The organism is Anaeromyxobacter sp. SG64, assembly GCF_022690745.1.
GTDB classification, from domain to species: Bacteria; Myxococcota; Myxococcia; order Myxococcales; family Anaeromyxobacteraceae; genus Anaeromyxobacter; species Anaeromyxobacter soli.
The window spans coordinates 1-56111 of record NZ_JALCZB010000021.1 but is presented as its reverse complement, the minus strand read 5'-3'; the positions used below and the strand labels follow the sequence as shown (position 1 = coordinate 56111).

Here is a 56111-nt window from a genome sequence, read left to right as displayed (position 1 = left end):
CTCCGGCGCGGACGCGGGCACGAGGCCCTCGCATTCGGCGGCCGAGTCGAGCCGCTCGAACGTGACGGTGGGGGTTGGCGTCGGCGTCGGCGTCGGCGTCGGCGTGGGGGTGGGGGTGGGCTCCGGCGTGGGCGTCGGAGTCGGCTCCGGGGTCGGCGTCGGAGTCGGGGTGGGCTCCGGGGTCGGCGTCGGCTCGGGGGTCGTCGTGGGGCTCTTGTCGCCCCCGGACCCGCACGCCGCGCACAGCACGAGCAGGACGGCGAAGACGCGCAGCAGCATGTGCCACCTCCTCGCTGCGCAGAAGTCTCGCGCGTTCGCGTGAAGCCGTCACGCGGCGAGCGCTCGCAACGGCTACGTCCTCTCGACGGCGCTGCGCCGGCCGGGTTCACCCTGAGGCGAGTCGAATCTTGCACGCTGCGTGCACCCCTTCGGCGGCCTCCGGCGAGGACCCACGCCGCCGTGACGCCGCAGCTCGTGCGTGCCGCGAGCGCCGGGGAGCGGGCGCACCCCGACCCCCGGAGCGCCCACGCCTGCGCTCGTCCGGGCGCTCGAGCGAGCTCGCCCGCCGGGCGCCAGCCGCGTCGCCGCGCCTCGCCGGGATGGCGTGACTAGCCTCTGGCGAAGGCGCGGCCCTCTCCTCCACCCGCGCCCGCAAAGGAGGCACTCATGGCATCGGCGATGCCGGTGATCTCGAGCTGCGAGGTGTCGAGCTGCTTCTACAACGCAGGCAAGATGTGCCACGCGCCCGCCATCAACGTCGGGAGCGACCACGCCGCCTGCGATGCGTTCATGGCGGACGGAAAGGGGCGCCACAGCGCCCGCAAGGACGTCGGGACCGTGGGCGCCTGCCACATCGAGGAGTGCCGCTTCAACGACGCGATGACGTGCGCCGCGTCGGCGATCGTGGTGCTGGGCCACAGCGGGCACGCGGACTGCGGCACCTACCAGCACCGCTGAGCGGCGCCCTGCCGGGTCCTCCCGGACGCAAGCGCCCGGACGTGCCACCGAGCCGTCGTCCGCTTCCGTGCTAGGATGCCGCCGCCGCTTGACTAAAGCGGCGGCGGTCTTATGAAAAGGACTGTCAGTTCGCAGATTTGGGGGCGAACTGGTTTCGACGGAGGACGGAAGGCGACTGGTGCGCGCCGTGGTTGGTCAGCAGGCCACGTAAAAAGCCGACCAAGCAGAAACGCGAACGAGCCCATGGCTCTCGCGGCCTAACTAAAGGCCGTGCGTTCCCCCGGAAGCGCCGGGTACCGGGTGTGAACGTCAGCTCCGGCTGGATCTGGGTGGGAGGCGAGCCGCCTTACCGAGATCGAGATCAAAGGGCGAGAACGTGAGCGGTTGCAGGCCCGGAGGTTGCCGTTCACGTATTCACTCCGGGATACGCGCGTAGGACCTGTCACTGGAAGTCTTTCGGACCCGGGTTCGATTCCCGGCGCCTCCACTTCAGAACCCCGCGATGCCGCGGGGTTTTTCATTTCCGCTCCACACCTGCTCCACACTGCGGCACCGCGAGCCACGCAACGCGTTCACCTGCGCAGCTCACGTCAGGGGATCGCTCACCCTCGGAATCCATGGAGAACTTGCGCGAGGTGTTCCGCGCGCGAACCTACCCCGGGTAGCCACCTGCTCCGAACGATGGCCTCGTGCATCTCTGGTTCTACGTGGAGAACTGGAACGCCCGAATGAAGTACGCCCGAATGAAGTTCACCGTACGCGAGTGCTCGCTGGAGTGGGCATGACGCGAATCGAGCTACTTGAAGCCCTTCTCGCCGCCAGAACTCCGCTCGCGCCTCTTGCGGAAGGGCTCGCGCGGTTCGGCTGGGACAGCCCTCCCCTGGTCGTGCTCCGGCGGGCGCACGTTGTCTCCGTACTTCAACGATTCCTCTCCGGCGAACTTGGAGGTAGCGACGTTCGTGAGTGGGCCGAACTCATCGAGGTACGTGATGACATCGAGTTCGAGCCGGTGGACCATGAGGTGCTCCGAGACGCCCTTTTCACGCTCGCCACGCCCGACGCTCAAGGTCAACTCGACGCGGGACTGGTGGCGTCCCTCATCGGGCAAATGACGGGCAAACCGTGAGCCTTCGGGTTCCGATGGGCGACCTCTCCGAAATCGGTCTCGACACGAACTGCCTCACGTACCTCCTCAGCGCGCTTGAAGGCGTCGCAGCACCGACCGATGCCCTCGCGGAGCAGAAGCTCGCACTCGTTCGGCTGTACCTCTACACGCCGGGGACGGTCCCCCAACGGCGACCTCGCCATGATGGCGAGCAGGTCGGCATTGAGTTCCTCGCGGGCAGCGCGGGACGCCTTCAACACCTCGGCCGAGAACTCTCTTGCCGCTTCGACGGCAGCCCAGTCCGCCGCTGCCCGCCCCGCTTCGTTCCATCCGGAGGCGACACGCTCCGCGCTTCCCGTTCCGGCTAACGTCCTACCAACGATTTGGTGCATCTGGATGGCGGCGCCGAGGAGCTCCCGGTGGTCATCAAGCAGGCGGCGCTCACGCTCATGCGGCGCTCCATCCGGAACTGCGAGTACAGGAGCACGCCACCGACGACGGCCCCGGAGAACAAACCGGCGATGGCCTGCGTCCCGATGTCATAGACCCACTTCGTCACGCGCCTGCCCTCCCTACACCAAGTTGGCGTCCGAGCCAGAGTCACGCCTCGCGCAACCACCTCGCGCCCGCCGCGTCGATTTCGAGGTACGACTCCCGCGAGATGGTGGTCCACGGGGTCGTCGAGGTGTCGTACTCGACAACCTCCCAGCAGCGACCGCACGTCACCCAGGAAGTGCACGGCGCGAGGTTTGGTGGCTTCCCGTACGGCGTCAGCGCAAACCGCCGCAGTTCGGCGAGCGCGTCTGCGAGCGAATCGTACTCAGCCGGTTGAGGTTCGGCGTGGAGGTCATCCTCGATGCGAACATAGGCTTTGAGGTTTCTCGCACTCAGGGGTGCTTCTGTGTTTCTCCGTTCCTCCGGAGGCGTGGGCTGAGTTGAACGCGCGCTACGACGTGCAGATTCGCACGCGCTGCAGGTCAGGGTTCAACGGTGAGTGCGCGTTCCGTCAACGTCGATCCCGCAGATGGGAGGAGCGCCTGCGTCACACGAGCGCGGCGGCTTGCGTTTGCTCATCGGCAAACCTTCCCGGCCGGCACCGCCACAGTGGGAGCGCAGCAGGGCTGCTCGGACGCTGCGGTCGTCAGCGCGGCCGCAGCAAGCAGGCCGGCCCGGATGATGAGAGCGGCGGGTATCGTCTCGTGTGTCCGCCCGTCGACGGTTACGGTCCTGCACTCGTTCGGGCCGCAAACGTCACAGCACGGGCTCTGACCGGCCGTCGCCCCCAGCCAGTCCTCGATGGAGCGCCCGCCGATCAAGATGCGGTTCGACTCTAGCGGCTCGCGCTTGAAATCCTGGAGCCCGATTTCGGCCTCGTCGAGGACGATCTCGATTCCGAGCGGCTCGAGTGCCCGACCGAGGACTCCAGCCGCCTTTCGCACTTCGTCGCCCGTGCCTCCGCAGCGCGGGCAGGTCTCCCCTGCCGCGACCAGCCGCTGCCACCGGATCGTCAGGGTCTTCATCGGTCCCGCCCCTCTTCTAGAGTCACCGCGCTGAGGAGCCACCTCACGATCAGGATACCGCGAGCACCGACGCCGACGAACGTGGCGGTGAGCCGCGGCCGGAGTGGGAATACAGGCAGACCACGGCGATCATGAAGGCGGTCCCGAGCACCGCGCTTTCCGAGAACGCTTCGACTCGGCGCCAGCTTGGTCGTCATGGTGACGAGCGCTGCCCCATGGAGCAGCCGTCATGGCATCGCAGCTCGCGAGCGCTGGCGGCGCGGTCATCGGTCTCTGGGATGCTCCGCCAACCGGATCTCGCAGAGATACGCTCGGTGAGGCACGGACCCGCTGATCGGGTCGATCGCCCCGTTCCCGATCAGGAGGTTGTAGTTCGCGCCGTCGGGACTGAACGGCTCGTAGCCGGGCGCTCCCACGTCCCGACACGCCTGCCACCAGCCGTGCTGTCCGCAGACCACGTCCGGCTGCAGAGTATCGTTCAGCCGCGCCCGCGCACGCACGCTCCCGTCGGGCGTCTCGATGCTGACCCAGTCGCCCGCCGCGATTCCCCGTTTCGCCGCGGCACTGGGATGCAGCTCGACCTCGGGGTCCATCGCCTTGCGCCGCAGGCTGGGAAGCGCGCGGTGCTGGCTCTCGCAGAACAGGGTGTGCTTGGTGCACGTGAGGATCAGCGGATAGCGCTCCACGAGATCCGGACGGGACACCGGACCGACCAGCGGCTCCTGGTACTCCGGCAGCGGCGGATAGCCATGCGCGAGCAGGGTCTCCGAGTACAGCTCGATCTTGCGCGTGGGCGTGTCGAAGCTCACCGGGACACCGTCGACCTCGTCGGCGAACTTGCGGTAGCGCGTCTCGAGCGCGACGCGCGCACCCTCGGGGTGGTCGCGCAGCCAGTCGAGCGAGAGTCCCGAGGGCCCGAGCTGGCGGCGGTAGGCCGCGTCGATGTTCCCCTGCCAGAAGTGATCGCCGAGACCGAGACCGACGGCGAGGACGAAGACGATCTCGGTATCGGAACGCGCCTCGCCGGGGGGCGCGGCCACGGGTCGGCGCAGCTGGACCAACGACTGCGCCTCGGGGCTCACCTCGAAGCCGAGCTTGAGCGCCTCGCGCTCGAACCCGCTCGCCACCGGAAGGACGATGTCGGCGAGCTCCGCCGTGGGGTTCATGAACAGGTCCGCGTGGACGTAGAAGTCGAGCGCGGCCAGCGCCTCGCGCCCGCGCAGGACGTCGCCGTGCGACAGCAGGAGGTTGGTGCCGAATCCGACGAGGCCTCGCACCGCATAGGGCTTGCGGTCGAGGATGCCTCGGTACAGCTCGTCGGTCGTCGCGAATCCCCATCGCGCCGGGCCGAGCGGGCGTTCCGCGACGCCGAGCCCCACGGCGGGCCGCTCCGGCTGCGGCAGTCCCTGGCTCCCGACGACGGGCGTGGGGATTGCGGGGAAGAGCACGTTGCCGCCCCGTGCATCGAAGCTGCCCGTCAGCACGGAGAGCTGCGCGATCGCGCGTGCGATCTGGGTCGCGTTCGTCTGCATCTCGACGCCGCTCCACGCGTAGTACGCGAGGGGCCTCGCCTCCCACAGGAGCCGCGCTGCGTGCTCGACCTCACCTCGTTCGACGCCGGTGATCGACTCCACTCGCTCCGGCGAATAGGTGCGGCAGCGCGCGGCCGCGAGATCGAAGGCGGTCCGGCAGTGCACGCCGCCCGTCGGCGTCTCCAGAGCGTACTCGCCGAACAGGGCGAGGTCCGCGGAGTCGACCTCGTACCGTCCACGGGCGGGATCGTAGACGGTGGGGCGGCCGGCAGGCCGATCCCAAGCCACGTAGCGTCCCCGGTCCCCGCCCTCCGAGAGGTCGGCCTCGGTGAGGAGGCGGCCCGTATCCGAGCGAACGAGCAGCGGGCCGTTCGTCCACTCACGGATGAACGGCTCGTCGAACCAGCCGCGCTCGATCATCACCCCGGCGATCCCCAGGGCGAGCGCGCCGTCAGTGCCCGGGCGCACCCGCAGCCACGCGTCGGCCCGCCGAGCCGGTTCGGTGCGTCGTGGGTCGACCACGACGAGGCGTGCCCCGCGCTTCTGTGCCGCGATGGTCGCGGTCGCGTGGCTGAGCCGCGCGTGGTTGGGGTTGTAGCCCCAGAAGAGGATACAGCCGGCGTTCTCGAGGTCGGGCAGGTAACGTCCCGGCACCGGCGCGCCGAACGTGAAGCCCGTCGCGAAGTACCGGCCCCAGCCGCACAGCTCCATCGCGACGACGAGGTTCGGGCTGCCGAAGGTGCGCGTCAGCCGTTCGACCCAGGCCATCGAGTCGTCCGACGCCGAGGTCGAGGGCGAGACCAGGCTGAATGCGACGCTCTCGGGCCCGGACTCCGCGGCGAGCGCGCGGAGCCGCGACGCGGTGAGCTCCAGCGCTTCGTCCCAGCCGATCCGTTGCCAGCCCGGGTCGGGATCGCCCTTCGGACGCGTGCGCCTCAACGGGTATTTCAGGCGGTCGCGGTGATAGACGAGCTCTGGCCCGGCCCGGCCCTTCGCACAGAGCGCCTGGCCAGTGGGATGCGACGGGTCGGGATCGAGGCGGACGAAGCGTCCCCCCTCGACGGTAGCGATCGCGCCGCAGCGCGAGACGCACAGCGCGCAGTACGTGGAGACGCGCTCCGATGTCGTGCTGCCGGCCGCCATCGTCTGTGCCCTTGGCCGTGATGCTGCCACCGGAGAAGCCCCTCGGCGTGCTGGCCGGGGAGCGTGCGCCTCCGCCGCGCACCTGGAGCCCCGATAACATCAGCATGGCTGGTGCGGCGGCCTGGCTGCCTTCCTGGGTCCGCGCTGGTCTCTCGAACGAGCCAGCAAGGATGAGCGCGTGACACCTGACGACGTCCTCGCCCAGCTTCCGAACGGGATGCACGACGCGAGCATCCGCGAGATGCGGGTCCAGTTCGGGCGCCAGCTCGTCACCCTCGACATGGACTTCTGGGTCGGCGACATGGACGCTCATGGTGAATCGCGAACGCCCGCGGGGGCGATGCAGTCCCGGAGGTGGTCGGACTGCCGGCGCGTCAATTGCGGTGACGGCGCTGTTCGCTAAGAACATTCCGGCCGCTTGCTCTTGGAGGAGACGCAGCATGGACCGATTCACCGGCGGTTGCCTGTGCGGCAACGTCCGCATCGTGGCCTCGGGACTCCCTTACCGGGTCGGCCTCTGTCACTGTCTCGACTGCCGCAAGCATCATGGGGCGCTCTTTGGCGCTTCGGCCGTGTTCCCTCAGGATGCAGTGACGATCGATGGCGAGACACGCGACTACGCCGGGCGGTTCTTCTGTCCCCGCTGCGGCTCGTCCGTTTTCGGACGCACCGCAGACGAGATCGAAGTGAACCTGGGATCCCTGGATGCCCCTGACCAGCTGAAGCCGACCTACGAAAGCTGGACCATCCGGCGCGAGTCCTGGTTGCCGCCGTTCCCGCTCACCCGACATTACGACCGCGATCGTGACGCCTCGGGTCGCTTCGAGGAGTAGGTCGACGCGAAGGCAGCCGCGAGGCGCCCAAGGATTGGCGGGGTGAGCCACGAGACCGTGCGGTGAGCCGTCTTCGCTTCCTGACGCGCTAACCCCCGCATGGCGGGTCTTTCCTGGCAGAGAAGCTACCTCACGGAGAGCGGCACGAGTAACCAGGTCGGTACCGGGCGACCCTCCGGGTCGCGACCGGGTTTCCAGGAGCACCGAGAGACGGCCTGCCACACCGCACACGCGAACTCGCGTTCCACGCTCCGGGACATCCACTGAAGCCCGGCCGGCCTTCCATCTGCAAGCACCACGAACCTGAACGTCACCGGACGCTGCGGAAGCTTCGTTTTATCGATGTGGGGCAGGCTACGAGATATTTCCGACCCGACGCAGCTCGGGTTCACGCTGCTGGGCCGCTGGTACCCCGCCGTCGTATCGTGGACGTCGGTCGGGACCTCCGCCGCCGCGACGAGATCACACTCGAGCTGGGCGGAGGCAGCGGGCGAGGCGTGCGCACCGGGGGGAGATCATGAAGTACGACGGCGACGGCTCGTTCCCGTGAGTGCGTCGCGCCATGCGATGATGCGGCGCATGAGCGGCATCGCGTTCGTCGAATTGTTCGCGGTCGCGCTACTTGGGGCGACTGCATGGCTCGCCAAGAGATCCCGAGTGCGGATCTCGACGACGATCTCCGTGATGGGACTCATCGTCACGATCTTCATGACGGTCATCATCGGCGGGGCCGCTCAGAAGAGCCCGGAGCAGATCTCCTTCTTCACCTAGTGCCGCCATTTATCTGGGAGGTGTCGCTCTCTCGCTGGTGTTCACGGTCCTGATCTTCGCCGGTCGCTGGCAGAGCCGAGAGGGAGCGACGCTCGAGCGCGGCACGAAGACCCTGGTTCGCGGAGCGCCGGCGTCTCGCAGGCGTTCGTGAGCGCGGCGCCAGCGCTAGTGGCCAGGCGATGCGGAAGCCCGCTCCCTCACCCGAATGAAGAGATGATGAGCGGTGGATGATGCCCTCGTACGCTCGGCCAGCGGGAGGGTCACGCGGAGCGCAGGCGTGGAGATGTCTCGCGGATGTGGCTCGCTGGATCGAGCACCCGGCGTGATCCGTCAGCGTGCCTTCGAGTCTTCCCGCGGGACGGCACGGATGTCGCCCGTCTCCTCGATCTCGAACGGAACGCTCGCGAGGATCCCGGCGATGCTGCGCTCGAGCTCCGGCGTCGCCTGGACCACGTACACCTTCGCGCAGGGAGCGCCCGAGCAGAGCCCGCGCGCGGTGCCCGTCACGCCCGCGAGCGCGAGGAGCTCATCGGTACGCTTCCGGAGCACGTCGTCGATCGCGTCCGCCGTCATGCTCGCCTCCTTCTGCGGCTCCGAGCCGCGCGCGTCAGGGCGCGGCCATGCGGCGGCCAGCGCCGCCAGCGCCAGCAGCGGCGCGAGACCGCATGGGCGCCTTCGTCGCGACGTGATGCCGGCCCGGGCGCTCACTCCCCCTCGATCGTCACGCCGAACGCTTGCAGCACGGGACCGATCGGGTTGGCGATGGCGTACTTACCGCTCGAGCTGCCCGCGAACAGGAGCCCCACCGGCTTTCTGTCCGGGTCGGTGACGAGCAGCGAGCCCGAGTCGCCCGGCTTGATGAACGGGCCAGCGGACGTGACCGTGACCTGGTTGACGAACCGCGCGACTCCTGCCGAGCCGTAGTCGACGTTCACCGTCACGTTGACCCCGGTGATGGTGCCGCGAGTGAGCGCCGAGGTGCGCCCGAACTTCTGGACCGCGAGGTCGAGGGCAGGTGTCGCCGTCGTCGTCCGTGGCATGCCGTATCCGCCGGGAGGCGTGCTCGTCCCGAGCGAGCGGAGGCCCGTGTCGTAGTTCACCTCGGCGATCGCTGCGTCGATGGTGTTCGAGGCCGAGGTCGAGAACGTGATGCGGCCCGAGGCGGCGAGCCGCCCGAGCTGGTCGGCGGGATCGAAGCTGCACTGCGTATCGTACAGCCCGGGCTGGGCGATGATCTCGCCTGGCGAGCCCGCATTCTCTCGCGCGTACACGTGATTGTTGCTCAGCGCGTAGTGCTTGCCGCCACCCGCCACCCGCGCCCCGATCGTGCCGGCAGAGCACTCGTTCGCGTTTCCGGTCGAGACGCCGATCGGGACCGGATCGCCGAACCGGCTCTTCGGCGAGGCGCCGCCACCCCGCTTCGCCTCGGGCGACAGCATCGCGTGGAACCTGCCGGTCACCTGAACCTCGACCGGCACGTCGTCGATCCGCCCCGGGAGGTGGCCGAGGTTCACGCGGCCGTCGCTGAACACCAGGATGGACGCCCCCCCGTTGCCGGCCAGCCCGACCGCGGTCCCGACGACACCCGCGATGGAGAGCAGGCGCGGGTTGGCCCGCTCCTGCGCGGCGATCGCCTGCTCCAGCCCGGGCGGTGCATTCTCGGCCGCGACGCCGCCCGACGCGCCCGGGGAGTCGGGCCCGACGCCGGCGCGCGCGTGCGTCACGCCTACGCGGCCCGCCTGCAGCCCAGCCACGAGCAACGCTCCGATGAGCAGGAGCCTCACGAGCCGCCTCGAACCGGGCCTCGTCACGTCGGCCATGTCGGACCCCCTGTCCTTGTGAGCGATGCCCCCGTCTACCACGCCCGGATGCGGGAGGAGCGGCGCCAGCGGGTTCGCTCGTCTGGGCCGCCCGGGAGGGAAGCAGTGCGCCTGCTCGCCTCGACCGGCCGCCCGTCTCCGGATGAGATCGAGAGCGAGTGAAGCGGGTTGACGAGGCCAGAAGCAGCCGGCTGGGCTTCACCCTGGTCGCTTCGCCGACCGGACGTTGACGCCCGTCACCTGGAACTTCCGCGTGACCCTTTCCTTGGACGTGCCGAGGAAGGGATCGAACCGCTCGCGGACTTCCGCGGCGATGAACCCGAGCTCGCCGAGGAGCGACAGGAGCTCCGCCTCCGGCAGAGCACCGCCAATTCAACCCGACCAGAGATCGATGTCGCTCCGGATCGACTCCGGAAGCTCCGAGCGGACCACGATGTCGGCATACAGGAACCGGCCCGCTGGACGAAGTACCCTGAACACCTCCGAGAAGGCGCGGCGCTTGTCAGGCGCGAGGTTCAACACGCCGTTCGAGATGACGAAGCCCACCGAGCCGCTCTCGACCGGGAGCTCGAGCGCGTCCCCCTGACGCAGCTCCACGTTCGTCAGCCCCGCAGCCGCCGCCGCGGCCTCCGCCTTCCGGAGCATCGACTGCGTCATGTCGATGCCGATGGCGCGCCCGCCGGGTCCGGCCGCTTTCGCGGCAAGCAGAAGGTCCGTGCCGGCGCCGCAGCCGATGTCGACGACCGTGGATCCCGCGGTGATGGTCTCCATCCGCAGCGGGTTACCCACGCCGGCGAACGACTCGACCGCGAGCGGCGGCAGGGCGGCGAGCGCGGCTCGGTCGTAGCGAAGGAAGTCCACTGCATAGTCGAGCCCGCGGTGGAAGTGGAACTCGCCGTCCGGGGCCGAGGCGACACGAGAGTAGATGGACTGAATCTCCGCCCGGAGCCTGGCAGTATCGAGATCGACAGGGCACGCCACGGCCATGGAAGCCTCACCCGCGGAAACACCGCGCGTGGGGATCTGCCGGCGGCGTTGCTCACGAGCACGCGAAACGCCGAGATACTCATCGGACGGGTGGGAACCTCCCCAAGAGATTCCTTACGCCCCGCCACCGGCGACGCCGGTCCACGAGCGCCAGGCGCTGTACGGGACCGGGCCCGGGAAGCTCCGAGGAGAGCCGCTTGCCAGCTCGCCCTGGTGGCACCGGAACAGGAGTGCGAGCATCGACGGCGCCATGCTCTCTGAACCGCGCGCGCTCGGCATCGAAAGCCTTCACGAAAAGTACGGTGAGCGCATCCGCCGCAACCTTGAACGCCTGGTCGGCTCGGCGGACGCCGAGGATCTCGCGCAGGACGTGTTCGAGAAGGCGCAGCGCGCCGTCGGCACCTTCCGGCGCGACTCGCGTGTCTTGACGTGGCTCTATCGCATCGCAACGAACGCGGCCATCGACCGGCTGAGGACCGCCGGACGGTACGTCGATGTCGAGCGACACGACGACGAGACCGACCCGCTCGACGCGGCGCGCTCCGCGGAGGCGACGCACGAGCGTTCTCTCGATGGCGAGGTGGACCGCACGCGGATGAGGGCGTGCATCCTGGACGTCGTCGAGCAGCTCCCCACCAGCCAGCGTGCTGCGATCCTGCTCGGGGAGCTTCGCGGGTTGAGCGACCGCGAGCTCGCCGAGGCGCTCGGCGTGTCACTGGGAGCCGCAAAGATCCGGCTACATCGAGCGCGCGGGGCTCTGAAGGCCGCCCTGGAGCGCGCCTGTACGTTCGAGCGCGACGAGCAGAACGAGTTCGCCTGCGCCCCCAAGCCCGGGCTCGTTTCGCTCGGCCGCGGAAAGTAGACCACCCGTATCCTTTCCGAGCCCCGTTCGTCCACGGAGGAGACGCACCCTTTCGTCCCTGAGATGGGTCGGGGCCAGGAGAAGCTCCCATGCCGTGGTGTGGATACTGGGGAACGACAGGCACTGATTACTGGTGGGTCCTGCCGCTCATCGGCCTCGTCTTCATGGCCTTCATGTTCTTCGCCTGCTTCCGCGGCTTCGGATGCGCCGAGCGTGCGCACCGACGCTCGATCTTGCGCGTTGCGGCTCGATTCCTGCCGCACTAGTTCGCGAGAGGTCGCGCGTTGCGGCGGGAGGGTCGGCGTGAGTGAGCGCGAGCGGTATCCACCTGGCGTCCCCTGCTGGGTCGACACCCTGCAGCCGGATCCGCGAGGTGCGCTGGATTTCTACGGCGCCCTGTTCGAATGGGAATTCACGGGCCCGGGCCCGGGGGCAGCCGATCCCTCGAGCCAGTACTTCATCGCCCGAGTGAGAGGTCGCGACGTGGCGGGGATCGGCTCGCGCTGGAACGGCCATCCGCGCGCGATGTGGAACACCTATGTCCGCGTGGACAGCGCCGACGGAGCGGTCGCGGCGGCGAAGCGGGCCGGCGGAAGCGTTCTCCAGCCGCCATTCGACGTTCCCCCCGCTGGCCGCGCAGCCGTGCTCGCGGATCCCGCGGGCGCGCCCTTCTGCGTGTGGGAGGCCAGGGCTCGCGAGGGCGCGCAGCTCGTGAACGAGCCGCGCACGTGGTCGATGAGCTCGCTCCACTCCTCGGATCCCGAGAGCGCCACGGCGTTCTATGGCGCGGTGTTCGGCTGGCGTCCCGACGTGTTCGACGCGGGCGGAGTCCAGATCACGCTATGGCGACTTCCGGGATTCGTCGGCGGCGAGCCGGAGCAACCCGTGCCTCGCGACGTCGTCGCGGTGATGGTGCCCGCCGCCGACCGCGGATCGTCGCCGCGCTGGCACGTCGACTTCTGGGTGGCCGGCGCCGACGCGGTGGCGGACCGTGCGGCGGGGCTCGGCGGCACGGTGGTCGTCCCTCCGCACGACTCGCCCGGGTTCAGGAGAGCCTTGATCGCCGACCCACAGGGCGCGACGTTCTGGATCGACGAGCTGACTGCGGGCCCAGCCCGGCGCTGACTCCGCACTTCGGTGGGCCCGCGTGCCGATTCGCCTGCAGCGGGTCAAGCGCGCTGGGATGATGCCGGACCCCACCAGCGCGAGCCGATGTCACTCGCGGTCCACCGCCGTCGGTGACGAATTGCCTGTGGTGGGCCACGACCGATGATGGTGTGAACGAGCCCGGTGACCACCTCGAGTCCTGCCGTCGCGTCGGCTGGCGTGAACGCTCGTCTGCTCGAGCCCGCGGTGCTCGAGGGGATCCGCGTCCGCCGCCTCGACGGCGCGCGGACCTGGAAGTACCTGGACTGAAGACCGCCCCGGCTGAAGCTGCCGTCGTCCCCTGCTGGCGACGAGCACGCGCGTCAGCGCCGCCGATCGCGATAAAGCCGGCGCAGCTCCTTCGACACCGACTTCCAGCGCTCGCGCTCCCCCCGCGCCGCGCCGCCCTCGCGCCGCGCCGCCTGCCTCGCGAGCTCGAGCGCGAGCTTGCGGTGGCTCTCGACGCGCGCGGCGTCGAGGCGCCCGCCGGCGATCGCCTCCCGGACGGCGCACCCGGGCTCGGCCGCGTGGGAGCAGTCCCGGAACCGGCAGCGCGCCGCGATCGCGGCGAGGTCCTCGAACGTCGCGTCGAGCCCGCCCGCGTCCCAGAGCCGGAGCTCGCGGATCCCCGGACCGTCCACGAGCGCACCGCCGCCGGGCAGCAGGAAGAGCTCGCGTGCCGAGGTCGTGTGGACGCCGCGGTCGTCGGCGGCACGCACCGGCGCGGTGCGCTGCGCCTCGCGGCCGAGGAGCGCGTTCGTGAGGGTGGACTTGCCTGCTCCGGAGGGGCCCACGAGGACGCCGGTGCGGTCGGGGCGGAGCCGCGCCGCGAGCGCGGCGACACCCTCGCCCGTGAGGCCGGACGCGACCTCGACGTCCACGGCGGGCGCGGCGGCGCGGGCCTCGGCGAGCGCGGAGGCGAGGTCCTCCGCCCGGTCCGGCTTCGTGAGGACGATCACGGGCTCCGCGCCGCCCGAGTACACCGCCGCGAGGGTCCGCTCGAGGCGGCGCGGGTTCGAACCCTCGTCGAGCCCCTGCACGACGAACACGACGTCCACGTTGGCGGCGAGCACCTGCTCCGCAGTGGCGCCGCCCGCGACGTTGCGGGAAAGCCAGGTGCGACGCTCGAGGACGCGCGTGACGGTACGATCGGGCGCGGGGGTCGCGACGACGAAGTCGCCCACCACCGGGAGGACGCCTTCGGCGCGCAGCCGACCCGGCACGACGACCGGGTGGGCGCCGTCCGGGAACCGGACGAGGAGGCCGCGGCCGCGATCCGCGACCGCGCGGCCGACGAGGGAGGACTGGAGCTCCTCCACCGTGAGCTGGGAGGAGAAGAAGGGACCGAAGCCGATGAGCTCGGGATGGACCAAGGCGTGCCTCGAAAGCGCGAGTGACGGACGGGATCCACGCCGCGCGATGGCGGTGGCGGGATCCGACAGGACGCGTCACCTGCCGTTCGGCGGGCGACGCGGACTCGGGCTAGCGGGCACGATCCACGCGTCCGGAATAAACCGGAGCCGGGTGCGCAGGCAAGCGGCGCGTTGGCGCGCGCTTGTCGCAGGACCAGACCATCGATCGGACGGGCGAGCTCCAGACCGTCTCGAGGGCTCTTGCGAGTGGCGCCCTGAGTCGCGCCCGAGCCCGCAGGACAGCCGCAGCGCCCGGGCGCCGTCCCCCACCCTCCCCGCGCCGCCCCACCACCATTGGGTGGTCGGACGGATAGCCGGTGGGCGGTGGGCGGGCTGCCTTCATCGCAGCGCCCTGCCCAACTCCATGTTATGAAAGCCGTTGGCAGCCCACCCGCGGCCATGGCGCTGGCTTCGATTCCCGCGCCTCCACTCGAGCTGACAGCGGGTTTCGGACGACACCCCGACGGCCTGGGTGGCGTCCGGGTTCTGTACGCCGCGCGTCGAGAGCTTCATCTTCTGGGCTCGTCCGGACGGTACTTCGGACGACCCGCGCAGATGCGCTGCGGAACGGGCAGTTCACAGCGAAGCACTCACGAACAAGGAGAGAGATGAGCGAGAAGGAAGCCGGTATCGAGGTGCAGGGCAGGGTGGAGGAGTCGAGCGGCAGCATGTATCGCGTGAAGCTCGATCAGGGCCCGATCGTGCTGGCCTACCCCTCCGGCAAGATGAAGCGGTTCCGCATCCGCATCATCACGGGCGACCGGGTGAAGGTGGAGCTCTCGCCGTACGACCTGACCCGCGGCCGCATCACCTACCGCGACAAGTAGCCCACGAGCCGCCCGGTTCGTGGCGGGCTCGGCGGTGGCTGCTCGGGATCGAATGAGCCGGCGCGAGCCGGCTCATTCTCCTCGGCCGTGGGTCGCTCCAGAGAGCACCCGCTCGCTTCCCTGCGCAGGGTCCCGCAGTCCAGCTCAGCCGTTCGTGCGGGCGAGTCCGCTTTAGCTGAAGCGACCCAGCCACTCGCGCTCCCAGGCATCCTTGGCGCGGTGGGACTCGGCGGACGGCGCTTCGAGCGAGACCACGGGGACCGGCTCGGCGAAGAAATCACCCTTCCCGTGGGCCGTCGCGCCGTCGCCCGTCTCGACCCAGCACTCTCCGATCCCGACGTAGGGCTCGGAGGGCTGTCCGCCCAGGATCTCCGCAGCGATGGAACGCGCCACGATCCGCGCCTCGCCCTCTGCGAACGTCGCGGCCTTCGGGAGCGGCTTTCCCATCTTCAGCGGGATCCCGGTCACGTCGCCGATGGCCCACACCCGCTCGAACCGGGTGCGCAGGGTGCCCCGATCGACCGGAACCCACCCGCCCTGCGCGGCGAGCCCCGCGTCGCTCACGACACGGGGCGCCCGGTGCGGCGCGACGAACGCGAGAAGATCGTACGCGGCCTCCGCACCGTTCGCGAACCGAAGCCGCCTCGCGGGCGCGTCTGCCGCGACGATCTGGTGGTCCGGGTGGTACCCGATCCCCTTTGCAGCCAGCAGGTCGCGGACCGCGGCCGAGACTTTCGGCCCCGCGACGCCCATCGGCGCCGGCTCCGCGGCGTACAGATCGAAAGCCACCTTCTCGCGGACGCCGCGCCTGCGAAGGCTCGATTCGATGAGCTGTGCCGCTTCGTACGGCGCGGCGGGGCACTTGTACGCCGGCGCTGCGGTGAGGACGACGAGCCGTCCTCCCGCGAAAGACGCGAGCGCGTCCCGGAGCGCCACCGCGCCCTCGAGCGTGTAGAAGGAATGACCGGACTCCACCAGCCCCGCGACGGCGGAGGGATCGAGGTCCGCCCCGACGGCCACGACGAGGTGATCCGCCTCGAGGCGGCGTCCCCCGACCTCCACGCTCCGGCGCGACGGGTCTATCCGCTCGATGTCGCCGGTGACGACCTCGACTCCGTGCCGCGCGAGCGCAGTCATGGGTCGCGAGATCTCCTCCGGACGACGCTCGCCGACGATGACGCGCAGCAGCGAGGCCCCCAGCACGAAGCGGTCCGCACGCTCGACCACGGTGATCCGGTGCTCCGCCGGGAGCTGCGCCCGCAGCTCCATCGCGACGACGCTCCCCCCTACCCCGCCTCCCAAGATCACGACGCTCGCGCCCATGTCCGCCTCCAGTTCGCGGCGCCGCTGAAGGCGGCTTCCGCGTGCACCTCGCACCTCGACGGCGCTGCGATTCGCCGTCCCATGCATGCCGTCGTCATGCCGCTCCCGGCTCGGGCGGCGGCGCATTGGGCACGAGCACGATCTTGCCCGCCACGCCCCCGCTCCCGAGCAGCTCCTGCGCCTGTCTCGCTTCCTCGAGCGGGAATCGCTGCGCGATGAGCGGCCTGATCTTTTGCTGTCGGAGGAGGTCGAGCAGGGCGATCAGGTCCTGCCGAAACCAGGCAGGCTTGAGCCGCTTGAGCGTCTGGATGCTGTACGGGACCACGCGTCTCCGGCCCGGGAGAAGCCAGCCGGCGGCGATGTACGCCGCGAAGATGGCGGTTCCGCGAAAGCGTTGACGCCGGCCTGGACGACTCGAGGTCAATCCCTCCCCACGGATCGAGCTCACGAGGCCGTAACCCACCACCCTCCCGCCACGACGAAGCGCCTTGCGCGACTGCCAGAGGTGCTCGCCTCCGAGAGGATCGAAGACGACGTCCACGCCCTCACCGGTGAGGCGTCGAATCTCTTTCACGAAGTCCTGACGCTGGTAGTCGATGGGGATACCGCCCAGGTCGGAGACGACCGGCGCCCCGCGCGAAGAGGCGGTCCCGTACAGCTCCAGCCCGCCCACGCCCCCGAGCTGCAACAACGCCGTCCCGACCCCGCCTGCCGCGCCGTGAATCAGCGCGCGCTGGCCCGGTCCGACCTTCGCGGAACGATGCATCATCTGGTAGGCCGTGACGTAGTTCAGCACGAGGCAGACCGCCTCGGCGGGGTCCAGCCCGGGTGGCACCGGAACCAGCTCACGCTGGGGCAGGCAGACGAATCCCGCGTACGCTCCGTGGATCGGCATGGCGGCGACGCGCTGGCCTGGTACGACGCCGCCGACCCCGCCGCCGAGCCGATCCACCACGCCAACCAGATCCCACCCCGGCGTGAAGGGCACCGGGGGCGTCTCGGGGTGAATGCCCTCGCGCGCCATGATGTCGGGCAAGGAGACGCCTGCGGCCAGCACCCTCACCCGCACCTCGCCCTCCTTCGGCTCGGGGACCTCCTCCTCGACCACTCGAAGTGCATCGGGCCCGCCGTAGCGAGTGACGATGATGCGCGTGTGTCTCATGGTGACGACGGCGTCGCGAGGGACTCGGGCTCGTGGTGAGCACCCGTGCGCGAGGCCCCGCGGCAGCTTCGATCGCGATCCGGGGCCTGCTCGAGTCGATCGCTGGGCCCTCCTCCGAGGCGATCGGTACGACCGGGACGGTCAGCTGCGCTTCGAGCGCGCCTTCTTGGTGGCGCCGGCCTTTCGCCGCTGCTTGTTCACGGTGCGCGCGGCGATCTGCTTCGCGCGGCGAGAACCCGCGCCGCGCTTCACGGCCGACTGCTTGATGTGCTCGTACTGCCGCTTCCGTTTGGGACTCTTCACGCCTCTCGGGGGCATTGGGCCCTCCTCTCGCGGGAGACGTAGCGACCCGTGCGCTTCCGTGCCATGTCCACCCGGGAAGGGGCCAAGCTCGGTTCGCGACGTCCGCGCTCGGGATGCTGCCAAGCGAGCAGCGAGATCGTCTTCCTGAGCGGCTCTCGACCTCGCAGCTCGAAGCCGCGCGCGTGTCGCTGAGGCGCGGTGACCGGTCAGCGATCGTCACCGACGAGCGCCGCCGCCCCGACCACGCGGCCAGCGACGAGGCGCACCCGCCATACGCCGCCGTTCGGGATGAAGCGCGGCGGCGCGACCGGCGCGGGCCCCGGCTGGCTGCTGAGGGCGGCGACGAGGAATGCCCGCATCACGCCGCCGTGGGTCACGAGCACGGCCGGCGACTCGAGCCGCTCGGCGGCCCGCCCGATCGCAGGGACGACGCGCGCGAGCAGCGCGTCCATGGACTCGCCGGCGGGCGGCGGCGCGCGCGGGTCGGACACGTGGCGCGCCCACTCCTCCGGGAACCGCCTCTCGCACTCGCACCGGGTGAGGCCCTCCCAGTGGCCGTAGGCGCGCTCGCGCAGGTCCGCGTCCACGAACGCGACCTCCAGCCCGAGCGCCTCGCCCACGATCTCCGCGGTGCCGCGGGCGCGGCAGAGGTCGCTCGTCGCGATCGCGCGGACCCCCTCCGCGCGCAGCCGCGCCGCGAGCGCGAGCGCCTGCGCTCGTCCGGTCGCGTTGAGCGGCACGTCCGTCTGACCCTGCCACCGCCCGGCGGCGTTCCAGTCGGTCTCGCCGTGGCGCACGAGGAGCAGGTGTCGTTCGGTCGGCGGCATCGGACGAACGTCTACGCTGCCCGGGCGGAAACGGCAGTGCGCATCACTTGGACGTGAGCTCCGCCGCGAGCGTTGTCTCTTCACGGCTCAGCTCGGACGGTCCCTCCGTCAGCACGGTCCAGTAGCTCACCCCGGTGGGCCCGTCGAGCTTGCCGTCACGCACCGCGCGCGCGATGCGCGACCGCACCTCGTGCTCGTCCGCGGGCTCGGCGACGAAGACGACTCGCAAGCCAATCCTCCGACCGGAGCGGCTGCCGACGTTCGACTGGTGGGGCCAGCGGCACGCGCCCTCGTGCTCCCAATGGCCGCACAGGTTCACGGTCACCGCTGCGCCCGGGGCCTGAGGGTCGCCATCGCGTTCGAGCTCGATCGATGCCTCGTGCACGAACCCTTTCCGCATGGGCGGACATTAAGCGCGGAGACGCTCCTGCGCATGGGGCGTCGAGCGGATCGGCGCCGGGTTGCGAAACGCCACCGGTTGTGCCAGGGTGCGCGCGCGCGACGCCGTCGAGGTGGGTGAACGGCGTACAGGTCCACACCCGTCGGCCCGCTGGCGCGAAATTCCGGCCACGCCCGACGGGTTCGACACGAGCGGCGCCCATGCTGGCCAGCCGGTTCGCCGGCGAGCGGCGCCGCGCACCGAATCGCCCATATCGCTCAATCCGCCCCGCAGGTGGAGGTAAGACGTGTACACGGATTTCTCGAAGCTCCGGAACATCGGGATCTCGGCCCATATCGACAGCGGCAAGACCACGCTGACGGAGCGCATCCTCTTCTACACGAACCGGATCCACGCCATTCACGAGGTGAAGGGCAAGGACGGCGTCGGCGCCAAGATGGATTCGATGGAGCTCGAGCGCGAGCGCGGCATCACCATCGCCTCCGCCGCGACGCACTGCGAGTGGAAGGGGCTCCACTTCAACATCATCGACACCCCCGGGCACGTCGACTTCACCATCGAGGTCGAGCGGTCGCTGCGCGTGCTGGACGGCGCGATCCTGGTGCTCTGCTCCGTCGCGGGCGTTCAGAGCCAGTCGCTCACCGTCGACCGCCAGATGCGGCGCTACAGGGTGCCGCGCCTCGCGTTCGTCAACAAGTGCGACCGCTCCGGCGCGAACCCGCTCCGCGTGAAGGATCAGCTCCGCGAGAAGCTCCAGCACAACCCCGTGCTGATGCAGCTCCCGATCGGCCTCGAGGACAAGTTCGAGGGCGTGGTCGACCTCGTGACCATGAAGGCGGTCCGCTTCAGCGGCAAGGACGGCGAGGTCATCACCGAGTCGGAGATCCCCGCGGAGCTGCAGGAGCAGGCGGCGAAGGCGCGCGAGGAGATGCTCGACGCCGCGTCGATGTTCTCCGACGAGCTGACCGAGGCGATCCTCGAGGATCGGGTCACCGAGGAGCTCGTCAAGGCGGCGATCCGCAAGGGCACGATCGAGCTGAAGCTCACGCCCGTGTTCATGGGCTCGGCGTACAAGAACAAGGCCGTCCAGAAGCTGCTCGACGGCGTGGTCGACTACCTCCCCGATCCCACCGAGGTGGTCAACGAGGCCCACGACCTCGCCGCCGACGAGCAGAAGGTCGTGCTCTCGATCGACAACGACAAGCCCACCGTGGCGCTCGCGTTCAAGCTCGAGGACGGCCGGTACGGTCAGCTCACGTACCTGCGCATCTACCAGGGCCGGCTCTCGCGCGACATGTTCATCACGAACATGCGCACGAAGAAGGATCACCGGGTCGGACGGCTCGTGCGCATGCACTCCGACGAGATGGAGGACATCGACGCCGCCGGCTCCGGCGACATCGTCGCGATGTTCGGCATCGAGTGCAACTCCGGCGACACGTTCACCGATGGCAAGGTCAAGCTCAACATGACCTCGATGCACGTGCCGGATCCGGTGATCTCCCTCTCCATCAAGCCGGCCGACTCGAAGAGCGAGACCAACATGGGGAAGGCGCTCCGGCGCTTCACCCGCGAGGACCCGACGTTCCGCGCCGGCATCGACGAGGAGAGCGGCGAGACGATCATCCGCGGGATGGGCGAGCTTCACCTCGAGGTCTACATCGAGCGCATGAAGCGTGAGTACAACGCGCTCGTCGAGGTGTCCCCGCCCCAGGTCGCCTACCGCGAGACCGTGAGCCAGCGCGCCGAGTTCGCCTACACGCACAAGAAGCAGACCGGCGGGTCGGGGCAGTTCGGCCGGGTGTGCGGCTACATCGAGCCCTGCGAGCAGCCGTACGAGTTCGTCGACGACGTGGTGGGCGGCGCGATCCCCCGCGAGTTCATCTCCGCGGTCGAGAAGGGCTTCCGCTCGATGCTCGGCAAGGGGCGGCTGCTCGGCTTCCCCGTGGTGAACGTGCGCGTCGTCATCAACGACGGCGCGAGCCACGCGGTCGACTCGTCCGACATCGCCTTCCAGGAGGCCGCGCGCGGCGCCTGGCGCGAGGGCTTCGATCGCGCGAAGCCGCGCCTGCTCGAGCCCATCATGCGGGTCGGCGTCGAGACGCCCTCCGAGTTCTCCGGCGGCGTCCTCGGCACGCTCATGCAGCGGCGCGCGATGATCGTCGGCTCGCAGGAGGACGGCGGGCTGGTCCGCATCGAGGCCGAGGTGCCCCTCGCCGAGATGTTCGGGTACTCCACGACCCTCCGGTCCTCGACGCAGGGCAAGGCGGAGTTCAGCATGGAGTTCTCCCGGTACCTGCCGGTCCCGACGGCGATGGCCGAGGAGCTCATGTCCAAGGCGGCCGGCAAGAAGGCCGCGGAGGGCGGCAAGAAGTAGATCCCGTCCGGCGCCCATGATCCGGCAGGAAGCGATCCTCCAGAGCCCGCTGCGGATACTCGACCGCTCCATCCGCGGCGGGCTCGGGAAGGGTCACCTGGGCGTGATCGTGGCGCCTGCGGGCGTCGGGAAGTCTGCTTGCCTCGTGCAGCTCGGGCTGGACGCCCTGCTGCGCGAGAAGCCGGTCCTCCACGTCGCGGTCGGCCAATCCGTGGAGCACGTCTCCGCGCGCTACGACGCGCTCTTCGACGAGCTCGCCGAGGGTGTCGGGCTGGCCGACCGCGGGGGCGTGCGCGAGGCCATCGCCCACCGGCGGCTCATCTGGTCGTCGGTGGAGCGCGCCTTCGGCGTGCGGGGGCTCGAGGAGGCGCTGGCCGCGTTCCAGGCGCACCTCCAGCACGGTCCCCGCGCCATCCTCGTCGACGGCTTCGCCTGGGAACAGCCCGCGTGCGCCGCCACGGTCGGCGGGTTCAAGGCGAGCGCGGCCCGCGTCGGCGCCGAGATCTGGATGACGGCGCGAGCCCGCGAGCTCGCCGGCGCCCGGCGCATCGCCCCGCTGTCGGACGAGTGCGCCGCGCTCGTCGACGTCGCCATCTCCCTCGAGCCGCACGGACGGCATGCCCGGCTGACGCTGGCGAAGGACTTCGAGCGGTTCCCCGGGATCGAGGTCCCCCTCGTGCTCGAGGGCGGCCGGCTGCGGCCGCCGAGAGACGACGAGGCTTCGGCGCCGGACGAGCTCTCCCCGGAGTCGTTCACGCTGCTGGCGAGCGGCTCCGCGGGCGCCGAGGAGGAGTTCGGCGCCTGCGCCGAACGATGGGGCGTCCGGGAGGTGAACTTCACGTTCGGCGGCCGTCACGACCTCGCGCGGACGCGCGGGCTCGTCGAGCTGAGCGAGGACGAGCTCAAGGTGGGCGAGGTCAGCGCCGCCTACCTGAAGGCGCACCTGCACCGTGCGCTCCCCGAGCCGGGGGAGCAGCGGCGCGTGCTCCAGGCGATCTGGCACCAGGTGAGCACGGCCGGCGAGGTGTTCGCCGTCGGCGCCGTCGCCGCCGACGAGCCGGCGCACGGCGCGACGGGCTGGGCCGTGGAGCTTGCGCGGCACTGGGGAAAGCCGGTCCACCTCTTCGACCAGGAGCAGAAGCGCTGGTTCCGGTGGAACGAGCGGGACTGGGTCGCCGAGGAGCCTCCCGCCATCAGGCGCGAGAGGTTCGCGGGCACCGGCACGCGAGACCTCTCCGACGACGGTCGCGCGGCGATCCGTGCGCTGTTCGAGCGGAGCTACGGGGCTCCGCGGTTCTAGCCAGCCTCCCTCCGACGCCGCGCGCTCGGGCGTCACCCCGCGATCAGGGCGATCGCTCCCAGGACCGCGACGATGCCCGCCGACTGCGGCCGGGTGATGCGTTCCCGAAGGAGCCCGGCCGCGAGCGCCACCGTGCTCGCCGGGTACATCGACGCCAGGACGGCCGCGACGTCGAGGCGGCCGGCCTGCGTCGCCAGGACGAAGAAGGCGTTGCCGCCGGCGTCGAGCACCCCCGAGAGGAGAACGAGCGGCACGGCGTGCCTCGGAGGCGCCCACGGACGCCGGCGGGCCCCGGCGACGACCACCGCGAGGGCGAACGACGTCCCGCGCGCCGCCGCGAGCGGCCAGAACGTTCCCCCCTGCGCACCGCGGTCCATCAGCACCAGGTACGCGCCGAAGCCGCAGCCGGCGACGAGGGCGAGCCCGAGTCCCTCCGTCCCGCCGCCGGGCGGCCCCGCGCGCGCGATGAGCCAGATGCCAGCGAGCGCGAGCACGAAGCCGGCGAGCTTCGAGCCCGACGGCATCCCTTCGGCGAGCGCGCCCCACACCACCGGGATGCTCGCCGAGAGGACCGCCGAGACGGGCGCCACCACCGCCATGCGCCCCACCGCGAGCGCGCGGTAGAGCGCGGCGAGGCCGACCGCTCCCGCAGCACCCGCTGCGACGCTCCAGGCGAGGGTGGCGGGCGCGGGGACGCTCTCGTGAAGGAGCAGCGCCGCCGCGAAGATGAGCGTCACGCCAGCGGCCTGGCCGAGCACGAGGACGCCGACGACCGGCGCTCGCTTCGAGGCGATCCCCCCGGTGAAGTCCCCCGCTCCCCATGATGCGGCGGAGGCGAGGCCGAGCACGACGGCAGCCAGGCTGGATGACATGGCGCCTGCAGCCTAGTCGAGGGACCGCCCGGTGGCGCGCTCTTCGTACGGAGAGCTCGCGCGGCCTACGCGTTCCTCGAAGCGCTATGGCTCCGCCGCCGCGAGCCGCGCGACCCTCCCGCCCGTCATCCGCACGAGCTCGGCGGGCGTCAGCTCGAACACGGCGTGGGGGTGGCCGGCCGCCGCCCAGATGCGCTCGTACGCGAGCAGCGCCTCGTCCACCACGGCCAGGAGCGGTTGCGCATGTCCGATGGGGGGCACGCCGCCGATGGCGAACCCGGTGCGCTCGCGAACGAAGTCGGCCGAGGCGCGTGCGATGCGCTCGCCGATCACCGCCGACACCGCCTGCTCGTCGACGCGGTGGCTCCCGCTCGCCGCGACCAGCACCGCGCGTCCGCTCGGCTTCGCCTCGAAGAGCAGGGACTTCACGATCTGCCCCACGTCGCAACCGACCGCAGCCGCCGCTTCTGCTGCGGTCCGAGCGGAGTCGGGCAGCTCGATCACGGTGTTCGCGAAGCCGGCGCCCCGCAGCGCGTCCTGGACCCTCTGAGCACTCGGCTTCAGTGGCATCGTGTATCCATATCAGGAGGCGACCGGCGCCTGCTGGTCGCACCGCCGCCCTCGCGCCGACGTCACGGCCAACCGACCTCGCGGGATCCTTTCACCCGATCCGGCGCCCCCGCCTGGCATTTGCGCTCGAGCATTTCCGCCGCAACCGCCACGACCTAGGTCGTACGGAGGTGTGCTCATGGAAACGACGCAGGAAGTCGGGACGCAGCCCTACAAGGCGGATCCATCGCTCGAAGCTGCGTGTCGGAAGTTCAACGAGGCGTTCAACCGGTTCGACGTGGAGGCGGTGGCGGCGTTCTGGACCGAGGACGGCACGCTCATCACCCCCACCGGAGAGGTCGGGAACGGTCGCTCCGGCGTCGCGGCCGCGTACCGTCACGATTGCGAGACGATCCTCGCAGGCACGACTTCGCGGTTCGCGATCTCCTCCGTGCGGCGCATGGGGGACGACCTCGCGTTCATGGACCTCGATCACGAGCTCCAGAACTTCAGGATGCCGGATGGCTCGACCAGGACGATGAAGCTGCACGTCGTGATGCTCGCCAGGAAGAGCGGCAATGCCTGGCATTGGCTCGACGCGCGCCCGTACGCGTATCTCCCTCCGCCGCGTTCCGTGCACTGAACCTCGAACGGCGATGCGTCTCCGGACGGGCGCCGGGGACGCATCGCCGCGTTCTCCGCACCGGGGTTCGCTCGCCCCTTCGCGCGGGAGGGGCCATCGACTGCACGCGCTGCGAATGGGCGTCCACGAGCTCGGGTGCGAAAGGTCCGCGAGCGTCGATGGGACGTCCGGGCGCCCGAATGCTCCTGCCTCGGCCGAGCTCCGTCGCCGCGGTCGAACCCGAGCCCGCGGCTCCGCGCGCCCGGCCCACGGCACCGGGAGGAGCCGCTCCCGGGTGCGTCAGCCCCGCTCTCCCGTGGCGCTCATTCATTGTGAGCCCAAAGTTCCGGTGATGAAGCGTCCGCTGACCGTCGCGCTGGCCGCATGGGCCTTCATCGCCTGGCCCGCCGCTCCCTCCGCCGACGACCTCGTCGTCCACCCACGCCTCGACGTCTCGGTGACCTTCCTCGCGGGGGCCCTCGCCGCGGGCCTCGCCCTCCCCCGGCTCTCGCCGAGCCAGTGCCGATTCTGCGCCGTGAATGGCCTCGACGAGGCAGCACGCGACGCGCTCCGGCTCACCGGCGCGCGCGCGGAGCTTCGCGCCCGGCACCTCTCGGACGTGATCGACTCCGGCGTTCTGTCGGCGGGTGCGCTCACGCTCTCCGCGCTCGGCGCGGCGCAGGACGGGACGCGCCGGACGTTCTTCGAGGACCTGCTCGTCGTCGGGGAGTCCGTCGCGATCGCGTCGGATCTCGTCAACGCCGCGAAGGACGGCTTCGCACGGCCTCGCCCCGCCGGCGGCTCCACGTTCATGCCGGGATCGCGCGACCGCAGCTTCTACTCCGGCCACACCTCGTTCGCGTTCTCGCTCGCGACGTCGACCGCGACGGTCGCGACCATCCGGGGCCGATCGTGGGCGCCATGGGCCTGGGGAGTCGGGCTGACGCTGGCGTCCGGCGTGGGATACCTCAGGATGGCCGGCGACGCGCACTGGCTCACCGACGTCGCCGCGGGCGCGGCCGTCGGAAGCGCGGTCGGGTTCGCGATCCCCTGGTTCTTTCATCGCAGATCGGGTCCGCGCCGGCGCCGCGGCGTGGATCTCGTGCCAGCACCGGGCGGCATCGCGCTCTTGTTCTGAGGCGTGCCCCGGCTCCGGTCAACGCTCGACACCGCCGGCTCGGCCGAACGCGAGACCCGCACCGGCCGCGTCCTGGCGCCCCGCGCAGAACGCGCTGCCGGCAGCGCTCGTCACCCCATCTTCGCGCCGCGTTCCCCGAGCAGCGCGCGCAGCACCGACCGGTGGCAGCGCGCTTCGTCCTCGCAGTAGCACCCTACCGAGAAGCTCGCCGTGCGCGAGAGCGCAGCGAGCAGGTCGAGCGTGCGGCTCGCGGCGGGCTCGGCCATCTCGGCGCGAAACCTCCTCGCGAACAGCGCCCACTCCCGCTCGGTCCGCGCCGCCTTGCCGAGCTTCATCGTCTCGGTGCTCGGCGCGAGGTTCGGGTACCAGACGTCGTACCAGTCGTCCGGGGCGAAGCGGGCCGCGGGCACGCCGCGCGGCGGGCGGCGCACCGTACCGATCCGGAGGCCCTCTCCGGCGGCGCGTGGACTGCCGAGGCGAACGATGAGCACCGTCATGGCCCTCATCTCTACCTCGAATGCGACCTCGCGCCGGGCCCGACCGCCCGCGCCGGGATCAGACCGGTGGCGTGGGCGAATGCAGCTCCTCGCCCAGCACCTCGTGGGCCGAGAACGTGCGCAGCGCCTCGCGCAGGAAGGCGAGGTGTCGCTCCTCCTCCTGCAGGCGCTTCCTGAACTCCTCCTCGGCGGCGCCGTCGCCTGCCTCGCCGGCGAGCACGAGGAGGAGGTCCCACCCGGCCGTGTCCACGTGCTCCGCCGCGAGGAGCGCGTGGAACAGGTGCGGGAGCTGCGGATCCTTCATGACAACCTTCTCGATGCCGGCCGCTTCACGCGCCGTCACGTTTGCCATCTCCGTCATCCGCTTGTCGTCGCCGCCGAGCCGCCGGATGCTGCTCTTCAACCACTCCTCGTGCTCCTTCTCCTGGGCGCGGATCTTCTCCACCAGTGGCAGCATCTCGGCGACGACGCGCTCCTCTCGCTCGCGCTCGCGGTCGGGGTGCGCGATCCCGCCCTGCTCCCGGTCGAGGTCCTCGTGCACGCCGCGGTCCACGTCGCCGGCGCGATAGCCGCTCAGACCGTAGGTGGTGTAGTCGCCGTCGCCGTGACGCCCGCTCCGCGCGCCGCTCGACTCGCGCATCCGCTCCAGGACCTTGTCGTAGAGCTTCACTCCGGCGCGCTCGAAACTCAGGCGCTCCATCAGCAGGTCGATGACCTTTTCCCTGTTCTTCTGCGCGAGCCGGTCCATGACGCCTCCTGGTAGGCGAGGCGTGGTGTCTAGGGGTGGCGCAGACTCATCACCGGCGGGGCGTGACACAAGTGGGCTGAATGGCAACTCCACGCCGAGTCCGGAGTCGGGCTGGGCAGACGTGCAGATCGGCCGCCGGGCTCCCGGCTTCAGCGCGTGCGTCGGCGCTGGCGCTCGAGGCGCAGGCCGTGCGCCGCTCCGCTGCTGCCATCCCCCCGGCCGCGCGTACGGCGCTGCCGAGGCTACTGCCGGACCTTCAGCACGACCCGGAAGCGCGCGCGGTTCGACATCATCCGCTCGAACGCCTCGTTCACCGCCGTGAGCGGGAACGTCTCGTTCCGCGAGGCCACCGCGTTGAGCGCGCTGAAGGCCAGGGTCTCCTCTGAGTCCTTGGCCGTACCGCTCGGCCAGCCCTGCACCCGCCGCCGGGCGCCGATGAGCTGGAACGGCGAGACCTGGATCGGATCGGCGCTCGCGCCGACCACCAGCAGCGTACCGTCGCGTCCCAGGCCGTCGAAGAGGCTCGACATGAGCTGAGAGTTCGGCGCCGTGGCGAGGATCACGCGCGCGCCGCCCAGCTTCTTGAGCGCGGCCGCCGCGTCCCCGACCTCCTGATCGACGTACTCGTGCGCGCCGAGCTCGAGCGCGAGCGCGCGCTTGTCTGCGCCGCGCGAGAGCGCGACCGTCCGGAACCCGAGCTTGCGGGCGTACTGCAGGCCGAGGTGCCCCAGCCCCCCGATGCCCTGCACCGCCACGAGGTCGCCCGCCCGGGCGCCGCTGTTTCGCAGCGAGTTGAACGTAGTGACGCCCGCACAGAGCAGCGGAGCGGCGGCGACCGAGTCGAGCGCGTCGGGGATGGCGGCGAGCGCCTCCTGCGGGGCGACCATCTGCTCGGCGTACCCGCCGTCGTAGCTGAAGCCGCAGACGAGCCCACGCTCGCACTGGATGAAGTCGCCCGAGCGGCACGCCTCGCACGCCCCGCAGTGCCCTCCGTGCCAGCCCACTCCGACACGCTGCCCCGGGCGCCAGACGACCACGCCTGCTCCGACGGCGTCGACGCGGCCGACCACCTCGTGACCGGGGACGCGCGGGTATACGAGGCCGGGATAGGAGCCCTCCGCCACGAACGCGTCGGAGTGGCAGATGCCGCACGCCTCGACCGCGATGCGGACCTGTCCCGCCGCTGGCTCGGGCACGGGGCGCTCCACGAGCGTGAAGCCCGATCCGGGCCTGGTGATCTCGACTGCTCGCATCGTCCTCGCCACGGCCCACCTCCGCTCTCCGGGTGCGTCCGACCGCGCACGCCTGCGCGAGGCGGGCGGGCCGCGCACAACATGACCACCGCCCGGCGGCACCGCCAAGCGAACCGGAACCGTGACTCGACGGCGCGTCGGCGACGGCGCGCAGGCGGGGTAGACTCTTCCGCCATGCCTGTCCACGTCCCTGCCCCGACTCAGCCGACGAACAAGTGTCCGAAGTGCGGCGCCGAAGGCGTCGTCGAGCAGTCCATCGGCAACATGGCGACGTACGTCTGCCCGAAGTGCGGAGCGCGGTGGGTGGCGGCGCGGTGATCGAGCCCCTGGCGAGCCGGCGGCGGTGAGAGTTCCGGCCGGGCGGCCGCCCCAGCGCGGAGCCCGGTTGGTGGGGTCGTGCACCGCAGCAGCCATCCAGCTCGACGGGTCTCCGCCTCAGTGGATACGCAGCGCGAGCTTTCCCAGGTGGTGCTTCTCGACGTCCCGTTGAGCCTGGGCGGCCTCCTCGAGCTCGTAGAGCTTCCCGAGCTCGACGTGGAACGGCGCGTCCCCGATCAGCCGGTTGAGCCGGTCGAACGCCTCTGCGCTGGGAGTGCCGTCGTACGCGAGCAGCTCGACGCCCTTCGGGACCTCCGGGATGGGCTCCACGCCGTTGGGATGGGCGACCCGTCCCCCCTTCTTGATCGTCGCGAGCGCCGCGTTCACGTCGTCCCCGCCCGCCAGCACGAGAGCTGCGTCCAGCCCCTCGGGCGCGAACGCGCGAGCCGCCTTCGCCACGTCCTTTCTTCGCCCGTCGATCGCGACGTCCGGGCCGAGCTTCTCGACCAGCTTCAAACCATCCGCTCGCGAGGCGACGGCGAGCACGCGCGCCCCCATCCGCTTGGCCAGCTGCACGGCGATGTGGCCCACCCCGCCGCTCGCGCCGATGATCATGAGCGACTGTCCGCTGCGCAGCCGCAGCTCGTCGTCGAGCCCGCGCAGCGCGGTGATCCCGTCCGCGCCCAGCGCGCCGGCCTCCCTCGCGTCCAGGCCGCTCGGGATCGGGGCCGCCCGCCCCTCCTCGAGCTTGGCGTACTCGGCGTAGAAGCCGCCCTCCATCTGATAGCCATAGGCTCGCTGTCCCACGCGTACGCGGCTGACCTTCGGGCCCACTGCCACCACGACTCCGGCTCCGTCGTTCCCCATCACGTAGGGGAAACGTGTCGAGCCGTCGTCGAAACCGCCTTGCCGGACCCACGGGTCCCAGACGCCGACTCCGGCCACGTCGACCCGGAGGAGGATCTCGTGCTCGCCGGGCTGCGGGACGGGCAACGTCTCGGTGTGCAGGACCTCGGGTCCGCCGAAGTGATCGACGGCGGCGGCCTTCATCTGGCTGGGCAGTGTGGATGGCATGGCGCCTCTAGCGTGAGCACCGGGACGTCGAACGTCGAGCCCGGGCTGGCCGTGACGCGGAGGCTTCGTCGCTCGTCCGACGGGCGACGGCGAGAGGCGAGGCGGGCGAGAGCTCATCGCGCCGCCGGCCGGGAGCGGCGCCCGTCCGCAAACCGAGGCCGGGCCGGTCGAGCGACCTTCGGGCGAGACCGCCGCCACCGGCTCGACGCCTGCTTCGATGGGCTCGCCGCCGCCCACTTCGCGCGGACGACCTGCTGCTCGTGAAGGGGAGCCCTAGCCTCCCGCCGGCGCGGGCAGCCGGCCGAGGGCGACGAGGCACGCGATCGCGTGGAACGTGCTCGGGGGAGTCGTGCCGAGGCCGGGCTGCGGCCCGAACCCGCCGTTCTCGGCCACGTACAGGCTCGCCACGAACCGCTCCACCTCGGCACGGTCCACGATGTCCAGGCGACCGACCTCGGCGAGGGCACCCAGCACCTGGGCTTCCTCCTCGATCTCGGGGAGCGAGGTGAACTTCCCGTCGCGGACCTTCCCCGAGTACCGGGAGCCCGAGAGGTGGCGCGCCACGCCCGCGGCCGTCTCGGGATCGAGCGCGCCGACGAGCTTCAGGGAGCGCACCGCCATGAAGGTCGCGGCCGGCGAGGCGATCATGCCCGGGCGCAGCGCGAAGCCTCCCTCCGCCGCCCGGTGCGACGAGAGGAACGTGGCCGTGCGGCGCGGGTCCACGCGATCGAGGGCGCCGAGTATCTCGAGAGCGGCGAGGGCGTGGTACGTCGCGCCGAGCGACACGTCCGCCTCGGCAGCGCGTCCACGGAAGCCGCCGTCCTTCCCCGCCAGCGACGTGAGGAACGCCACCGCGCGCGGCCGGTCGATCGCGTCGAGCGCGCCGAGGAGCCCCAGCGTGCGCGTCGCGTACAGCGTCGGCACGACGTGCGACGGTCCGGTCCCGGGTGCCGCCGTGAACCCGCCGTCGGGCGCCTGGCACCTGCGGAGGTACTCGATCACCTGGGCGCGAAGCTCCGGTGACACCGAGCCGCCGAGGGCACGCGTCGTGTACAGGTTGTAGAAGGCGAACGAGGGCGACTCCGGGAACGCGTCCCAGCGGTCGCGCCGCGCCCAGCCCGCGAGGTAGTCGAGGGTCTTCGAGGTGTCGAGCGCTGCAGCCGTGAGGGGCGGTCCCGAGGCGCGCAGACGCGGCGGACCGAGCCTCACCACCGCGGCCAGCGCGCCGATCCACACCACAATCACCGACACCATCACCATCCGTCGCGTCATGGAGAACGTTTCCGTGCTTGGAGTGGAGTTTCGAGGACGCGACCGCGGGGTGAGCGTACCCACCCCGCGGCCGGCCTGTTTCGCTAGTTGTGCGGCGGGACCTGCCAGGTGCTCGACTGGTCACCATGGCAGACCGTGCACTTGCCGATCGCCCGCGCGTCGTTCTGCAGGGCGATGTTCTGCACGTTGTCCTTGGCGAGCGTCGACGGGTTGAGCCCGTGCGGCGAGCCGTGGCACGACGAGCAGAGCACCTTGGAGCCGTGGTGACCGGCCGAGTTGAGGTACTTGCCGAAGATGCCGGTGTTCAGCCAGCCGCTCTGACCGGGCGACTTCTCCCCGTAGGAGGAGCCGTGGCACTGCGCGCAGGTGGGCAGGGTCTGCGCCGACCACGGGTTCGCCATCTGGTTCTGGGCGATCCGCTGGTTCAGATCCCCATGACAGTCGGTGCACCAGATCTGCTGGCCGCTCGCGTTGGTCTTCGTGGTGTGCGTGTCGCGGTAGCAGTTCACGTTGTTGCCGGGGTGGCAGCCGTAGCAGTTCTTCGCGATGTTCGCGTCGTACGACGTGAGCACCGCGGAGCTCTGCGCGTGGAACCGGTGCAGCACGTCCGAGAACGAGTACTGCGACGTCCGCACGTCCGCGCTCGTGAACGTCGCGCCCGGGAGGATCTTGTAGCTCGGATACGTCGTCGCGAAGCCCGGCGCCTTGCTCTCGCCCATCGCCGGATCCCAGTGGCACACCGAGCAGCGGATGGGGCCGCCCACGCCGTCGCCGTCCGGATCGAGCTTCGAGAAGTCGATCCGGGCGTCACGGGCGTGCAGCATGCCCATCGTCTCGAACGAGCCCGCGGGCGTCGTGGGCTTCCCGTACGCGCCCGCGAGCTTCACGTGGCAGTTGCAGCAACCGCCGAACGCCACCGGCACCGTCACGTCGTCGCTCGCCATCACCTTGCCGGTCGCCTTCTCGACGACCTGGATCCGACCGGTGAGATACGGCGTGCGCTGCGGGCCGCCGAGCGGGTCCGTCATGATGTCCGTGGCGGTGCCCGTCACCACCGGATAGGCGGGGATGCCCGCCTTCTCGAAGTAGGTCGTGGCCGGCGTCGTCTTGACCTCCATGTCGCCGCTCAGCGTCGCGCCGCCGAGCCCCTGGATGCGGCCGTCCGCCCGCACCGGCTGGAAGCCGGGGAAGATCTTCGGGGAGTTCTGGATCCAGTTCGCGAAGTACGGGTCCGCCTTCAGGCCGGCGTCCGTGTTCTCGCGGACGTCGTAGGTCACCTTGTACTGGGTGCTCGCCCCGAGGAGCGACGGCTCGCCCGCGCCGGTCTGGAACACCTGTGCCCGGAGCGTGTTGTACGGCGGCAGCAGCATGAACGTGCTGAAGCTCGGACACGCACAGTGCATCCCGAGATCGTTGCTCGCCAGGATCTTGAAGGTGGGGGAGCTCCCGCCCGAGCTCGAGCCGTACATCGCCGTGTAGCGATCCTGCGCGCTCACGGTGATGCTGGCGGTCGTGCTGGACGTGAGGTCGACGCCGTTCTTCTGCCACTTCTGGAACGGAGCCCCGGAGGCGCTCGAGGGCGCGGTGAGCGACAGGGCCGTGCCCGTCGTGTAGGTACGGGTGAACTCGGTCGTCCCGTTCGCCCTGCCGTAGAGGTCGGCCCGGCTGACGGTGATCGCGACCCCGCTCGAGGGGTTCTGCGACACGATCGTGATCGTGTACGAGCTCGCCGCCGTCTCGGCCTGGCTCTGCGCGGCCAGCTCCTGCTCGGTTCCGCACGCCGCCAGCATCGCGGAGATGGCGAGGAATGCGTAAAGCGCTCTCTTCATCTGTCGTCCCTCTCGATGGTGAGGCCGGCGCCCCGGAGGCCGGCGACGTCGGCGAGCAGCACCTCTGTCCTCGCGCGCTTGCCGGCCGAGGACCTCGTCGGCGTGGTTCGGCTGACAGCGGGTGCCGCCGGGCCCCGGACCGCGCCTCGTGTGCGTCGCGTTGCCGCGTCGCTAGAGCACGGGACATGCCACCACCGAAGCGGCGTGTTCCTGCCCGGATACGCGCAGCGCGAAGGCGGCGCGACGGCGACGTTGCGACGTCTTGTCGCGACGAAGTCGGTCACGCCGCTCGTGGCGGGGGCTGCGCCCGCGCACGAGAAGCCGCTGCGAGAGGTCTCGCTGCGGCGGGGTGGCCCGCAGCTACGGCCCGCGGTCGGCGTCGACGCGAGCTGTGCGGCGGGACGGGCCGCGGGAGAGCATGCCTCCCGCGGCCGTCCTCACGCCGCGCGACCTAGTGCGGCGGCACCCCCCACGACGCCGACTTGCCGGTGTGGCAGACGTTGCAGACACCGATGGCGCGCGAGTCGTTCTGCAGCGCGACGTTCTGCACGTTGTCCTTGGCGAGCGTCGACGGGTTGAGCCCGTGCGGCGAGCCGTGGCACGACGAGCAGAGCACCTTGTCGAACTTGTGGCCGCTCGAGTTGAGGTACTTGCCGAAGACGCCGATCTTGAGCCAGTTCGCGTGCGACGGGGACAGCTCGCCGTACTTGGTGCCGTGGCACTGCGCGCACGTGGGCAGCGTCTGGTCGGACCACGGGTTCGCCATCTGGTTCTGCGCGATGCGCTGGTTCAGGTCGCCGTGGCAGTCGGTGCACCAGATCGGCTGGCCGCTCGCGTTGGTCTTCGTGGTGTGCGTGTCCCGGTAGCAGTTCACGTTGTTGCCGGGGTGGCAGTCGTAGCAGTTCTTCGCGATGTTCGCGTCGTACGACGTGAGCACCGCGGAGCTCTGCGCGTGGAACCGGTGCAGCACGTCCGAGAACGAGTACTGCGACGTCCGCACGTCCGCGCTCGTGAACGTCGCGCCCGGGAGGATCTGGTAGTTCGGATACGTCGCCGCGAAGCCCGGCGCCTGGCTCTCGCCCATGGCCGGATCCCAGTGGCACACCGAGCAGCGGATGGGGCCGCCCACGCCGTCGCCATCCGGGTCCAGCTTCGAGAAGTCGATCCGGGCGTCACGCGCGTGCAGCATGCCCATCGTCTCGAACGAGCCCGCGGGCGTGGCCGGCTTCCCGTACGCTCCCGCGAGCTTCAGGTGGCAGTTGCAGCAGCCGCCGAACGCCACCGGCACCGTCACGTCGTCGCTCGCCATCACCTGGCCGGTCGCCGTCTCGACGACCCGGATACGGCCGGTGAGGTACGGCGTCCGGTTCGGGCCGCCCAGAGGATCCGTCATGATGTCCGTGGCGGTGCCCGTCACGACTGGATAGGCCGGGATGCCGGCCTTCTCGAAGTAGGTCGTCGCCGGCGTCGTCTTGACGTCCATGTCGCCGCTGAAGGTCGCGCCGCCGAGCCCCTGGATGCGGCCGTCCGCCCGCACCGGCTGGAAGCCGGGGAAGATCTTCGGGGAGTTCTGGATCCAGTTGGCGAAGTACGGGTCCGCCTTCATCGCGGCGTCGGTGTTCTCGAGGACGTCGTAGGTGACCTTGTACTGGCTGCTCGCTCCGAGGAGCACCGGGTCGAGGCTGCCCGTCTGGAACACCTGCGCCCGGAGCGTGTTGTAGGGCGGCAGCAGCATGAACGTGCCGAAGCTGGGACACGCGCAGTGCATCCCGAGATCGTTGCTCGCCAGGATCTTGAAGGTCGGCGTGCCGCCGCCCGGGCTCTGCGCTGCCTGTGTCGTTGCACCGAGTCCGTCGTCGGTCGCGCCGCCGCAGGCCAGCGCGGCGGCGGAGACGACGAGGACGGCGAGGGTCCGTCTGGTCATGTGATCCTCCCAACTGCGTTCGTGATCGATCGCGCCGCGCACCGAGCGCAGGCGCTGGCGAACGCGCACACGTCCCCCCTCGATGCGGAGTCGAGCGCGGTGAGCGCCCGGCTCCGCCCGTGCCGCATCGCGGTCGCGTCGCCCTGCCCCGTCACATGAGCAAGGGGTGCGCCACCCCGACGCATGGCGTTCTTTCGAGCGATCAGAGGCCGCGGGCCCGTGGATCCCAGGCATGTCGCGACATTCCGTCGCGACGCGCCGTTCTAGGACGCGCGCGTGACGCGGCGCTCGCGCATCCACCGCCACAGCGTGGAGCGGGAGACGGAGAGCGCCCGCGAGGTGTCGGCGATGTGCCAGCGGTTCTCCTGGAGCGCCGCGAGCAGCTCCTCGCGCGCGGGAGGATCCCGCCGCCTCGACGAACCGCGCACCCCTTCCCGCTCGACGGTCGCGTCGTGCGCGCTCCGGGCAGGCTCCGCGACGGCGAGCACCTCCGATGGGAGGTCCTCCGGCTGGATCGTCTGCCCCGTCGCGACCGTCGCCGCATACTCGAGCGCGTTCTCCAGCTCCCGGACGTTGCCCGGCCAGCGATATCCCTCGAGCTGGCGCAGCGCCTCGGGAGACAGCCTCAGCTCTCGACCGGTGCGCGCCGCGGAGCGCGCGAGCAGGTGACGCGCGAGCGGCGCCACGTCCTCCCGGCGCTGGCGCAGCGAGGGGATCTCGATCGGGAAGACGCGCAGCCGGTAGAGCAGGTCTTCACGGAAGCGACGCGCCTCGACCTCGCGCCGCAGGTCGCGGTGCGTCGCCGCGATGATCCGGACGTTCACGGTGATCGTGCGGCTGTCGCCGACGCGCTCGAACGACCTCTCCTGGATCACGCGCAGCAGCTTCGCCTGCACGTGCAGGGGCAGATCGCCGACCTCGTCGAGGAACAGCGTGCCGCCGTCCGCCAGCTCGAAGCGCCCGGTCCGGTCCCTCAGCGCTCCCGTGAACGCGCCGCGCACGTGCCCGAACAGCTCCGACTCGAGGAGCGCGTCGGGCAGCGCCGCGCAGTTGACCGCCACGAACGGCCGCTCGCGCCGGCGCGAGCGCGCGTGGATCTCCTGGGCGACGACGCCCTTGCCCACGCCGCTCTCCCCGCCGATGAGCACGGACACGTCGGAGTGGTCGAGGCTCTCCACGAGGCGTTGAACCCGCTCCATCGCGGGCGACCCCACGACGAGGCTCGTGGAGCGCGCCGGGCCGCAGGGCTCGCCGACCTCGGGATCCGCCGGGCGGAGGACGATGAGGTACACGGCCTCGCGATCGCACGCGCCGCCCAGGTTGCGCAGCGGCGCCACGGTGACCGACGTCGGCCGGCGCCCACCCGCGCCATCGGGGAGCCACGCGCGCCAGCCCTCGCGGCGCTCGCTCGCCGCGAGCGCCGCGCGGAACGGCCCGTCCACGCCGAAGAGCTCGCACCCGAGCAGCTCGACGATGGGGCGGCCGCGGTAGTGCTCGGCCGCGCCCGCTCCGAGCAGATCGTCCAGCAGCGGGGAGATGTGCCGCATCCGGTACTCGACGTCGAGTGCGAGGCATACGCGCCCGAGGGAGGCGAACGCGGCGGTCACGGCCTGGAATGCCGCCTCGTGAGGGTGCGCGGGGGGTCCCATGCTTCGGGGACATTACGCCCACACGCCCCAAACGCGCACCACCGCAAGCCACGCGGCAAGACGCCGCACATGAGAGCGGCGCGAACGCAGCGTTCGACAGAAGGTCACCGGATCGCGCGGGGTTCGCCGCACATTTGGGGCTCCCGGAGCCACGGGATGTCTTGCGTCACGAGGCCGCAGTAACCTGAGGATGTACGACAGCCGCCTGCGACCGACTGCGTGCGCGACGTTCCCCCTGGTGAGGCAGATCAAGCGGTCCGGCGGCTCCCCTCCGCCGGGCCGCATCTCTTACGCCCTCCCCGGCGGATGCCTCGCGACTCCACGTGCACCGGCGGATCCTCCACGCCGACCACCGACCGCGACGTGCCCAGCTCGAGCGTGCGTTCGGGTGACCCCAAGCGACCCGGCACGCGCGTTTGATCGTGCCCCAGCGCCTGCTCATGCACGCGCGTTGGAGGAGCGTCGCTCATGCCCGCGCCGAGCGTCCCCGAGCTGCCGCCGCTGACGATCAGAGGGGTGACCACCTTCGCGGTCGAGGTTCCGATGACGTATCCCCTCGGCACCAGCGCGGCGACCGTGACCCGCGCCCCGCTGCTGCTCGTCGAGCTCGAGACCGACGAGGGGATCACCGGGCGCACGTACCTGTTCTGCTATCGCCGGAGCGTGCCGCGGGCGATCGACGCGGTGCTGCGCGACGCCGTGTCGGTCGTCGAGGGAGATCCTGCGGCGCCGCTCGAGATCGCCTCCAAGCTCGCCCGGCGGTTCGCGCTCGTGGGCGTGGCGAGCGTGGTCCGCATGGCCCTGTCGGCGCTCGACGCCGCGATCTGGGATGCGCTCGCCGTCGCCGCGGGCGCGCCGCTCGCAACGCTGCTCGGGGCGAGGCCGAGGCCCATCCCCGCCTACAACTCGAGCGGGCTGGGCCTCATGTCGCCGGACGCTGCTGCGGACGAGGCCGAGAAGCTCCTCGCGGGCGGATTCCGGAGCGTGAAGCTGCGGCTCGGCCATCCGACCCTCGAGGAGGACCTCGCCGTCACGCGCGCGGTCCGCGGGCGGCTCCCCGACGAGATCGCGTTGCCGGTCGATTACAACCAGGCCCTCTCCGTCTCGGAGGCCATCCGCCGCGGACGCGCGCTCGAGTCGGAGGGCATCGCCTGGCTGGAGGAGCCGACCCGTCACGACGACTATGCCGGCAACGCGGCGATCGCGAGGGCGCTCTCCGTGCCCGTACAGCTCGGAGAGAACTTCAACGGTCCCGAGTCGATGATCGAGGCGCTCGGCGCCGGTGCCTGCGACCACGTGATGCCGGACGCGGCTCGCATCGGCGGCGTGACGGGCTGGATCCAGGCGGCGGGGATCGCCGCGGCGCACCGGATCGAGATGTCGTCCCACCTGCTGCCGGAGCTCAGCGCGCACCTGCTGGCGGCGACGCCGACGTGCCACTACCTGGAGTACGTCGACTGGGCCGACGCGATCCTCGAGGAGCCGTTGCAGATCGCGGACGGCCTCGCCCGCATCCCCGAACGTCCAGGCATCGGGCTCCGCTTTCGGCCCGAGGCGGTCGAGGCCCTGTCACTGGGGCGCTGAGCTCGCCCGCGCGACGTTCGCTCGTGGCCTGCACCGCGAGGCGCAGGGCGCTCGACTCCCCCGATCGGACGGGGCAGCCACGATTACGATCAAGCAAGCACGCCGCGGAGTTGCCGAACGTGTCGACACGCGTACGATGCGAACAGCACCGCGGAGGGAATGCAGGGATGGCCGGAACCGAAAAACAGAAACAGTCGCTGTACTTCCCCGACGAGACGCTGCGCGAGATCATGAAAGAGGCGGTCCGCCTCGATCGCTCGCTCTCCTGGACCGTGCAGCAGGCGTGGCGCGTCGCGCGCGAGCAGGTCCGGAACTTCCCGTCGGCGGATCGTCGTCGGGACGCCGCGCCCGAGCTGGTCGTCTCGCCCATGCGCGAGCCGCAGGCCTCCGGTCAGGGCAACGTCGATCTCGATCGGCGTCGCCCGTCCGCCCAGGTCCGCGAGTTCCTCCGGGGCAAGTTCGACCGCGAGCTGACGGGCTGACCCGGGAGCTCGGCGCGCACCGGCGCGCTCGCAGGAATCCCGACCCTCACGCCGCGTACGCGGCCGTGGGCCGGCGCGCGCCAGGGACACTCCTGCAGGAGGTTCGGCCGCGGATCAGGCCGCCCGCTCGACCTGGAGCGGCTCGGGATCGTGGCGCCGGAAGGCCTCGGCGGGCTGGCGCCGCTCCACGCGGATGATGCGGCCGCCCTCGTCGTGGTGCACCACGCACACGGCGGTGCCGCGGCCGGCCAGGATCTCGTCCTCGGACAGCTCGAAGTGGCGGGCGTAGTCGCTCACGGAGCGCACGTTGGGCGTGCGCACCTTCAGCGCCGGCAGCCGGTTCCACAGGAGCAGCGTCCCCGAGGTCCCGACGAGCGCGATGGCGTACCGCGGGACATCGGCGGTCGCGCCCACGGACGCCAGCTTCATCAGCGTGAGCTGGGAGAGGACGTTGATGTCCGCCACCCAGGAGAAGGAGCGCATCACCGGGTACCACAGCTTCAGCCAGGCTCCCCACATGAGCACGGTGGACGCATCGGAGCAGAGCCGCTGATGCCAGCGCAGGCGGTCCCGCGCATTGATGATGAGTGAACCGCTCATTTGTTCAATCCGACATCAGCGAATGCCACGGTCCGGGCTGATCCAGCGAGCCCGCTTGCCCTGGCTGCGAAAGAGGACCTTCGGGTAAGCGACGACGATCGAAGCGGTGTTGATGATCCAGAACGCGAAGGGATACCAGATCATCCAGAACAGGTTACGCCCGAGCCCGCGGTCGTAGCGGCTGTCCAGCCACTTGCTGAACGCGAACTGCAACAGGCAGGTAGTGCCCAGGATGACGCCGCTTCCCTGCGGGCTCAGGGGCGAACGTATCACCGGCAGCGCGCCCCCGGGAAGCACGATCCCCTCGAGCCACAGCACCGTCAAGAGCAGCATCGAGTAGCACCAGAACACACTGACGCACATCTCCACCAGCAGCGGCCACAGGAAGCTCTGGCTCGGGTGACGCAGGACGTCGAGGTTCTTCAGCAGCACCTGGGCGCCGCCCATGGCCCAGCGCAGCCGCTGCTTCCACAGGCCCTTCAGCGTCTCGGGCATGAGGATCCAGGTCAGGGCGTTCGGCTCGAAGCGAACGTCCCAGCCCGCGCGCTGGAGCTTCCAGGTGATGTCGATGTCCTCCGTGAGCATGTCGGCGCTCCAGTAGCCGACCTGGTGCACGGCCGACTTGCGGAAGGCCGTGATGACCCCGCTCACCGTGAAGATCCGGCCGAAGCTGCGCTGCGCGCGCTTGATGATGCCGACCATCGAGGAGAACTCTCCGACCTGCAGCCGCCCGAGCAGCGTCGAGCGGTTGCGGATGCGGGGGTTCCCGGTCACCGCGCCGACCCAGTCGCTCTCGACGAAGTGGCGGACGAACCAGTGCGCGGCCTGCTTGTCCAGCAGCGCGTCGCCGTCGATGCAGATCAGGATCTCGTGCTTCGCGAGCAGGCTCCCCGTCTGCAGGGCGATGGCCTTGCCCTGGTTCTGCGCGAGGTGCACCACGCGCAGGCGCGGGTGCCGCGCCGCCATGCGCTCCAGCACCTCGGCCGTGTCGTCCTTGCTGCCGTCGTTGATGGCGATGACCTCGAACTCGGGGTAGTCGAGCGCGAGCGCGTGGCTCAGCGTCTCCTCCGCGTTCTCGCCCTCGTTGTAGCAGGGGACGAGGATGCTCACCGGCGGAGCGCCCGGGGTCGAGGGGGGCCGTTCCCGCGCCGTGTCGGCCCGCTCGAAGCGCCAGTAGAACAGCGCCGCCCCGGTCATCCACAGGAACGACATCAAGAGCGGGTAATAGAAGACGAAGGCGAGGAGCCCGTGCCACAGCGTCTCGGGGTGAGCCGTCACCGGGCCCTCCTCTCAGCGCGTCGCGGGGGCATTCGGCTTGCCGTCCAGCACCGTCTTCATCACGCCGGTGGCTGGCGAATTGCTGAAGAGGCCGTCGGGGTAGTAGCCGACGTGCTGCACTCCCATGCCGTACAGGCTGCGGATCTGGTCGGCGAGCTCCTTGCTGTCGATCGGACGGTTGTCCTCGCGCCAGTCCACGGACTGGAGCTCGAAGACGACCTTCTTCATCGCCCCCGGGCGGTCGTTCACCGCGTTCACGAGGTCGTGGAAGAACGTCCCCGGGTCTGCCGCCCGCTCCATGAGCGGCATGGCCATGATGGCCGTGAAGTCGTAGCGCGCGAGCGAGTTGTCGAGCGACTGCGAGTACCAGACCTCGGCCTTCGGGTTCAGCACCACCCGCGCGTAGAGGTTCCTCGCGACCTTCAGCGTGGGCTGCTGCTCCCGCACGACGTCGGCGAGCTCCATCGCGAAGTCGTCGAGCGCGTTGACCTTGAGGATGGTCCAGCGGCCGATGAGGTCGTCGCTCTTGCGAATCTCCGGCACCGACGCGGGCAGCCCCCACGCCTGGTACGTCTTGAGGCCGAAGGGGCTCGCGTCCTCGTAGTCGGACAGCGTGATGTCGTCGTGGAAGAGCAGGCCCTCGAAGGGCGCCGCGCGCGCGAGGTCCTCGTAGATCTCCCGGATCGCCTGCCGCGCGCGCGCCGAGAACGGCGAGAGCCGGAGGTACCCCATGTCGACGCGCCCGGTCTTCTCCCCGGGCAGCGTCACGACCCTGTCGCGGGCGGCCGGGTTGCTCGCCGGGAGCTCCCAGGAGAGCGCCGGCATCCACGCATACAGCCGCCTCACCTGCGTGCGGGTGCGGATCTGCCAGGCCACGCGGTTGAACAGATCCGCCCGCATGGGCATGTTGCGGCTCGGGAAGTAGACGGCGTCCGCCGAGCCGTTCCCATCGGGATCGGAGAAGGCCTGCAGGTAGACCGCGTTCACGCCCATCCGGGCGATGCGGTCGATCAGGCGGTCGAGGTTCCGCTCCTGCTGCGCGGGATCCGCGTCGTACACGTAGTCCAGATCCACGTGCATGATCTTCTGCGGGCGGTCGTTGTCGGAGAGGTTCTGGTTGCGGATGGTGATCTCGCGCTCCAGATCCCACAGCTTCATCCCCCCCTCGACCAGGATGCGGCGCAGCGCCCAGAGCGGCGTGTCGTGCATGTTGGCGCCGTCGTCCAGCGTGAGGCCGATGCGCATGCCGAGCCGCTCCGCGACCTCCCGCGTCGTCTTGTTGTACCGGCCGTAGGGCCACGCGATCACGCGGGGCGCCTTGCCGGTGTTGCGGCGGATGAGCGCGTCGTTGCGCTCGAGATCCGCCTGCACGCGCTTGCGGTAGGAGGTCTCGTCCTCGTAACGCTTCGCCTCCGGCAGGTAGCGTCGGGTCGTGGTCGCCGGCTGCATGTTGCCCTGCGGGTTGCCGAGGATGCCGCGGTGCAGGTCGAAGCTGTGGCTGCCGATCTCGACGAGCCCGCTCTGGGACAGCTCCCGCAGCTCGCGCCAGGAGAGCAGCTGCTCGCGGGGGAGCCGCTTCCCGTCGAAGTCCACCGTGCCCTTCTCCTCGAGCCAGCTCCCCACGACGTTGATGACGGCGGGGATGTGGAACATCTTGAGGACGGGCCAGGCGTGGTCGTAGACGGACTGATAGCCGTCGTCGAAGGTGATGAGCACCGCCTTGTCCGGGAGCGGCTTCTTGCCTTCGCGGCCGGCCAGCACGTCGGCCACGCTCACGAAGTGGTACCCGTGGTTCCGCAGCCAATCCATCTGCCTCACGAAGTCCGTGGGCGTGACGGCGTACTGCGGCACCAGCGCCTGGCCGGGCTCGGCGACCTCGTGGTAGCTGAGCACGGTGAGCTCTTCCTCCGTGTCGGCCACGGCGCGGGCGGCCGGCAGGAGGAGGAGCAGCGCCCAGAGCACGGGCAAGAGTCGCGTCGTCATCGGCGTCCAGACATTCGGGGCAGAAGTAACAGAGGCTGCGAACGTGAGCGGGCGCCGCCACGCACAACCTGGCGCTCGAGCACACTGGACGAGCGGCGCGGCATGATCTTCAACTGGACGGGGTGGCGTCAAGCCGCAGGCCGGCCATCTCGGCGTACTGCCTAAAGGTTCCGGCCAGACGGCGCTCGCGTCCCACATCGGAGCACCTGCCGGACCGAGAGAACTGAACCGCGGTCCTGAGGGCCGAACCAGCACGCCCACCTGCCGGACCGAGAGAACTGAACCGCGGTCCTGAGGGCCGAACCGCGAACCTCGCCTCGTTCGACCGTGTACGTAAAGGAGCTTCGGGCCTCGGCTCCCGTGGCGGCACGCCTCCTGCCTTCGCGTCCCCACGTGACCGCTCCACGCCAGATCTTGCCAGGAGTCACCTACCTCGTGACTCGTCGTTGCTCGGAACGGCGCTTCTTCCTGCGGCCATCCGACGTCACGAACGCGATCTTCCTCTACGTCCTCGCAGCCGCCGCGCGCATCCACCGCGTCGAGGTCCACGCCTTCTGCGTGCTTTCGAACCACTACCACCTCCTCGTCACCGACCCCGAAGCGCGGCTCCCCGCCTTCATGCAGTATCTCGACTCACTCGTCGCCCGCGCCGTCAACGCGTCGCTCGGGAGATGGGAGGGCTTCTGGTCCTCCGAGAACTCGTACAGCGCAGTCACCCCCGTCGCGCCGAGCGACGTCGTGCGCAAGGCCGCCTACGTCCTCGCGAATCCCGTCACCGCGGGGCTCGTTCCCACCGGTCGCGAGTGGCCGGGGCTCTGGACCGCTCCCGAGCAGCTCGGATCGGCGAAGCTCATCGCTCCCCGCCCGAAGGTCTTCTTCAGCCCCAGCGGCGGCATGCCAGCATCGGCCGAGCTGCGCCTCACCACTCCCCCAGGCTTCGCGTCGGCCGAGGAGTTCCAGGCCCTCGTCGCGGTGGCGCTGCGAGAGCTCGAGGACGCGCGACAGTGCGAAGGTGCACGCGGCTTTCTCGGGCGCAAGCGCGTCCGTGCGCAGTCGCCGTTCGCGCGCCCTGCTCCCGGCGAGCCCAGGCGCGAGCTCAATCCGCGGGTAGCTGCACGCGACAGGTGGAAGCGCATCGAGGCGCTCGCGCGCCTCGGCGATTTCCTGCGCGCCTATCGCAGCGCGTGGCGAGCGCGACGAGCGGGCGACGCGACCATCATCTTCCCTGCGGGGACGTATCAGCTTCGGATCGAGCACGCAGTCCGGTGCGCAGCGCCTGCCTGACCCGGCCAGGCACCCGCTCCAGGCAGATTGTTCTCGTGCGCCGGCCCGCCGGCGCTGCTCGAGCACGACCTCGCTCGCGCTGAGGTCGACCGGCGGCTCCGCGTGACGCACGTCCATTCACTGTACGTACGATACGCGCGACCCGGCGGACACCTCTTCAGGTGGCGTTCTCCCGCGAGTCTGCGCGATCGAAGCTCGACTACTCTCGGTCGGCCGCTCCTTTCCCCTTTCCCCCTTACTCTCGGTCGGCCCGGTCACCAATTCTCGACTCTCGACTCTCGTTCGGCCCCGGTCGGGGCGCCTCGCAGCGGTCGGGACTCGCGATTACTCTCGGTCGGATGCAGCCCTACCGCCGCCTTCGCATCGCCTTCGTGGCGGACACCTTCGATTCCGCCATCGCGGGCGGCGTCCGCTCGGCGTTGCGGTTCGTGGAGGCGCTCCGCGAGCGGCACGACGTGACCGTCGTCGCGGCGGGCGCCCAGGGCGACGGCACGCTGGCGCTCCCCGCCTTCTACCTGCCGCTCGTCGGCCGGTTGATGCGGGAGAACGGCTTCGTCTTCGCGGTCCCCCGCCGCCGGACGCTCGAGGCGCTGTTCCGGCGCGTGGACGTGGTCCACGTGCAGTTCCCCTTCTGGCTCGGGCTCCGCGCCGCGGGGATCGCGAACGCAGTCGGCGCTCCGCTCGTCTCCGCCTTCCACGTGCAGCCCGAGAACCTCCTCTACAACGTCGGCCTGCGCTCCGCGCGGCTCGTCGACTGGACGTACCGGCTCTTCCTCTCCCGGCTCTTCGACCGCTCGGCGGCGGTGGTGTGCCCGAGCCCCTTCGCGCTCGAGGAGCTGCGCGTCCACGGGCTCCGCGCGCCCGCCGAGGTGATCTCGAACGGCATCCCGCCCGGCTTCGGGCCCACGCCCATGGAGCGCCACGAGCGCCACCGCGGGAAGCTCCTCGTCGTCGCCTCGGGCCGGCTCGCGCGGGAGAAGCGGCTCGACGTCACCGTCGAGGGCGTGCGGCGCTCTCGTCACGCGGACCGCATCCAGCTCGTCGTCACCGGCCGGGGCCCGGAGGAGGAGGCGCTCCGGCGCCGGGCGGCGACGCTGCCCGTCCCAGCCGAGGTCGGGTTCGTGAGCGAGGACGAGCTCCGCCGGCTCCTCGTCACCGCCGACCTGCTCGTCCACGCGTCGGAGGTGGAGCTCGAGGGGATGGCGGTCCTCGAGGCGCTCGCGTGCGGGACGCCTGCCCTCGTCGCGCGAGCCCCGCACAGCGCCGCCCGCCAGTTCGCCGTCTCGGAGGAGTTCCTGTTCGAGCCGGGCGACCCGTCCGACCTCGCGCGCCGGCTCGACCTGCTCCTCGACGCGCCGGAGCGCCTGCGCGAGGCGCGCGCGCGGTGCCTCGCGCTCGCCGCAGGCTTCCGGTTCGAGGACTCGGTGCGCCGGCTGGAGGCGCTCTACCTGCGCGTGGCGCGCGGGAGCGCCGTGGCGGGCTGAGCGGACCCGGTCCGAGGGCGCTCGCGCCGCGCGAGCCAGAGCGCGGCGGGGAGCGCGCTGAAGTCCGCGAGCATCGCGAGCAGGAACGCCGCCGCGGTCACCACCCCGAACTGCCGGATGGGCGGGAAGCTCGAGAACGAGAGGCCCAGGAAGCCGGCCGCGTTGATGAGCGTCGCGAACGCGATGGGCCGCCCCGACACCCGCAGCGCGTGGCGGAGCGCGCCGTCGAGCCCACCCTCCCCTTCGCCCTCGTGCAGGTGGTGGAAGAAGTGGATCTGGTCGTTCTCCGTCGTCCCGAGCACCGTGGTCGCGATGAGGATGGTCGCCACGTTGAGCGGCGTGCCCGTGAGGCGCATCCCCAGGAACGTGACGAGGATCGCGAAGACCGAGGGGATCATCGCCATGAGCCGCGCCGCGGCGCTGCGGAACACGAACAGGAACACCACGAAGATGAGCGCGGCCGTGATCGCGAAGCTCTCCGCGAGCGTGGGCACGAGGCTCGCCCCCACCTTCGCCTGCAGCAAGGACTCGCCCACGACGCGCATCGACGCGCCCTCGAGGGCCGGCGTCCCGCCGGCCGCCCGCGTCCAGTCGGCGGCGAGCGCGGCCTCGAGCGCGCGGAAGTCGCGCTCCTCCGTGCCGCGGAACACCACCGTGAGCTGGGCGTTCGAGAGCGAGCCGGCGTCGATGAACGCGCGGAGCTCCGGCTCCGCGAGCAGGAGCTGCTCGACGTCCCCGGCGAGCGCCGCGAACGCCTGGGGGTCCGCGGGGAGCGTATCGTCCCCGGACGCGAGGTAGCGGCGCATCCGCAGGAAGGTGGTGGGGCCGACGACGGACGTGACGTCCCGCTCGCGCTCGGCCGCCGAGGCGAAGCGGTCGAGGGCGTGCAGCACCTCGGGATCGGTCACCGCGCCGCGGGTGCGCACCCAGACCCGCGCGACGTTCAGCCCGCCGACGTGGTCGCGGTAGTAGACGATGTCCCGGTGGATGGGGAGCGAGGCGTCCACGTAGTCGAGGGAGTCCACGCCCACCCGCATCGGCGCGAGCCGCCCCGGGACGCCGGTGATCGCCACGAGCCCGATCGCCGCGAGCGCGAGCGCTCCCGGCACGAGCACCCAGCGCAGCCGCCAGGTGAAGAACGGGAGGGCCCCCGCGAGCCGATCGTAGAGGCGGCTGCGGACCGGGACGGCGCGGCCGGTGGGCGTCCGGAGCGCCTTCTGCAGCGCGGGGAAGAGCGTGAACACCGTCACCCACGAGAGGGCCAGGCCGGTGGCGGTCCACAGGCCCATCTCGCGGATGGGACGGATCCTCGAGACGGCGAGCGCGGCGAAGCCCAGCACCGCCGCGAGGGTGGAGGCGGTGACGGGCAGGAACTTGTTCGCGAGGGCGAAGAGCTGGTGCGCGTCGACGTCCACGTCCTCGGGCTGATCGACGAACCGCGACTGGACGTAGACCAGGTTCGCGAGGGTGGTCACCATCACCGTGAGCGGGACGAGCGCCGAGACCACCGTGAACGTGAAGCCGAGGAGCCTCCCCGCCGCGACCGCGAGGGCCACGGCGGTCCCGAGGGCCACGACGACGGCGACGAGCGTCCGCCACGAGCGGTAGAGGAACAGCACGAGGGCGACGACGAACAGGCCGAACACCGGGAACCACCGGAGCGACGCCTCGCGCGAGGCCTGCTCGATCCACGCCTCCACCCACGGCGCGCCGACCCGGCGGACGCCCCGCACGGCCGCGTCGCGCGGCGCGCGATCGACGGCGGCGTCCACCGCGGCGAGGAGCGCGTCGCGCCGCGCCGGGTCGGCCGCGTCGAGCGCCACCGCCAGGCCCTGGAACCCGTCGCCGACGAGCCCCTGACGGCGGAAGAACGAGGTCCCCGTCGCGAACGCGCGGAACGCCGCGGCCCCGGCCGGGGTCGGAGCGAAGCCCGGGTGGGCGCGGCGGTAGACGTCGAGCGCGGAGACCGGCGTCACCCCGGGGATCGCGCGGAGCGCGTCCTCGAGCGCCAGGGTCTCCGCGAGCACCTCGGGGCGCCAGGGATCGTCCGCCTCGAGGAGGAGGAGCACGATCGGGCGCTCGGGGAAGATCGCCTCGAACTGGCGGGTCGCGACGTAGTCGGGATCCGAGGGGACGATGAGCCCGGAGATGCCCGCGTCGGAGCGGATGCCGACCGCGAGCGCCACGGCCACCGCGGCGAGGAGCGCGTACGCGGCGAGGATCGGCGCGCGCAGCGCCACGATCCGGGTGAACACGCGGAGCAGCCGTGGGCTCATCGGCTCGCCGCCACGTACAGTGAACGCCTGGTCAGCCGGAGGGCGCGGCGCATCTCGCATCCATAGCGGACCCGGACGGAACGACCGAGGATACTCTTGGGCCCCGGCTCGCCCCGGGCAGGTGCGCTAGGTTCACGGGGTGAGCCTCGGACGTCACCGGTACGTACGGGCGGCGGCGCTCGCGGCCTCGATCGCATGCGCGACCGCGGTCGCGGCGGCGGCGGCGCCGTCGAAGATCGTCTTCTGCGCGCCGGGGTCGCCTGGCACGACGCTGGAGGCGCAGGGCGCGATGGACGCCTTCGCCGCGGCCGCGGCGGCGAAGGCGGGGCTCCCGGCCGGCGCGCTCGGCGCGACCTACGAGCCGCTGGAGGACGCCGGCCTCGCCCGCCTTCGCGCACCGGACGCCGCCACCGCCGTCGTCTCCCTGCCGTTCTTCCTGAAGCACGAGAAGGCGCTCGCGCTTCGGGCAGAGCTCCAGCCGGTGCCGCAGGGGAGCGCGGGGCTCGAGCGCTGGAGCCTCGTCCTCAAGAAGGGACGCGGCGCGACGGCCGCGGCGCTCGAGGGCTACACGATCCTGTCCTCCGCCGGGTTCTCGCCCGGGTTCGTCCGCGGGCCTGCGCTCGGCGCGTGGGGCCGGCTGCCGGCGAGCGTGCGGATCGTCCAGTCGACCGCGGTGCTGTCGGCGCTGCGGCGCGCGGCGGCGGGTGAGCCGGTCGCCGTCCTCCTCGACGGCGCCCAGGCGGCGGCGCTCCCGAACCTCCCGCTCGCGTCGGAGCTGGAGGTGGTCGCGCGCTCGCCGTCGCTCCCGGTGGGGATCGTCGCGACGGTGGACCGGCGCATGCCGCCGGCGCAGTGGGCGAAGCTCCGCGCCGCGCTCCAGGCGCTCCCGTCGGACGCCGCTGGGGCCGAGGCGCTCGCCGGCATCCGGATGTCGCGCTTCGAGGCGGTGGATGCGAACGCGCTCTCCGCCGCCCGACGGGCGTATGCGGAGGCGCCGCGGTGAGGGGCGGCGCGCGCGGCACGCTCGCCCTCGCGCTGGCCGGAGCGCTCGGCGCCGCCGCCCCTGGCGCCGCTCCCGCCGCGGAGGCAGCGCCGGGCGCCGGCCGCGAGGCCGACGATCCCCTCGGCGCTCACGACGGATCCCGCCACGCGCTCGCCGCCGGGCCCCACGCGACGACCTTCTTCAGCGAGGAAGGCAGCCAGTACACCTTCCTCTCGGGGAGCGTCGGCTACCTCGGGTCGCTCGGCGTCAACGGTCCCTTCGTCCACCTGTTCGCGCTCCTCCCGCTCCAGGCGCGCCAGGACGGGCGCGTGTACGCGACCGGTGACTATTACCGCCGCCGGTCGGGAGGGGATTTCCTCGTCGGCTGGCAGTGGCGCTGGTCGGTGCGCGCCGATCTGGAGGCGGAGGCGGGCCCCGGGCTGCACGGGACGCTGGTGTACCTCCCGGGCAAGCCGGGCTATCGCGACTTCTCGGCCCTGCCGCTCGGCGTGGGCGGAGGGGCGATCCTGCGGTGGAGACGGGGCGACCACGGCTTCTCGCAGCCCATCACGGTGGGCGCCTACTGCGCGCTCGCGTACGACCTGTACGATCCGTTGCGGGCGGACGACCTGGCGCACGGATTCACTTTCAGCACGGGCTTCCTCCTCGGCCTGGGAGTCGCGCGGTGAGCGCGCGCGCGCGCCGTCGCGGTCCCGCCCCTGCGGCGGCCCTGGTCGCTCTCGCCCTCGGCGCCTGCGGCCCCTACGCGGAGGTCGCGCAGAAGCTCGACGTCACCGCGCGCGTCGCCGGGGACACCTGGATCGCCGCCGACGGGGCGGAGGTCCGCGTCCTCCTCGTGGGCACCTCCTCGAGCGACGGCTCGACCCCGTTCGCGTTCACCTCGATGCAGATGCCGATCTCGGCCGGCACCTCGGCGAGCACGCTCCAGGGGACGTGGGCGGAGACCGGGAGCGAGGGGCGCGCGACGCTGCGGGTCGAGCGGGAGTACACGCTCCCGGACGAGCGCACCACCTCGCTCCTCAGCCGGCGCGGCGCCTGGCGCACCGACGAGCGGCGCACCCTCCAGCTCACCGTCATCCGGGACGGCGGCCGGCTCGTGCTCGCCGGCGACGCCGCGCTCGCCGGGACCTACGCCGCCTTCGGCGCCGCGCTGGCGCGCCTCGGCACGGCGACGGCGCGGGACGCCGCCTGCGCGTTCCAGATCGCGAACCTCGGCATCCGCAGCTCCGAGATCCGCATCATCGGCTTCGGCGGTCCGGGGATGACGCAGTACCAGCGGGCCGAGACCTACGTCGGGACCGTCGCCGGCAACCTCCGCGTGTCCCAGAGCGGCTTCACGCACAACACGACCACGATCCTCTACTCGGCGTTCGAGGACCTCGGCGGTGCCCGCGTGGACGGCCCGCAGGTCACCGACGCCAACTCGGGCGGAGACGGGCACATGTCGGGCGTGCTCACGTTCGTCCTCCAGCCACGCTCGCCGGACGGCTCCGCCGCCACGCCCGTCACTGGCTCCATCGACTACGGCGGCGCCGGGAACCCCGCCGATGCCGTCCAGATCTCGAACGGGAGCGCCAGTGGAGGGGTGTACGTCGTCTCCATCGAGGGGGGCGGCTCCGCGCGGGTCAGCCCGGAGACGCCTCCGTCGCCCTCCGTGGCCGAATGCCTCGGCCTCCCGTGAGTGCCCGCCGGCACCGCCGGCTGCCCGTACACCTCCCGTGAGCCCTGCCGGCTGCCGCGGCAGCCCGTACATTGCAGCGGTGCGCCGGATCCCGGCGTGACGTGCTCGTGCACGAGAGGTGAATCCATGCGGAGGCTCTTCCTCGTCTCGGCGTTCTTGCTGGCGTGCGGCGGCAGCTCCAGCGACGGTGGTGGCGGCGGCGGCCTCTCGGGCACCGTCGGCGGGCGCTCCTTCACGCCCCGCGAGGTGAGGGCGATCCCGGCCGGGACCGGCACCACACCGTGCACGGTGCCGGTGCTCGGCCAGGTCGGCGTCCGGGCGCTCGCCCTCGACTTCGCGTCCTACGCCGACGCCTGCGGCGACTACGCGACGAGCCAGTGCAGGCTCCACGCGGGCGCACAGAACGTCACCCTCCTCTTCGCGAAGCTCGATCCGTCGGGCGCGGAGCCCACGCTCGCGGCGGGGACGTACACGGTCTACGGGAGCGCCACGACGGCCGTCCCGGACGGCACCGGACGGCTCACGGTCACCTTCGCCGAGTCCCTCGCGACGGGCGCGGCCCCGACCTGCGCGGGCACCCCCAGCCCGTCGGTGCAGGGCGGCACGCTCCGGCTCGACCAGATCACCGGCTCGGCCGTCACCGGACACGTCTCCCTCACCTTCGAGGACGGGAGCTCGCTCCAGGGCGACTTCTCGGCGCCCGTCTGTCCCGGGCAAGGTCCGGACATCTGCATGCTCGCGACCGCCCAGGCGCTCTGCACGGCGCCCCCGATCTGCATGCCTTAGCGCGGTCCAGTCGCCGCTCACGGAAGACGTGAACCCTCCCCGGCCCGGGATTACGAAAGGGCGAGCCTGGGAGGGACCCATGTGCCGCAACATCCGCGTCCTCTACCACTTCGAGCCGCCCACGACGGCTGAGGAGATTCGCGCCGCGGCGCTGCAGTACGTGCGCAAGGTGAGCGGACTCCGCGAGCCCTCGGCGGCAGATGCCCCGGCGTTCGAGCGGGCGGTGAGCGAGATCGCCGCGAGCACGGAGCGACTCCTCGGCTCGCTCCAGGCTCGGACGGCCGTGAGGACCCGCGAGCGCGAGCGGGAGCGGGCGATCGCCCGTGGCGCGCGGCGCGAGGACCGGCTTCGCGCGGCGCCCGCCCAGGGAGGACAGGAGGCTGCGACGCGCGGGGCCGTCGCCGGGCTGGCCGCCCGCAAGCCCAGGCGATAAGACGAGCGGCATGCCCGCCCCCGCGCTCCGGCGCGCTCGCCCGCGATCCAAGGCGACGGCGCTCACGCCGGCCGAGGCGCGTGCGTTCCTCGTCGGCCACCACGCCCTCGCCGCGCCCGAGCTGCCGCCGGGTCCGGCGGGGGTTCGCGCGCTCCTCGCCCGGCTCCGCTGCATCCAGCTCGATCCGCTCGATCCGCTGGGCACGAACGCCGACCTCGTGGCCCTCGCCCGCGTGGACGGGATCGCCAGGGGCGACGTCTACCGGCACCTCCTCCCCGGCCACGCCTTCGAGCACTTCGCGAAGGAGCGCTGCCTGCTGCCGGCGGCGTCGTTCTCCTGGTATCGGGCGGAGCTCGCCATCGAGGCGCCGTGGTGGTCGCACGCCGAGCGGCTGCGCCGCCTGCCCGCGGGCGTGGTCCAGAAGGTGCTCGACGAGGTCCGGGAGCGCGGGCCGATCGCCGCGGACGACCTCGCCGACCACGGCCGCGTCGAGCCGCTCGACTGGAGCGGCTGGCGGGGCACGCCGCGCGCCGCGAAGATGGCGCTCGAGGTGCTGCAGACGCGCTGCGAGGTCGTCGTCAGCGGGCGTGGTCCGCGCGGCAAGCTCTACGACGTGCCCGACCGCGCGCTGCCGGCTGCGGCCCGCACCCGCGTCCACCCGCCGGGGCGACCCACCGAGGAGCGGGTCGAGGCCTTCCGCCGCTGGGCGCTCCTCGAGCGCGTCGAGGCCGCCGGGCTCCTCTCGCGCGCCGGGGGCGCGACGTGGTCGATGCTGGATCCTGCCCGCCGGGCAGGGATCCACGAGGCGCTCCTCGCCGAGGGCGCCGTCGAGGAGGTCCAGGTGGTCGGCTCGACGCGCACCTACCTCGCGCCGCGCGGCTTCGCGGGGCGAAGGCACCCGAGCCCCGACGGCAGGCTCAGGCTGCTCGGTCCGCTCGACCCGCTCATCTGGGATCGCGCGCTCGTCCGCGCCGCGTTCGGCTTCGACTACAGCTGGGAGGTCTACCGGCCGGCCCACCTGCGCCGCTTCGGCTGGTACGTGTGCCCGCTCCTCCGCGGCGACGCGCTCGTCGGGCGCCTCGACGGCGCCGTCGAGAAGGGCGCGCTCCGGATCCGCGCGGTCTGGGCGGAGGCAGGCGGCGACCTCGATCGGCCCGCGCTCCTCGCCTGCCTCGAGCGGCACGCGGCGGCGTGCGGCGTGGAGCGCGTGCTCCTGCCGCGGCGCATCCGCGTGAACCGACCCTGACGAGCGGCGGCGACGGGGCGGGGGCGCAGCGCGAGCCGCTCCGCCCCCCGCGCGCATGGTCGGCTCGCGGTCCCCGAGCGGCCCTCGGCCTCAATGGAACGTGGACGCCGGCGGCTCGACGGGGTCCACGGGGTCCACGGGCGCGGCGGGCCCCGGCGGCACCTGCGCCTTCGGCCTCGGCCGCGTCAGGCTGACGAGGCGCTGCGGCACCCGCCGGATCTTGCCGCGCACCGTCCCCTCGAGCACCTCCACCTCGACGGGAGGCGTCAGCTCGTAGCGGTAGCCGCGGTGCGGGATGGGCTGCCTGAGCTTCATGCCGCGCCAGGTGAACTCGTGCACGAAGGGCTGGGCGACGAGGCCGTGGCGGACGTGGTCGCGGTGCTGCAGCAGGAAGGACGCGAGCTGCACCGCGGAGTGGTTGAACAGCCGGTGACAGCCGTGGCTCTCGCTGCCCAGGATCGACTGGTAGCTCACCGAGCCGTGGGTGCGGATGCCGTTGTCGTACCAGAGCGTGGCGCCCTCGGACTCCACCGGCCGGAGGTGCGGGAGCATCACGAGCCCGTAGGCCGACGCGTAGCCGGGCCCGAGGAGGTCCGTCTCGGGCAGCCAGCGCTTCGTGCCGTACGCCCGGTGCACGAGCGCGCGGGCCGGCGTCTGCGGCGGCGGCAGCCACGCCGGCGACGCGACGACGAACCGCCACAGCCGCTTGCCGACGTCGGAGTTCTTGTACCGGAGGCCCACCCGTCCACGCGGCCCCACCTCCTTCTTCCATCCGCCGATGGTGGTCGGCCAGCGCACGAGCGCGAGCTCCTCTCCGTCGCTGGTGCGCGCGTAGAGCGTGAGCGTGGGCCGGTGCGAGATCCGCCCGCGCCACGTCGGGAGCTCGTACCAGACGTCCCCGCGGTCGATCTCCGCCCGGAGCTCCATGTGCTCGGCGTGGTACGCGGGGACCGGCGGGAGCCGCAGGGCCACCGCGAGCTGGCGGGTGGCGCCGACGCCTCGCACGCGGAAGAACGCGGCGGCCGCGCCGGGATCGGTCCACCCCAGCGCCTGCGCAGCCGCCTCCGTCGCGGGAGACACGAGGTCCGGCGCCCCGTCCTCCAGCGCCTCGTACCGATCGGTGGCGTGGAACGCGTCCCCGTCGATGCGCCGGCCCAGGACGGTGCCGCGCGCCGCCGCCGCGCTGCCGTCCTCGATGAGGCCGGAGGCGTCGACCACGCGCGCGCGCAGGGACCGCAGGAGCGCGCGGAAGTCCAGCTCCCGGCTGTCCTCCGCGAGCGCCCGGCGGGTCTCGGGATCGAGCGTGCCGCGCGAGACGATGGCGTGCTTGCGCTGGTAGGCCTCGAGCGCCTCCTGCAGCCGCCAGCGCGGCGTCCGCTGCGCGCCGGGCAGGAGCCGCTCGCACTGGAGCCGCTCCTCGAGCGCGGCGAGCGCGCTCCTCACCGCGGCGGAGGGAGCGCCGTCCTGCGAGGACGGCCGCGGAGACGTCGCGAGCGCGTGGAGCGGCGTCGCGTCCACCGCCGCGTGACACAGGTGACGCTCCTCGTCGAGGAGCCGCGCCGAGAGCACCTGGAAGCTCGGGAAGATCCCGTAGAGCTCGAGGAACGCGTCGCGGCGCGCGCGCTCCCCGTCGGGTCCGGACGGGAACTCCTCGTTCGCCAGGGCGGCGTAGGTCGCGCGGTACGGCTGGGGCAGCTGCACCAGGTTCTCGGGATCCCGGAACACGAGCGGCACCCAGCCGTCGGACAGATCCACCACCGTGAGGCCCTCGCGCCGCGCGTCCTCCGCGCAGACGCGCCCCACCTCGCGACCCGCCTCGAGGACCGGGAGCGGGGAATCGCACGCGGGCGGCGTGTCGGCAGCCGCGAGCGGTGGGCTGGGCTCCACCGGCTGCGGCTGCGGCGGGGGCGCGCCCGGAGGAGGCGGCGGCTCGGCGAGGCAGCCGCAGAGCAGCACGAGGACCACGGGTGAACCGAGCAGGGACCTCCACGATCCCGGCGTCGAGCCGGCCACTCCACCTCGCCGAAGCACTCCGGAACTCTAGGGCCTCGGCGCGCCCGGACTCGATGTGTTCCTCGGCACACATCGCGGAGGGGCGGGCCGTGCACGCTCGGTGCCGCTCCCGCTGTGCGCCATCGGAGCAGAGCGCCGCAGCCCGGGTCCTTGACGTTCCAACGATCGCTTGCTTTGTCACCGTGATGACCACGCACGACCCGGCGTTCACGGAGCACCTGCACGGCGAGCCACCCGGGCGCGAGGAGCCGCGCGCCGGTCGCCGACCTCCGGGGCGGCGCGCCGCCTTCCCGCGCGCGGCCGTCGCCGTCGCGCTCGCGGGGGCGCTCCTCGGCGCGGTGTTCGCCGCGCTCAGCACGAGCGACTTCATGCAGCACCTCGATCGGCAGGTGCACGCCATCCACTGCTCCTTCCTGCCCGGAGCCGCGAAGGACGTCGCGGCGAGCGGCTGCAGGACCGTGATGATGAGCCCCTACAGCTCGCTCTTCCGCGAGAGCCTGTGGGGCGGGATCCCGGTGAGCCTCTGGGCGCTGGCGGTCTTCGCGTTCCTCGCCTATCGGGCCGCGCTCCTGCTGTGGCGGCGCCAGGCCTCCGCGGGCGACGCGAAGGTGCTGCTCGCGGCGGCCGCCCTGCCGGTGGCGATGTCCGTACTGTTCGGCGCGGTCTCGATCTTCTTGCTGGAGGCCGTCTGCAAGGTCTGCATCGGCATCTACGCCGCGAGCGCGCTGTGCTTCGCCGGCGCGCTCCTGGCGTACCGGGCCGTGCGCGCCGCGCCGGGCGAGGCGCGGTTCGCGGCGGCCCTGCTGGAAGGGACGGCGCTCGTCGCCGCGGTGACGCTGGCCTACGTCGCGTCCGTGCCGAGGCCGGATCCCCGCACCTCGACGCAGGGGTGCGGCGCGCTCGTCCACGCCGAGGACAACGCGGGCGTGATGATCCCGCTCACCGCCAGCGCGGGCGGGACCCCCTCGGTCGAGGTGCTCGATCCGCTGTGCGCGTCCTGCAAGGCGTTCGACGCGAGGCTCGCGGCGAGCTCGCTCGGCGAGCGCCTCGACCTGAAGGGCGTGCTGTTCCCGCTCGACTCCCGGTGCAACTGGATGGTGACGGAGGCGATCCACCCCGGCGCCTGCGCGGTCAGCGAGGCGGTCCTCTGCGCGGCCGGCGTCGGCCAGGGGCCGAAGAACGCCGCCGCCGCGGGGGCCGTGCTCCGGTGGGCCTTCGCCCGCCAGACGGAGCTCCGCGCGCTCGGCGCCCGCGACGAGGCCGGGCTGCGGGCCGAGATCGAGCGCGAGTTCCCCGCGGTCGCCGGCTGCCTCGGCGGCGCGCTCGTGAGGAGCAAGCTCACGAAGAGCCTGCGCTGGGCGGTCGCCAACGCGATCCCGGTGCTCACGCCTCAGCTGTTCGTGGGCGACGCGCGGATGTGCGACGAGGACACCGACCTCGGCCTCGAGTACACGCTCTCCCGCATGCTCTCGCCCGAGGCCGCGCAGGAGCGCGCGCGCAGGCGCGCCGCCGAGCCGCCGCGGCCTCCGCCCCCACCGCCGCGCGCGGACCTGCAGGCGAGCGCGGCCGCGGCTCCGCCGGAGGTGGAGCCCCAGCTCCGGACCCCCGCCGCTCCTCGCGCGGTGG

Annotated in this window: 51 protein-coding genes and 1 other RNA gene (1 of these 52 running past the window's edge); 25 read left to right on the top strand and 27 right to left on the bottom strand. The window is 71.6% G+C overall.

Annotation, left to right across the window (positions count from 1 at the left end; genetic code table 11):
* Positions 1–279, bottom strand: the 5' end (the start) of a protein-coding gene (locus MNZ29_RS09015; RefSeq protein ID WP_242338439.1) for a hypothetical protein. It extends 1005 nt beyond the left edge of the window; 279 of the gene's 1284 nt are visible here — the first part of the coding sequence; the start codon lies at positions 277–279; the stop codon falls past the left edge of the window.
* 387 nt (positions 280–666) lie between these two features.
* On the opposite strand from MNZ29_RS09015, the gene MNZ29_RS09010 reads away from it, so the two are divergent.
* From MNZ29_RS09010 to MNZ29_RS08995, 4 genes are all read left to right on the top strand, one after another.
* Complete coding sequence (locus tag MNZ29_RS09010; protein WP_242338441.1) at positions 667–957, top strand: DUF1540 domain-containing protein; 291 nt, start codon at positions 667–669, stop codon at positions 955–957.
* Between the two features lie 139 nt (positions 958–1096).
* Positions 1097–1447: a transfer-messenger RNA gene (ssrA, locus tag MNZ29_RS09005) on the top strand.
* Positions 1448–1738: 291 nt separating this feature from the next.
* The gene (locus MNZ29_RS09000; protein WP_242338443.1) at positions 1739–2083 is read left to right on the top strand and encodes a hypothetical protein; all 345 of its coding nucleotides are present in this window, start codon (positions 1739–1741) and stop codon (positions 2081–2083) included.
* Positions 2084–2448: 365 nt separating this feature from the next.
* Positions 2449–2607, top strand: a complete 159-nt coding sequence (locus MNZ29_RS08995; protein WP_242338445.1) for a hypothetical protein — start codon at positions 2449–2451, stop codon at positions 2605–2607.
* Between the two features lie 525 nt (positions 2608–3132).
* Here MNZ29_RS08995 and MNZ29_RS08990 read toward each other — a convergent pair.
* Both MNZ29_RS08990 and MNZ29_RS08985 read right to left on the bottom strand, forming a co-directional pair.
* Positions 3133–3582 (bottom strand): DUF2703 domain-containing protein, encoded by a 450-nt coding sequence (locus MNZ29_RS08990; RefSeq protein ID WP_242338448.1) that lies wholly within the window; start codon positions 3580–3582, stop codon positions 3133–3135.
* 263 nt (positions 3583–3845) lie between these two features.
* Positions 3846–6257, bottom strand: coding sequence for a molybdopterin-dependent oxidoreductase (locus tag MNZ29_RS08985; protein ID WP_242338450.1), 2412 nt, complete (start codon positions 6255–6257; stop codon positions 3846–3848).
* Between the two features lie 178 nt (positions 6258–6435).
* On the opposite strand from MNZ29_RS08985, the gene MNZ29_RS08980 reads away from it, so the two are divergent.
* Positions 6436–6660 (top strand): hypothetical protein, encoded by a 225-nt coding sequence (locus tag MNZ29_RS08980; protein ID WP_242338451.1) that lies wholly within the window; start codon positions 6436–6438, stop codon positions 6658–6660.
* 37 nt (positions 6661–6697) lie between these two features.
* Positions 6698–7090, top strand: a complete 393-nt coding sequence (locus MNZ29_RS08975; RefSeq protein WP_242338453.1) for a GFA family protein — start codon at positions 6698–6700, stop codon at positions 7088–7090.
* A gap of 1101 nt (positions 7091–8191) precedes the next feature.
* On the opposite strand, the gene MNZ29_RS08970 is transcribed toward MNZ29_RS08975, so the two are convergent.
* The 3 genes from MNZ29_RS08970 to MNZ29_RS08960 all read right to left on the bottom strand — a co-directional run bounded on the left by MNZ29_RS08970 (position 8192) and on the right by MNZ29_RS08960 (position 10668).
* Positions 8192–8434 carry a hypothetical protein gene (locus MNZ29_RS08970; RefSeq protein WP_242338455.1) on the bottom strand — a complete coding sequence of 81 codons (243 nt, stop codon included), beginning with the start codon at positions 8432–8434 and terminating at the stop codon, positions 8192–8194.
* 131 nt (positions 8435–8565) lie between these two features.
* Positions 8566–9645: a S1 family peptidase gene (locus tag MNZ29_RS08965; protein ID WP_242338457.1), complete on the bottom strand. Its 1080-nt coding sequence runs from the start codon at positions 9643–9645 to the stop codon at positions 8566–8568.
* Between the two features lie 408 nt (positions 9646–10053).
* Positions 10054–10668 (bottom strand): methyltransferase domain-containing protein, encoded by a 615-nt coding sequence (locus MNZ29_RS08960; RefSeq protein WP_242338459.1) that lies wholly within the window; start codon positions 10666–10668, stop codon positions 10054–10056.
* A 250-nt stretch (positions 10669–10918) separates the two neighbouring features.
* Between MNZ29_RS08960 and MNZ29_RS08955 the strand changes: the two genes are divergently transcribed.
* Together MNZ29_RS08955 and MNZ29_RS08950 are read left to right on the top strand one after the other, a co-directional pair.
* Positions 10919–11530 (top strand): RNA polymerase sigma factor, encoded by a 612-nt coding sequence (locus MNZ29_RS08955; RefSeq protein ID WP_242354942.1) that lies wholly within the window; start codon positions 10919–10921, stop codon positions 11528–11530.
* A 213-nt stretch (positions 11531–11743) separates the two neighbouring features.
* A complete protein-coding gene (locus MNZ29_RS08950) occupies positions 11744–12655 on the top strand; it encodes a VOC family protein (protein WP_242338463.1) in 912 nt (303 codons plus the stop codon).
* A 344-nt stretch (positions 12656–12999) separates the two neighbouring features.
* On the opposite strand, the gene rsgA is transcribed toward MNZ29_RS08950, so the two are convergent.
* The gene (gene rsgA, locus MNZ29_RS08945; protein WP_242338465.1) at positions 13000–14049 is read right to left on the bottom strand and encodes a ribosome small subunit-dependent GTPase A; all 1050 of its coding nucleotides are present in this window, start codon (positions 14047–14049) and stop codon (positions 13000–13002) included.
* A 647-nt stretch (positions 14050–14696) separates the two neighbouring features.
* Between rsgA and infA the strand changes: the two genes are divergently transcribed.
* On the top strand, positions 14697–14915 hold the full coding sequence (gene infA / locus MNZ29_RS08940) for a translation initiation factor IF-1 (RefSeq protein ID WP_012097610.1): 219 nt from the start codon (positions 14697–14699) through the stop codon (positions 14913–14915).
* A 171-nt stretch (positions 14916–15086) separates the two neighbouring features.
* Here the strand turns inward: infA and MNZ29_RS08935 are convergent, their stop codons facing one another.
* The 5 genes from MNZ29_RS08935 to MNZ29_RS08915 all read right to left on the bottom strand — a co-directional run bounded on the left by MNZ29_RS08935 (position 15087) and on the right by MNZ29_RS08915 (position 18930).
* A complete protein-coding gene (locus tag MNZ29_RS08935) occupies positions 15087–16238 on the bottom strand; it encodes an NAD(P)/FAD-dependent oxidoreductase (RefSeq protein WP_242338467.1) in 1152 nt (383 codons plus the stop codon).
* A 94-nt stretch (positions 16239–16332) separates the two neighbouring features.
* Complete coding sequence (locus tag MNZ29_RS08930; RefSeq protein ID WP_242338469.1) at positions 16333–17346, bottom strand: zinc-binding dehydrogenase; 1014 nt, start codon at positions 17344–17346, stop codon at positions 16333–16335.
* A 195-nt stretch (positions 17347–17541) separates the two neighbouring features.
* Positions 17542–17718 carry a hypothetical protein gene (locus MNZ29_RS08925; protein ID WP_242338471.1) on the bottom strand — a complete coding sequence of 59 codons (177 nt, stop codon included), beginning with the start codon at positions 17716–17718 and terminating at the stop codon, positions 17542–17544.
* Between the two features lie 191 nt (positions 17719–17909).
* Entirely contained in the window at positions 17910–18530 is a 621-nt protein-coding gene (locus tag MNZ29_RS08920; RefSeq protein ID WP_242338472.1) for a histidine phosphatase family protein, read from the bottom strand.
* Positions 18531–18573: 43 nt separating this feature from the next.
* Positions 18574–18930, bottom strand: coding sequence for a hypothetical protein (locus MNZ29_RS08915; protein WP_242338474.1), 357 nt, complete (start codon positions 18928–18930; stop codon positions 18574–18576).
* A 286-nt stretch (positions 18931–19216) separates the two neighbouring features.
* Between MNZ29_RS08915 and fusA the strand changes: the two genes are divergently transcribed.
* A complete protein-coding gene (fusA, locus tag MNZ29_RS08910) occupies positions 19217–21307 on the top strand; it encodes an elongation factor G (RefSeq protein ID WP_242338476.1) in 2091 nt (696 codons plus the stop codon).
* Between the two features lie 16 nt (positions 21308–21323).
* The gene (locus tag MNZ29_RS08905) at positions 21324–22607 is read left to right on the top strand and encodes a hypothetical protein (protein WP_242338478.1); all 1284 of its coding nucleotides are present in this window, start codon (positions 21324–21326) and stop codon (positions 22605–22607) included.
* Between the two features lie 32 nt (positions 22608–22639).
* Here the strand turns inward: MNZ29_RS08905 and MNZ29_RS08900 are convergent, their stop codons facing one another.
* Positions 22640–23479, bottom strand: a complete 840-nt coding sequence (locus tag MNZ29_RS08900) for a DMT family transporter (protein WP_242338480.1) — start codon at positions 23477–23479, stop codon at positions 22640–22642.
* A gap of 84 nt (positions 23480–23563) precedes the next feature.
* Positions 23564–24049: a YbaK/EbsC family protein gene (locus MNZ29_RS08895; protein ID WP_242338482.1), complete on the bottom strand. Its 486-nt coding sequence runs from the start codon at positions 24047–24049 to the stop codon at positions 23564–23566.
* Between the two features lie 178 nt (positions 24050–24227).
* Here MNZ29_RS08895 and MNZ29_RS08890 point away from each other — a divergent pair, with 178 nt between their 5' ends.
* Complete coding sequence (locus tag MNZ29_RS08890; protein WP_242338484.1) at positions 24228–24671, top strand: SgcJ/EcaC family oxidoreductase; 444 nt, start codon at positions 24228–24230, stop codon at positions 24669–24671.
* A 331-nt stretch (positions 24672–25002) separates the two neighbouring features.
* Positions 25003–25788: a phosphatase PAP2 family protein gene (locus MNZ29_RS08885; RefSeq protein ID WP_242338486.1), complete on the top strand. Its 786-nt coding sequence runs from the start codon at positions 25003–25005 to the stop codon at positions 25786–25788.
* Between the two features lie 110 nt (positions 25789–25898).
* On the opposite strand, the gene MNZ29_RS08880 is transcribed toward MNZ29_RS08885, so the two are convergent.
* The 3 genes from MNZ29_RS08880 to MNZ29_RS08870 form a co-directional block, all read right to left on the bottom strand.
* Positions 25899–26285, bottom strand: a complete 387-nt coding sequence (locus MNZ29_RS08880) for a DUF488 domain-containing protein (RefSeq protein WP_242338488.1) — start codon at positions 26283–26285, stop codon at positions 25899–25901.
* A 58-nt stretch (positions 26286–26343) separates the two neighbouring features.
* Complete coding sequence (locus tag MNZ29_RS08875; protein WP_242338490.1) at positions 26344–27033, bottom strand: DUF892 family protein; 690 nt, start codon at positions 27031–27033, stop codon at positions 26344–26346.
* A 242-nt stretch (positions 27034–27275) separates the two neighbouring features.
* Positions 27276–28298, bottom strand: coding sequence for an alcohol dehydrogenase (locus MNZ29_RS08870; protein WP_242338492.1), 1023 nt, complete (start codon positions 28296–28298; stop codon positions 27276–27278).
* Positions 28299–28460: 162 nt separating this feature from the next.
* Between MNZ29_RS08870 and MNZ29_RS08865 the strand changes: the two genes are divergently transcribed.
* Positions 28461–28604 carry a zf-TFIIB domain-containing protein gene (locus MNZ29_RS08865; protein ID WP_242338494.1) on the top strand — a complete coding sequence of 48 codons (144 nt, stop codon included), beginning with the start codon at positions 28461–28463 and terminating at the stop codon, positions 28602–28604.
* 117 nt (positions 28605–28721) lie between these two features.
* On the opposite strand, the gene MNZ29_RS08860 is transcribed toward MNZ29_RS08865, so the two are convergent.
* From MNZ29_RS08860 to MNZ29_RS08840, 5 genes are all read right to left on the bottom strand, one after another.
* Positions 28722–29678, bottom strand: a complete 957-nt coding sequence (locus MNZ29_RS08860; RefSeq protein ID WP_242338496.1) for an NADP-dependent oxidoreductase — start codon at positions 29676–29678, stop codon at positions 28722–28724.
* 273 nt (positions 29679–29951) lie between these two features.
* The gene (locus MNZ29_RS08855) at positions 29952–30950 is read right to left on the bottom strand and encodes a prenyltransferase/squalene oxidase repeat-containing protein (protein ID WP_242354940.1); all 999 of its coding nucleotides are present in this window, start codon (positions 30948–30950) and stop codon (positions 29952–29954) included.
* An 83-nt stretch (positions 30951–31033) separates the two neighbouring features.
* Positions 31034–32779 carry a hypothetical protein gene (locus tag MNZ29_RS08850; protein WP_242354938.1) on the bottom strand — a complete coding sequence of 582 codons (1746 nt, stop codon included), beginning with the start codon at positions 32777–32779 and terminating at the stop codon, positions 31034–31036.
* Between the two features lie 451 nt (positions 32780–33230).
* Positions 33231–34703, bottom strand: a complete 1473-nt coding sequence (locus tag MNZ29_RS08845; RefSeq protein WP_242335223.1) for a hypothetical protein — start codon at positions 34701–34703, stop codon at positions 33231–33233.
* A gap of 263 nt (positions 34704–34966) precedes the next feature.
* Positions 34967–36352, bottom strand: coding sequence for a sigma-54-dependent Fis family transcriptional regulator (locus tag MNZ29_RS08840; protein ID WP_242335220.1), 1386 nt, complete (start codon positions 36350–36352; stop codon positions 34967–34969).
* A 468-nt stretch (positions 36353–36820) separates the two neighbouring features.
* Here MNZ29_RS08840 and MNZ29_RS08835 point away from each other — a divergent pair, with 468 nt between their 5' ends.
* Positions 36821–37936: an enolase C-terminal domain-like protein gene (locus MNZ29_RS08835; protein WP_242354935.1), complete on the top strand. Its 1116-nt coding sequence runs from the start codon at positions 36821–36823 to the stop codon at positions 37934–37936.
* Between the two features lie 167 nt (positions 37937–38103).
* Positions 38104–38418: a TIGR04563 family protein gene (locus MNZ29_RS08830; protein ID WP_242335214.1), complete on the top strand. Its 315-nt coding sequence runs from the start codon at positions 38104–38106 to the stop codon at positions 38416–38418.
* Between the two features lie 114 nt (positions 38419–38532).
* Here the strand turns inward: MNZ29_RS08830 and pgaD are convergent, their stop codons facing one another.
* The 3 genes from pgaD to pgaB are packed head-to-tail and all read right to left on the bottom strand — an operon-like array spanning position 38533 to position 42279.
* Positions 38533–39018 (bottom strand): poly-beta-1,6-N-acetyl-D-glucosamine biosynthesis protein PgaD, encoded by a 486-nt coding sequence (gene pgaD, locus MNZ29_RS08825; protein ID WP_242335211.1) that lies wholly within the window; start codon positions 39016–39018, stop codon positions 38533–38535.
* A gap of 15 nt (positions 39019–39033) precedes the next feature.
* Positions 39034–40296 (bottom strand): poly-beta-1,6-N-acetyl-D-glucosamine synthase, encoded by a 1263-nt coding sequence (gene pgaC / locus MNZ29_RS08820; RefSeq protein ID WP_242335208.1) that lies wholly within the window; start codon positions 40294–40296, stop codon positions 39034–39036.
* Positions 40297–40308: 12 nt separating this feature from the next.
* Positions 40309–42279 carry a poly-beta-1,6-N-acetyl-D-glucosamine N-deacetylase PgaB gene (pgaB, locus tag MNZ29_RS08815; RefSeq protein ID WP_242335205.1) on the bottom strand — a complete coding sequence of 657 codons (1971 nt, stop codon included), beginning with the start codon at positions 42277–42279 and terminating at the stop codon, positions 40309–40311.
* A 393-nt stretch (positions 42280–42672) separates the two neighbouring features.
* Between pgaB and MNZ29_RS08810 the strand changes: the two genes are divergently transcribed.
* Together MNZ29_RS08810 and MNZ29_RS08805 are read left to right on the top strand one after the other, a co-directional pair.
* Positions 42673–43563, top strand: a complete 891-nt coding sequence (locus tag MNZ29_RS08810) for a transposase (RefSeq protein WP_242335202.1) — start codon at positions 42673–42675, stop codon at positions 43561–43563.
* A gap of 338 nt (positions 43564–43901) precedes the next feature.
* Positions 43902–45047 carry a glycosyltransferase gene (locus MNZ29_RS08805; protein WP_242354933.1) on the top strand — a complete coding sequence of 382 codons (1146 nt, stop codon included), beginning with the start codon at positions 43902–43904 and terminating at the stop codon, positions 45045–45047.
* On the opposite strand, the gene MNZ29_RS08800 is transcribed toward MNZ29_RS08805, so the two are convergent.
* Entirely contained in the window at positions 45008–47323 is a 2316-nt protein-coding gene (locus MNZ29_RS08800) for an RND family transporter (protein WP_242354931.1), read from the bottom strand. The genes MNZ29_RS08805 and MNZ29_RS08800 overlap by 40 nt on opposite strands.
* Before the next feature lie 139 nt (positions 47324–47462).
* Here MNZ29_RS08800 and MNZ29_RS08795 point away from each other — a divergent pair, with 139 nt between their 5' ends.
* The 6 genes from MNZ29_RS08795 (at position 47463) to MNZ29_RS08770 (ending at position 52472) form a co-directional block, all read left to right on the top strand.
* A complete protein-coding gene (locus MNZ29_RS08795) occupies positions 47463–48326 on the top strand; it encodes a phosphate/phosphite/phosphonate ABC transporter substrate-binding protein (protein WP_242354929.1) in 864 nt (287 codons plus the stop codon).
* The gene (locus MNZ29_RS08790; RefSeq protein WP_242354927.1) at positions 48323–48994 is read left to right on the top strand and encodes a hypothetical protein; all 672 of its coding nucleotides are present in this window, start codon (positions 48323–48325) and stop codon (positions 48992–48994) included. The genes MNZ29_RS08795 and MNZ29_RS08790 overlap by 4 nt, the downstream gene beginning before the upstream one ends.
* Complete coding sequence (locus tag MNZ29_RS08785; protein WP_242354925.1) at positions 48991–50007, top strand: hypothetical protein; 1017 nt, start codon at positions 48991–48993, stop codon at positions 50005–50007. Before MNZ29_RS08790 ends, MNZ29_RS08785 begins: the two co-directional genes overlap by 4 nt.
* A gap of 126 nt (positions 50008–50133) precedes the next feature.
* On the top strand, positions 50134–50793 hold the full coding sequence (locus tag MNZ29_RS08780; protein WP_242335184.1) for a hypothetical protein: 660 nt from the start codon (positions 50134–50136) through the stop codon (positions 50791–50793).
* Positions 50794–50872: 79 nt separating this feature from the next.
* Positions 50873–51226 carry a DUF2277 domain-containing protein gene (locus MNZ29_RS08775; protein ID WP_242354923.1) on the top strand — a complete coding sequence of 118 codons (354 nt, stop codon included), beginning with the start codon at positions 50873–50875 and terminating at the stop codon, positions 51224–51226.
* 10 nt (positions 51227–51236) lie between these two features.
* A complete protein-coding gene (locus MNZ29_RS08770) occupies positions 51237–52472 on the top strand; it encodes a DNA glycosylase AlkZ-like family protein (RefSeq protein WP_242354921.1) in 1236 nt (411 codons plus the stop codon).
* Between the two features lie 90 nt (positions 52473–52562).
* Here the strand turns inward: MNZ29_RS08770 and MNZ29_RS08765 are convergent, their stop codons facing one another.
* Positions 52563–54437: a hypothetical protein gene (locus tag MNZ29_RS08765; protein ID WP_242335175.1), complete on the bottom strand. Its 1875-nt coding sequence runs from the start codon at positions 54435–54437 to the stop codon at positions 52563–52565.
* A gap of 233 nt (positions 54438–54670) precedes the next feature.
* Here MNZ29_RS08765 and MNZ29_RS08760 point away from each other — a divergent pair.
* Positions 54671–56111: vitamin K epoxide reductase family protein (locus tag MNZ29_RS08760; RefSeq protein WP_242354919.1), on the top strand; the 1441-nt coding region annotated here is incomplete at its 3' end.

What these genes read in the sequence shown, in the direction of transcription:
- MNZ29_RS09010 (WP_242338441.1), top strand. Translation starts at nt 667, where the DNA reads ATGGCATCGGCGATGCCGGTGATCTCGAGCTGCGAGGTGTCGAGCTGC.
- MNZ29_RS09000 (WP_242338443.1), top strand. Translation starts at nt 1,739, where the DNA reads ATGACGCGAATCGAGCTACTTGAAGCCCTTCTCGCCGCCAGAACTCCG.
- MNZ29_RS08990 (WP_242338448.1), bottom strand. Translation starts at nt 3,582, where the DNA reads ATGAAGACCCTGACGATCCGGTGGCAGCGGCTGGTCGCGGCAGGGGAG.
- MNZ29_RS08985 (WP_242338450.1), bottom strand. Translation starts at nt 6,257, where the DNA reads ATGGCGGCCGGCAGCACGACATCGGAGCGCGTCTCCACGTACTGCGCG.
- MNZ29_RS08975 (WP_242338453.1), top strand. Translation starts at nt 6,698, where the DNA reads ATGGACCGATTCACCGGCGGTTGCCTGTGCGGCAACGTCCGCATCGTG.
- MNZ29_RS08970 (WP_242338455.1), bottom strand. Translation starts at nt 8,434, where the DNA reads ATGACGGCGGACGCGATCGACGACGTGCTCCGGAAGCGTACCGATGAG.
- MNZ29_RS08960 (WP_242338459.1), bottom strand. Translation starts at nt 10,668, where the DNA reads ATGGCCGTGGCGTGCCCTGTCGATCTCGATACTGCCAGGCTCCGGGCG.
- MNZ29_RS08955 (WP_242354942.1), top strand. Translation starts at nt 10,919, where the DNA reads ATGCTCTCTGAACCGCGCGCGCTCGGCATCGAAAGCCTTCACGAAAAG.
- infA (WP_012097610.1), top strand. Translation starts at nt 14,697, where the DNA reads ATGAGCGAGAAGGAAGCCGGTATCGAGGTGCAGGGCAGGGTGGAGGAG.
- MNZ29_RS08935 (WP_242338467.1), bottom strand. Translation starts at nt 16,238, where the DNA reads ATGGGCGCGAGCGTCGTGATCTTGGGAGGCGGGGTAGGGGGGAGCGTC.
- MNZ29_RS08925 (WP_242338471.1), bottom strand. Translation starts at nt 17,718, where the DNA reads ATGCCCCCGAGAGGCGTGAAGAGTCCCAAACGGAAGCGGCAGTACGAG.
- MNZ29_RS08920 (WP_242338472.1), bottom strand. Translation starts at nt 18,530, where the DNA reads ATGCCGCCGACCGAACGACACCTGCTCCTCGTGCGCCACGGCGAGACC.
- MNZ29_RS08915 (WP_242338474.1), bottom strand. Translation starts at nt 18,930, where the DNA reads ATGCGGAAAGGGTTCGTGCACGAGGCATCGATCGAGCTCGAACGCGAT.
- MNZ29_RS08905 (WP_242338478.1), top strand. Translation starts at nt 21,324, where the DNA reads ATGATCCGGCAGGAAGCGATCCTCCAGAGCCCGCTGCGGATACTCGAC.
- MNZ29_RS08900 (WP_242338480.1), bottom strand. Translation starts at nt 23,479, where the DNA reads ATGTCATCCAGCCTGGCTGCCGTCGTGCTCGGCCTCGCCTCCGCCGCA.
- MNZ29_RS08895 (WP_242338482.1), bottom strand. Translation starts at nt 24,049, where the DNA reads ATGCCACTGAAGCCGAGTGCTCAGAGGGTCCAGGACGCGCTGCGGGGC.
- MNZ29_RS08890 (WP_242338484.1), top strand. Translation starts at nt 24,228, where the DNA reads ATGGAAACGACGCAGGAAGTCGGGACGCAGCCCTACAAGGCGGATCCA.
- MNZ29_RS08885 (WP_242338486.1), top strand. Translation starts at nt 25,003, where the DNA reads ATGAAGCGTCCGCTGACCGTCGCGCTGGCCGCATGGGCCTTCATCGCC.
- MNZ29_RS08880 (WP_242338488.1), bottom strand. Translation starts at nt 26,285, where the DNA reads ATGACGGTGCTCATCGTTCGCCTCGGCAGTCCACGCGCCGCCGGAGAG.
- MNZ29_RS08875 (WP_242338490.1), bottom strand. Translation starts at nt 27,033, where the DNA reads ATGGACCGGCTCGCGCAGAAGAACAGGGAAAAGGTCATCGACCTGCTG.
- MNZ29_RS08865 (WP_242338494.1), top strand. Translation starts at nt 28,461, where the DNA reads ATGCCTGTCCACGTCCCTGCCCCGACTCAGCCGACGAACAAGTGTCCG.
- MNZ29_RS08860 (WP_242338496.1), bottom strand. Translation starts at nt 29,678, where the DNA reads ATGCCATCCACACTGCCCAGCCAGATGAAGGCCGCCGCCGTCGATCAC.
- MNZ29_RS08855 (WP_242354940.1), bottom strand. Translation starts at nt 30,950, where the DNA reads ATGACGCGACGGATGGTGATGGTGTCGGTGATTGTGGTGTGGATCGGC.
- MNZ29_RS08850 (WP_242354938.1), bottom strand. Translation starts at nt 32,779, where the DNA reads ATGAAGAGAGCGCTTTACGCATTCCTCGCCATCTCCGCGATGCTGGCG.
- MNZ29_RS08845 (WP_242335223.1), bottom strand. Translation starts at nt 34,703, where the DNA reads ATGACCAGACGGACCCTCGCCGTCCTCGTCGTCTCCGCCGCCGCGCTG.
- MNZ29_RS08840 (WP_242335220.1), bottom strand. Translation starts at nt 36,352, where the DNA reads ATGGGACCCCCCGCGCACCCTCACGAGGCGGCATTCCAGGCCGTGACC.
- MNZ29_RS08835 (WP_242354935.1), top strand. Translation starts at nt 36,821, where the DNA reads ATGCCCGCGCCGAGCGTCCCCGAGCTGCCGCCGCTGACGATCAGAGGG.
- MNZ29_RS08830 (WP_242335214.1), top strand. Translation starts at nt 38,104, where the DNA reads ATGGCCGGAACCGAAAAACAGAAACAGTCGCTGTACTTCCCCGACGAG.
- pgaD (WP_242335211.1), bottom strand. Translation starts at nt 39,018, where the DNA reads ATGAGCGGTTCACTCATCATCAATGCGCGGGACCGCCTGCGCTGGCAT.
- pgaB (WP_242335205.1), bottom strand. Translation starts at nt 42,279, where the DNA reads ATGACGACGCGACTCTTGCCCGTGCTCTGGGCGCTGCTCCTCCTCCTG.
- MNZ29_RS08805 (WP_242354933.1), top strand. Translation starts at nt 43,902, where the DNA reads ATGCAGCCCTACCGCCGCCTTCGCATCGCCTTCGTGGCGGACACCTTC.
- MNZ29_RS08800 (WP_242354931.1), bottom strand. Translation starts at nt 47,323, where the DNA reads ATGAGCCCACGGCTGCTCCGCGTGTTCACCCGGATCGTGGCGCTGCGC.
- MNZ29_RS08780 (WP_242335184.1), top strand. Translation starts at nt 50,134, where the DNA reads ATGCGGAGGCTCTTCCTCGTCTCGGCGTTCTTGCTGGCGTGCGGCGGC.
- MNZ29_RS08775 (WP_242354923.1), top strand. Translation starts at nt 50,873, where the DNA reads ATGTGCCGCAACATCCGCGTCCTCTACCACTTCGAGCCGCCCACGACG.
- MNZ29_RS08770 (WP_242354921.1), top strand. Translation starts at nt 51,237, where the DNA reads ATGCCCGCCCCCGCGCTCCGGCGCGCTCGCCCGCGATCCAAGGCGACG.